This window comes from Streptomyces sp. NPDC126510, assembly GCF_040302345.1.
GTDB lineage: Bacteria > Actinomycetota > Actinomycetes > Streptomycetales > Streptomycetaceae > Streptomyces.
Genome location: NZ_JBEORR010000041.1, coordinates 1 through 57,460, shown reverse-complemented (window position 1 = coordinate 57,460; position 57,460 = coordinate 1). Strand labels below are relative to the sequence as shown.

The 57,460-nt window shown below is 71.5% G+C and carries 51 protein-coding genes; 31 read left to right on the top strand and 20 right to left on the bottom strand.

What is annotated here, in order from left to right; all coding sequences use genetic code 11:
- The first annotated feature begins 76 nt into the window (after positions 1-76).
- The 3 genes from ABTX60_RS37785 (at position 77) to ABTX60_RS37775 (ending at position 1,790) form a co-directional block, all read left to right on the top strand.
- Entirely contained in the window at positions 77-457 is a 381-nt protein-coding gene (locus tag ABTX60_RS37785; protein ID WP_033314530.1) for a helix-turn-helix domain-containing protein, read from the top strand.
- A gap of 231 nt (positions 458-688) precedes the next feature.
- Positions 689-1,159 carry a Dps family protein gene (locus ABTX60_RS37780; protein ID WP_352101456.1) on the top strand — a complete coding sequence of 157 codons (471 nt, stop codon included), beginning with the start codon at positions 689-691 and terminating at the stop codon, positions 1,157-1,159.
- Between the two features lie 343 nt (positions 1,160-1,502).
- Positions 1,503-1,790, top strand: coding sequence for a hypothetical protein (locus ABTX60_RS37775; RefSeq protein ID WP_502992476.1), 288 nt, complete (start codon positions 1,503-1,505; stop codon positions 1,788-1,790).
- A gap of 101 nt (positions 1,791-1,891) precedes the next feature.
- Here ABTX60_RS37775 and ABTX60_RS37770 read toward each other — a convergent pair whose 3' ends face one another.
- The 3 genes from ABTX60_RS37770 to ABTX60_RS37760 are packed head-to-tail and all read right to left on the bottom strand — an operon-like array spanning position 1,892 to position 8,498.
- Positions 1,892-2,656, bottom strand: coding sequence for an SDR family NAD(P)-dependent oxidoreductase (locus tag ABTX60_RS37770; protein WP_352101455.1), 765 nt, complete (start codon positions 2,654-2,656; stop codon positions 1,892-1,894).
- 32 nt (positions 2,657-2,688) lie between these two features.
- Positions 2,689-3,510, bottom strand: coding sequence for an Fpg/Nei family DNA glycosylase (locus ABTX60_RS37765; protein ID WP_352101454.1), 822 nt, complete (start codon positions 3,508-3,510; stop codon positions 2,689-2,691).
- A 59-nt stretch (positions 3,511-3,569) separates the two neighbouring features.
- Positions 3,570-8,498 carry an ATP-dependent helicase gene (locus ABTX60_RS37760; protein WP_352101453.1) on the bottom strand — a complete coding sequence of 1,643 codons (4,929 nt, stop codon included), beginning with the start codon at positions 8,496-8,498 and terminating at the stop codon, positions 3,570-3,572.
- 131 nt (positions 8,499-8,629) lie between these two features.
- Between ABTX60_RS37760 and ABTX60_RS37755 the strand changes: the two genes are divergently transcribed.
- Genes ABTX60_RS37755 through ABTX60_RS37745 form a run of 3 tightly spaced genes read left to right on the top strand, consistent with a single transcriptional unit; the run spans position 8,630 to position 10,514 of the window.
- The gene (locus ABTX60_RS37755) at positions 8,630-9,460 is read left to right on the top strand and encodes an AraC family transcriptional regulator (protein WP_352101452.1); all 831 of its coding nucleotides are present in this window, start codon (positions 8,630-8,632) and stop codon (positions 9,458-9,460) included.
- A gap of 23 nt (positions 9,461-9,483) precedes the next feature.
- Positions 9,484-10,206 carry an AzlC family ABC transporter permease gene (locus tag ABTX60_RS37750; protein WP_352101451.1) on the top strand — a complete coding sequence of 241 codons (723 nt, stop codon included), beginning with the start codon at positions 9,484-9,486 and terminating at the stop codon, positions 10,204-10,206.
- Positions 10,203-10,514 (top strand): AzlD domain-containing protein, encoded by a 312-nt coding sequence (locus ABTX60_RS37745; RefSeq protein ID WP_352101450.1) that lies wholly within the window; start codon positions 10,203-10,205, stop codon positions 10,512-10,514. The genes ABTX60_RS37750 and ABTX60_RS37745 overlap by 4 nt, the downstream gene beginning before the upstream one ends.
- On the opposite strand, the gene ABTX60_RS37740 is transcribed toward ABTX60_RS37745, so the two are convergent.
- Positions 10,515-11,459 (bottom strand): prenyltransferase/squalene oxidase repeat-containing protein, encoded by a 945-nt coding sequence (locus tag ABTX60_RS37740; RefSeq protein ID WP_352101449.1) that lies wholly within the window; start codon positions 11,457-11,459, stop codon positions 10,515-10,517.
- Between the two features lie 80 nt (positions 11,460-11,539).
- Here ABTX60_RS37740 and ABTX60_RS37735 point away from each other — a divergent pair, with 80 nt between their 5' ends.
- The 5 genes from ABTX60_RS37735 (at position 11,540) to ABTX60_RS37715 (ending at position 15,919) form a co-directional block, all read left to right on the top strand.
- Positions 11,540-11,734 (top strand): DUF3046 domain-containing protein, encoded by a 195-nt coding sequence (locus ABTX60_RS37735; RefSeq protein WP_352101448.1) that lies wholly within the window; start codon positions 11,540-11,542, stop codon positions 11,732-11,734.
- A 90-nt stretch (positions 11,735-11,824) separates the two neighbouring features.
- Complete coding sequence (locus tag ABTX60_RS37730; protein ID WP_352101447.1) at positions 11,825-13,090, top strand: AI-2E family transporter; 1,266 nt, start codon at positions 11,825-11,827, stop codon at positions 13,088-13,090.
- Between the two features lie 341 nt (positions 13,091-13,431).
- On the top strand, positions 13,432-14,556 hold the full coding sequence (recA, locus tag ABTX60_RS37725) for a recombinase RecA (RefSeq protein ID WP_352101446.1): 1,125 nt from the start codon (positions 13,432-13,434) through the stop codon (positions 14,554-14,556).
- Positions 14,557-14,559: 3 nt separating this feature from the next.
- A complete protein-coding gene (gene recX / locus ABTX60_RS37720) occupies positions 14,560-15,378 on the top strand; it encodes a recombination regulator RecX (RefSeq protein ID WP_352101445.1) in 819 nt (272 codons plus the stop codon).
- A 100-nt stretch (positions 15,379-15,478) separates the two neighbouring features.
- Positions 15,479-15,919 carry a GNAT family N-acetyltransferase gene (locus tag ABTX60_RS37715; protein WP_352101444.1) on the top strand — a complete coding sequence of 147 codons (441 nt, stop codon included), beginning with the start codon at positions 15,479-15,481 and terminating at the stop codon, positions 15,917-15,919.
- A gap of 12 nt (positions 15,920-15,931) precedes the next feature.
- Here ABTX60_RS37715 and ABTX60_RS37710 read toward each other — a convergent pair whose 3' ends face one another.
- The 8 genes from ABTX60_RS37710 to ABTX60_RS37675 form a co-directional block, all read right to left on the bottom strand.
- On the bottom strand, positions 15,932-16,351 hold the full coding sequence (locus ABTX60_RS37710; protein ID WP_352101443.1) for a rhodanese-like domain-containing protein: 420 nt from the start codon (positions 16,349-16,351) through the stop codon (positions 15,932-15,934).
- Positions 16,348-16,884 (bottom strand): cupin domain-containing protein, encoded by a 537-nt coding sequence (locus ABTX60_RS37705; RefSeq protein ID WP_352101442.1) that lies wholly within the window; start codon positions 16,882-16,884, stop codon positions 16,348-16,350. Before ABTX60_RS37705 ends, ABTX60_RS37710 begins: the two co-directional genes overlap by 4 nt.
- 97 nt (positions 16,885-16,981) lie before the next feature.
- Entirely contained in the window at positions 16,982-17,053 is a 72-nt protein-coding gene (locus ABTX60_RS37700; protein ID WP_310851512.1) for a putative leader peptide, read from the bottom strand.
- 147 nt (positions 17,054-17,200) lie between these two features.
- Complete coding sequence (locus tag ABTX60_RS37695; protein ID WP_352101441.1) at positions 17,201-18,808, bottom strand: FAD-dependent monooxygenase; 1,608 nt, start codon at positions 18,806-18,808, stop codon at positions 17,201-17,203.
- 176 nt (positions 18,809-18,984) lie between these two features.
- Complete coding sequence (locus ABTX60_RS37690; protein WP_352101440.1) at positions 18,985-19,878, bottom strand: amino acid ABC transporter permease; 894 nt, start codon at positions 19,876-19,878, stop codon at positions 18,985-18,987.
- Positions 19,875-20,540 carry an amino acid ABC transporter permease gene (locus ABTX60_RS37685; RefSeq protein ID WP_352101439.1) on the bottom strand — a complete coding sequence of 222 codons (666 nt, stop codon included), beginning with the start codon at positions 20,538-20,540 and terminating at the stop codon, positions 19,875-19,877. The genes ABTX60_RS37690 and ABTX60_RS37685 overlap by 4 nt, the downstream gene beginning before the upstream one ends.
- Before the next feature lie 84 nt (positions 20,541-20,624).
- On the bottom strand, positions 20,625-21,464 hold the full coding sequence (locus ABTX60_RS37680; RefSeq protein WP_352101437.1) for a glutamate ABC transporter substrate-binding protein: 840 nt from the start codon (positions 21,462-21,464) through the stop codon (positions 20,625-20,627).
- Positions 21,465-21,548: 84 nt separating this feature from the next.
- Positions 21,549-22,325 carry an amino acid ABC transporter ATP-binding protein gene (locus ABTX60_RS37675; protein WP_352101435.1) on the bottom strand — a complete coding sequence of 259 codons (777 nt, stop codon included), beginning with the start codon at positions 22,323-22,325 and terminating at the stop codon, positions 21,549-21,551.
- A 289-nt stretch (positions 22,326-22,614) separates the two neighbouring features.
- On the opposite strand from ABTX60_RS37675, the gene ABTX60_RS37670 reads away from it, so the two are divergent.
- On the top strand, positions 22,615-23,301 hold the full coding sequence (locus ABTX60_RS37670) for a response regulator transcription factor (RefSeq protein ID WP_234846366.1): 687 nt from the start codon (positions 22,615-22,617) through the stop codon (positions 23,299-23,301).
- 9 nt (positions 23,302-23,310) lie between these two features.
- Complete coding sequence (locus tag ABTX60_RS37665; protein ID WP_352101433.1) at positions 23,311-24,717, top strand: sensor histidine kinase; 1,407 nt, start codon at positions 23,311-23,313, stop codon at positions 24,715-24,717.
- Between the two features lie 84 nt (positions 24,718-24,801).
- Here ABTX60_RS37665 and ABTX60_RS37660 read toward each other — a convergent pair whose 3' ends face one another.
- Positions 24,802-25,803, bottom strand: a complete 1,002-nt coding sequence (locus ABTX60_RS37660; protein WP_352101432.1) for a TAXI family TRAP transporter solute-binding subunit — start codon at positions 25,801-25,803, stop codon at positions 24,802-24,804.
- Between the two features lie 97 nt (positions 25,804-25,900).
- On the opposite strand from ABTX60_RS37660, the gene ABTX60_RS37655 reads away from it, so the two are divergent.
- Positions 25,901-26,308 (top strand): pyrophosphohydrolase domain-containing protein, encoded by a 408-nt coding sequence (locus tag ABTX60_RS37655; RefSeq protein WP_352101431.1) that lies wholly within the window; start codon positions 25,901-25,903, stop codon positions 26,306-26,308.
- A gap of 90 nt (positions 26,309-26,398) precedes the next feature.
- Here the strand turns inward: ABTX60_RS37655 and ABTX60_RS37650 are convergent, their stop codons facing one another.
- Positions 26,399-27,616, bottom strand: a complete 1,218-nt coding sequence (locus tag ABTX60_RS37650; RefSeq protein ID WP_352101430.1) for a cation:proton antiporter — start codon at positions 27,614-27,616, stop codon at positions 26,399-26,401.
- Positions 27,617-27,620: 4 nt separating this feature from the next.
- Positions 27,621-28,106, bottom strand: coding sequence for a cation:proton antiporter regulatory subunit (locus ABTX60_RS37645; RefSeq protein ID WP_053671045.1), 486 nt, complete (start codon positions 28,104-28,106; stop codon positions 27,621-27,623).
- 215 nt (positions 28,107-28,321) lie between these two features.
- On the opposite strand from ABTX60_RS37645, the gene ABTX60_RS37640 reads away from it, so the two are divergent.
- Together ABTX60_RS37640 and ABTX60_RS37635 are read left to right on the top strand one after the other, a co-directional pair.
- Entirely contained in the window at positions 28,322-29,287 is a 966-nt protein-coding gene (locus ABTX60_RS37640) for a sensor histidine kinase (protein WP_352101429.1), read from the top strand.
- Positions 29,287-29,940 (top strand): response regulator, encoded by a 654-nt coding sequence (locus tag ABTX60_RS37635; protein ID WP_352101428.1) that lies wholly within the window; start codon positions 29,287-29,289, stop codon positions 29,938-29,940. Before ABTX60_RS37640 ends, ABTX60_RS37635 begins: the two co-directional genes overlap by 1 nt.
- 81 nt (positions 29,941-30,021) lie before the next feature.
- On the opposite strand, the gene ABTX60_RS37630 is transcribed toward ABTX60_RS37635, so the two are convergent.
- Complete coding sequence (locus ABTX60_RS37630; protein ID WP_352101427.1) at positions 30,022-30,819, bottom strand: IclR family transcriptional regulator; 798 nt, start codon at positions 30,817-30,819, stop codon at positions 30,022-30,024.
- 390 nt (positions 30,820-31,209) lie between these two features.
- Between ABTX60_RS37630 and shiA the strand changes: the two genes are divergently transcribed.
- The 5 genes from shiA (at position 31,210) to ABTX60_RS37605 (ending at position 37,991) form a co-directional block, all read left to right on the top strand.
- On the top strand, positions 31,210-32,580 hold the full coding sequence (gene shiA, locus ABTX60_RS37625) for a shikimate transporter (protein WP_352101426.1): 1,371 nt from the start codon (positions 31,210-31,212) through the stop codon (positions 32,578-32,580).
- Between the two features lie 178 nt (positions 32,581-32,758).
- Entirely contained in the window at positions 32,759-33,736 is a 978-nt protein-coding gene (locus ABTX60_RS37620) for a zinc-dependent alcohol dehydrogenase (RefSeq protein WP_352101425.1), read from the top strand.
- Positions 33,729-35,522: a sugar phosphate isomerase/epimerase and 4-hydroxyphenylpyruvate domain-containing protein gene (locus tag ABTX60_RS37615; protein WP_352101424.1), complete on the top strand. Its 1,794-nt coding sequence runs from the start codon at positions 33,729-33,731 to the stop codon at positions 35,520-35,522. The genes ABTX60_RS37620 and ABTX60_RS37615 overlap by 8 nt, the downstream gene beginning before the upstream one ends.
- 52 nt (positions 35,523-35,574) lie before the next feature.
- Positions 35,575-37,098: a tRNA (N6-isopentenyl adenosine(37)-C2)-methylthiotransferase MiaB gene (gene miaB / locus ABTX60_RS37610; RefSeq protein WP_352101423.1), complete on the top strand. Its 1,524-nt coding sequence runs from the start codon at positions 35,575-35,577 to the stop codon at positions 37,096-37,098.
- A 179-nt stretch (positions 37,099-37,277) separates the two neighbouring features.
- Complete coding sequence (locus ABTX60_RS37605) at positions 37,278-37,991, top strand: class III extradiol dioxygenase subunit B-like domain-containing protein (protein ID WP_352101422.1); 714 nt, start codon at positions 37,278-37,280, stop codon at positions 37,989-37,991.
- Between the two features lie 207 nt (positions 37,992-38,198).
- Here ABTX60_RS37605 and ABTX60_RS37600 read toward each other — a convergent pair whose 3' ends face one another.
- Positions 38,199-38,582, bottom strand: a complete 384-nt coding sequence (locus ABTX60_RS37600) for an antitoxin (protein ID WP_352101421.1) — start codon at positions 38,580-38,582, stop codon at positions 38,199-38,201.
- 26 nt (positions 38,583-38,608) lie between these two features.
- Positions 38,609-38,926, bottom strand: coding sequence for a hypothetical protein (locus ABTX60_RS37595; protein WP_352101420.1), 318 nt, complete (start codon positions 38,924-38,926; stop codon positions 38,609-38,611).
- A gap of 182 nt (positions 38,927-39,108) precedes the next feature.
- Between ABTX60_RS37595 and miaA the strand changes: the two genes are divergently transcribed.
- The 6 genes from miaA (at position 39,109) to hflX (ending at position 47,496) form a co-directional block, all read left to right on the top strand.
- Positions 39,109-40,047, top strand: a complete 939-nt coding sequence (gene miaA / locus ABTX60_RS37590) for a tRNA (adenosine(37)-N6)-dimethylallyltransferase MiaA (protein ID WP_352101419.1) — start codon at positions 39,109-39,111, stop codon at positions 40,045-40,047.
- Positions 40,048-40,155: 108 nt separating this feature from the next.
- Complete coding sequence (locus tag ABTX60_RS37585; RefSeq protein ID WP_352101468.1) at positions 40,156-40,698, top strand: hypothetical protein; 543 nt, start codon at positions 40,156-40,158, stop codon at positions 40,696-40,698.
- Between the two features lie 73 nt (positions 40,699-40,771).
- Positions 40,772-41,644 (top strand): diaminopimelate epimerase, encoded by an 873-nt coding sequence (gene dapF / locus ABTX60_RS37580; RefSeq protein ID WP_352101418.1) that lies wholly within the window; start codon positions 40,772-40,774, stop codon positions 41,642-41,644.
- Positions 41,645-41,941: 297 nt separating this feature from the next.
- Complete coding sequence (locus tag ABTX60_RS37575; protein ID WP_352101417.1) at positions 41,942-44,116, top strand: RelA/SpoT family protein; 2,175 nt, start codon at positions 41,942-41,944, stop codon at positions 44,114-44,116.
- Between the two features lie 165 nt (positions 44,117-44,281).
- Positions 44,282-45,793: a M1 family metallopeptidase gene (locus ABTX60_RS37570; protein ID WP_352101416.1), complete on the top strand. Its 1,512-nt coding sequence runs from the start codon at positions 44,282-44,284 to the stop codon at positions 45,791-45,793.
- Positions 45,794-46,002: 209 nt separating this feature from the next.
- Positions 46,003-47,496, top strand: a complete 1,494-nt coding sequence (gene hflX / locus ABTX60_RS37565) for a GTPase HflX (RefSeq protein ID WP_352101415.1) — start codon at positions 46,003-46,005, stop codon at positions 47,494-47,496.
- A gap of 97 nt (positions 47,497-47,593) precedes the next feature.
- Here hflX and ABTX60_RS37560 read toward each other — a convergent pair whose 3' ends face one another.
- Positions 47,594-48,793, bottom strand: coding sequence for a trypsin-like serine peptidase (locus ABTX60_RS37560; protein WP_352101414.1), 1,200 nt, complete (start codon positions 48,791-48,793; stop codon positions 47,594-47,596).
- 176 nt (positions 48,794-48,969) lie between these two features.
- Entirely contained in the window at positions 48,970-50,193 is a 1,224-nt protein-coding gene (locus ABTX60_RS37555) for a trypsin-like serine peptidase (protein WP_352101413.1), read from the bottom strand.
- 331 nt (positions 50,194-50,524) lie between these two features.
- On the opposite strand from ABTX60_RS37555, the gene ABTX60_RS37550 reads away from it, so the two are divergent.
- From ABTX60_RS37550 to ABTX60_RS37535, 4 genes are all read left to right on the top strand, one after another.
- Positions 50,525-52,000 (top strand): aminotransferase class III-fold pyridoxal phosphate-dependent enzyme, encoded by a 1,476-nt coding sequence (locus ABTX60_RS37550; RefSeq protein ID WP_502992474.1) that lies wholly within the window; start codon positions 50,525-50,527, stop codon positions 51,998-52,000.
- 431 nt (positions 52,001-52,431) lie between these two features.
- A complete protein-coding gene (locus ABTX60_RS37545; protein ID WP_502992473.1) occupies positions 52,432-54,417 on the top strand; it encodes an IucA/IucC family protein in 1,986 nt (661 codons plus the stop codon).
- A 78-nt stretch (positions 54,418-54,495) separates the two neighbouring features.
- Positions 54,496-55,134 (top strand): GNAT family N-acetyltransferase, encoded by a 639-nt coding sequence (locus tag ABTX60_RS37540; RefSeq protein ID WP_502992472.1) that lies wholly within the window; start codon positions 54,496-54,498, stop codon positions 55,132-55,134.
- A gap of 218 nt (positions 55,135-55,352) precedes the next feature.
- Positions 55,353-57,329 (top strand): ATP-dependent DNA helicase, encoded by a 1,977-nt coding sequence (locus tag ABTX60_RS37535; protein ID WP_352101412.1) that lies wholly within the window; start codon positions 55,353-55,355, stop codon positions 57,327-57,329.
- Positions 57,330-57,460: the final 131 nt, after the last annotated feature.

Genomic DNA, 57,460 nt, shown 5'->3' with positions numbered 1-57,460 from the left:
CCCGCACGGCCGCGGCGCAAGGCGGTACGGTGGGGCGTAATGGATGCGGCTACGCGGTCCGAGGAGGGAGCCACCGATGATTCTGCTCCGTCGCCTGCTGGGTGACGTGCTGCGTCGGCAGCGCCAGCGCCAGGGCCGTACTCTGCGCGAAGTCTCCTCGTCCGCCCGAGTCTCACTCGGCTATCTCTCCGAGGTGGAGCGGGGGCAGAAGGAGGCTTCCTCCGAGCTGCTCTCCGCGATCTGCGACGCGCTGGACGTACGGATGTCCGAGCTCATGCGGGAAGTGAGCGACGAGCTCGCCCTCGCCGAGCTGGCCCAGTCTGCTGCGGCCACCCCCAGCGAGCCTGTTCCCACGCCGGTTCGCTCGATGCTGGGTTCCGTCTCGGTGACCGGTGTGCCACCGGAACGGGTGACCATCAAGGCGCCCGCCGAAGCAGTGGACGTCGTCGCCGCGTGAGGTTCCGCACCCGCGCGGCATGAGAGGAACGGCGCCGACCAAGCGCTGAGAAGTGGTGAGGCCCCGGCCGGGCCGCTCCGGGAGATCCGGAGGGGTGTCGCCCGGGGTTTTCGCTTGTGTGGGCCCGGCTGAGCCGTCCCGCGGTGCCGTGTCTGATGTGTGTGCGTTTGCCGGTGTGGCGTGCGGCGGTCATCGTTGAGGGGATGGCGGGGGCAGTCCTCGGAGGTGCGGATGTACGTCGTGAAGAGCCCGTTGTCGGACGCGAGCCTGAAGACCGTGTCCGAGGCGCTGCAAGGTGCCCTCGTCGATCTGGTGGATCTCGCCCTCGTGGCGAAGCAGATTCATTGGAACGTGGTGGGGCCGCGCTTCCGTTCCGTGCACCTCCAGCTCGACGAAGTCGTCGACACTGCCCGGAGGTACTCCGACACCGTGGCCGAACGGGCCGCGGCCCTCGGCATCTCTCCCGACGGGCGTGCCGCGACGGTGGCCGTCGGCAGCGGGATCGGGGTGACACCCGAGGGCTGGGTGGACGACACGACCGCCGTGGGAACCCTGGTCGAAGCGCTGGGAGCGGTGATCGCGAGGATGCGGGAGCGGGTCGAGAGCACCGGCGAGCCGGATCCGGTGAGCCAGGACATCTTCATCGGGATCACGGCGGACCTGGAGAAGCATCATTGGATGTTCCAGGCCGAGAACGGGTGACGGCAGCGGGCGCGGGAACGGGCAACGGGCCGGGTGGGCCTGCTGAGCCCGGTGAGTCTCACGAGCCGGGTGAATCCGGTGAGCCTCCTGGGCTTCAGGAGCCTGGTGAATCCCGTGAGCCTGGTGGGCGTCGTGAGCTTGATGGATGCCGTGGGTTTCGTGGGTCCGCTGGGACTTTTGGCGCCGCTCGGTTCGGGGGCCGGTGCGGCGCGGTCGGTCTGCGCGTGCGCCGCTTGAGTGAGGTGCGCGGCCCCACCGGGGTGCGTGGTGCCTCCGTGTGCCTGCGGTGCGCCCTGCCGCCCGATCCGGCCAGCGGCATAGCGTCGGGCCGGAGGTGGCGGCCGTGGCGGGGATAGCGGGCTGGGGGAGCCGGCGCTGGGGGGTTCGCGGGGCCGCGCTCGGGCTGGGGGTGCTGTGGTGGTGGGCGGTGCTCCGGCTGGTGGCCGTGCCGGAGGCGGGGGTGCTGGAGGCAGCGGTCGCGGCCGGCGGGTGGGGCCTGAGCGTGCTGCCGGTGCACTGCGTGCCCAAGCGGCAGGCGCGGGGGGTCGTGGGGGCGGGGCGGCTGCGGAGGATCTGGACGGCCGGGGGTAAGGGTGCGACGGGGGTGGAGTCGGGGAGGTATAGGGGGTGATGGGTGGGGGGCGTCTCGCGGCGGCATGGCCACGCCCTCGCCGGGGCGCCGGGGACGCCGGTAGGTCGGGGGAGGCGTCGAGGCCGATGGACGGGGGCGTCTCACCACGGCATCGCCACGCCCCCGTTCGGGCGGAGGATCTGGCCCGTGGTGAAGGCCGAGGCGTCGGAGGCCAGGTGGAGGACCGCGTGGGCGATGTCCTCGGGCTCGCCCACACGGCCCAGGGGTGACATGCGGGCCATGACGGACTCCGTGCGCGCCTGGGACGCACTGTCGCGGCGGTCGGTCATCGGCGTCCGGATCCAGCCCGGAGCGACCGCGTTGACGCGGATGCCGTGCCGGCCCACCTCCGTCGCGAGGGTCTTCGTTAGCTGCACCACCGCCGCCTTCGCCGCGCCGTAGCAGAGCAGTCCGGGGCCGCCGGTGTCGACGGCGCCCGAGGCCATGGTGACGATGCTGCCCCGGGTGCCGTGGGCGATCATCAGGCGGGCCGCCTCCTGGCAGGCGTACAGGACACCCTTGAAGTTCACGGCCAGCACGCGGTCGAGGTCCTCGTCCCTGGTCTCCAGCACCGGGCTGCTGTGCATGATCCCGGCGACCGCGGCCAGGGCGTCCAGGCGCTCGCACGAGGTGAGGGCCTGCTTCAGCTGGAGCCGGTCGGTGACGTCGAGAGTGTGGGTGCGGGCGGTCCCGCCGCTGTTCTCGATCAGGGTCGCCGTCTCACGCAGGCCCCCGGCGTCACGGTCGGCGCAGTGCACCGTCGCGCCCGCCTCGGCGAGCAGGAGAGCCGAGGCGCGGCCGATGCCGCTCGCCGCGCCGGTGACGAACGCGGTGCGGCCGGTGAGGTCGTACGCCGTGACGGGCATACAGGGACCGTACGAGCATTTCTGACGGCTCGTCAATTAGTGCTGCGGCGCCTGGTGGTGGCCGGGGCTGGGCCCGGCTGGCAGGTGGGGCACCAGTAGGTCGGGCGTTCGCGGGAGCCGTCGCCCTGGTCCGCCATGCGGATCGACGTGCGGCACCGGAGGCAGGGGCGTGGAGCGCGGCCGTAGACGAAGAGGTCCTGGCCGCGGCGGCCCGTCGTGCTGCGGATCGGGCGGTCGCGGTTGGCCTCCAGCAGCTTCTTCGCGAGCGCGGGCAGCTTCTCGGCCCGGTCGGCGGGCAGTGCACCGGCCGGGAGCCAGGGCGTGACCCCGAGCAGGAAGCAGAGCTCGCTCTTGTACACATTGCCGATGCCCGCGAGGTTGCGCTGGTCGAGCAGGGCCTCGCCGAGTTCACGTGCGGGATCCTGGAGGATGTTGGCGAGGGCCTGGTCGGGGTCCCAGTCCGGGCCGAGGAGGTCGGGGCCGAGATGGCCGACCGCGCGGTGCTCGTCGGCCGTGCGCAGGAGTTCGAGGACGGGCAGGCGGTAGCCGACGGCGGTGCGGTCGGTGTTGCCGAGGATCGCGCGGATCTGATGGCCGGGACCGCCGCTCCAGCGCTGGCCGTTCCCGTACACCTTCCAGGAGCCGTCCATCCGCAGGTGGGAGTGGAGGGTCAGGCCGCCCTCGATGCGCGTGAGGAGATGCTTGCCGCGCGCGGTGACGTCCAGGACCGCGCGGCCCGTGAGATCGGCCGTGGCGAAGCGGGGCACCCTGAGGTCGCTGCGGGTCAGCACCCTGCCCGCGAGGGCGTCGTCCAACCGCCTCGCGGCCTGCCAGACCGTGTCACCTTCGGGCATGGGTCAAGGGTGGCACGAACGCCGCACGCTCGGCCGGGGCTGCTGCGGGTGGCCGGCCGTCACGCACGCAGGCGCAGTCCTCGGGGGGTCGCGATGAATCCTGCTCCTTCCAGGAGGGTGCCGAGGGGGGAGGTGAGGGCCTGGGCGCCGTTGACGCGCTCGACCGTGACCGTGCCGAGCGAACCCGCGCGGGCTGCCGCGGCGAGGGCCTCCGCGGCGCCGTGCAGCCGGGGGTCGTCGGCGGGATCGCCGTCCGGCTCGGCGGGCCAGGCCAGCAGGGTCTTTCCACCGCGCTCCATGTAGAGCGTCAGCTCACCGTCGACCAGGACCACGAGTGAGCCCGCTTTACGGCCTGGCTTGTGCCCGGCGCCGCTCGGGGGTTCGGGCCAGGGCAGGGCGGCGCCGTACGCGTTCGCCGGGTCGGCGGCGGCGAGGACGACGGCCCGGGAAGCGCCGTCGGGGCGGGCACGGCGGCCCGCGAAGCCCTGGTCGTACCCGGCGCGACCGCCGTTCTGCCAGGGCGGGGAGGCCTGCGGGGCGTAGTCGCGGGGCGAGATCCACTCGTCCGGGGACGGCTTCGGGATGTCGTACGACGGGGACAGGTCAGGGAACCCGTCGGGGCCGGGGCCGGGGCCGGGGTCGTCGCCGTGGCCGAGGGACGGGGCCGCGTCGTCCGGGGCGGCGAAGTCATGGGCGGGGAACGGGTCGGGTGCGGGGCCGGGAGGCGGGCCGGGCAGGTCCGCGCCGCGGTCGCGGGCGTTCGACACGGCGCGCAGGCGGTCCACCGCGCCGTCCATCGCGAACTGCGCGGCGCCGAGGCCCTCCACCACATAGCCGCGGCGGGCCTGGCCGCTCTCCTCGAAGACGGACAGGACGCGGTACGTAGCCGAGAAGCCGCCCTCGACGCCCTCCGCCGAGACCGCGCCCCTGGTGACCACTCCGTGCCGGTCGAGGAGCGTGCGGGCGAGCGCGTGGGCCCGAACGGTGGGGTCCGGTTCGTGGGCCGGGAGCAGCGACCAGCGCCCGGCCACCGTCGGCGGGCCGGAGCGGGACGAGGTCCGGGCCGCAGCCGTCAGGGAGCCGTAGCGCCCGCGGGGGACGGAGCGCTTGGCGCGGTGGGCCGTGGAGCCGGCGGTGCGGCCCGAGCCGAGCAGGGAGCGCATCGGGGTGAGGGTGTCGTTCGTCAGCCGGCCGGACCAGGCGAGGTCCCAGAGGGCGTCGGCCAGTTGGGGATCGCCGGCCTTGGGGTGGGTGGTGGCGCGGACCTGGTCGGCGATCTGGCGGAAGAACAGGCCGTAGCCGCCGGAGAGGGTGTCCAGGACGGACTGGTGCAGGGCGGTCAGCTCCAGGGGGTGCGGGGGCGGCAGGAGCAGGGGGGCCGCGTCCGCCAGATACAGGGAGACCCAGCCGTCCTTGCCGGGGAGGGAGCCCGCCCCGGCCCAGACCACCTCTCCGGCCGCGGTCAGCTCGTCCAGCATGGCCGGGGTGTAGTTCACGACACGGGAGGGCAGCACCAGCTTCTCCAGGGCGGAGGCCGGCACGGACGCGCCCTGGACCTGCTCGATGGCCCGGACCAGCCCGTCGATGCCGCGCAGGGAGTGCCCCTTGCCGATGTGCTGCCACTGAGGGAGGAACTGGGCCAGCGCGGCCGGTGGCACCGGCTCCAGCTCGTGCCGCAGGGCCGCCAGGGAGCGGCGGCGCAACCGGCGCAGCACAGCCGCGTCGCACCACTCCTGGCCGATCCCGGACGGGTGGAACTCGCCCTGGACGACCCGGCCCGCCGCCGCGAGCCGCTGGAGGGCGCCCTCGGTGACGGCGACGCCCAGTCCGAAGCGCGCGGCGGCCGTGGCCGAGGTGAACGGGCCGTGGGTGCGGGCGTAGCGCGCGAGCAGGTCGCCGAGCGGATCCTTGACGGGCTCCGTGAAGGCTTCCGGGACGCCGACCGGCAGGGCTGTGCCCAGCGCGTCGCGCAGGCGGCCCGCGTCCTCGATCGCCGCCCAGTGGTCCGCGCCGGCGATCCGGACCCGGATGGCGCGGCGGGCGCCGGCGAGCTCCTGCGCCCACTGCGGCTCGGCGCCCCGCTCGGCGAGCTCCGCCTCCGTGAGCGGGCCGAGCATGCGCAGGAGGTCCGCGACGCCCTCGGCGTCCTTGACGCGGCGGTCCTCGGTGAGCCACTGGAGCTCCCGCTCCAGCTCGGTCAGCACCTCCGCGTCGAGCAGCTCGCGCAGCTCCGCCTGGCCCAGCAGCTCGGCCAGCAGCCGCGAGTCCAGCGACAGGGCGGCGGCGCGGCGCTCGGCCAGCGGGGAGTCACCCTCGTACAGGAACTGGGCGACGTAGCCGAAGAGGAGCGAGCGCGCGAAGGGGGACGGTTCGGCGGTGGTGACCTCGACCAGGCGCACCTTGCGGGACTCCAGGTCGCCCATCAGCTCGACGAGGCCGGGCACGTCGAAGACGTCCTGGAGGCACTCGCGGACCGCCTCCAGAACGATCGGGAACGAGCCGAACTCGCTCGCCACCTGCAACAGCTGGGAGGCGCGCTGCCGCTGCTGCCACAGCGGGGTGCGCTTGCCCGGGTTGCGGCGCGGCAGCAGCAGCGCGCGGGCGGCGCACTCGCGAAAGCGGGAGGCGAACAGGGCCGAGCTGCCCACCTGGTCGGTGACGACCTGGTCGACCTCGCCCTTGTCGAAGACGACGTCCGCCGCGCCCACGGGGGCCTGCTCGGCGTCGTACTCCCGGCCCATCTTCACCGGCTCCTGGTCCAGCAGGTCCAGGCCCATGAGGTCGGCGTCCGGCAGGCGCAGCACGATGCCGTCGTCGGCGTGCATGACCTGCGCGTCCATGCCGTACCGCTCGGAGAGCTTGGCGCCGAGCGCGAGCGCCCAGGGGGCGTGCACCTGGGCGCCGAAGGGGGAGTGCACGACCACGCGCCAGTCGCCGAGCTCGTCGCGGAAGCGCTCCACGACGATCGTCCGGTCGTCCGGGATGTGACCGCAGGCCTCGCGCTGCTCGTCCAGGTACGACAGCACGTTGTCCGCCGCCCACGCGTCCAGCCCGGCGGCGAGGAGCCGGAGGCGGGCGTCGTCCTCGGGCAGCGATCCGACCTCGCGCAGGAACGCGCCCACCGCCCGGCCCAGTTCCAGCGGGCGGCCCAGCTGGTCGCCCTTCCAGAAGGGCAGCCTGCCCGGCACGCCCGGGGCGGGGGAGACCAGGACACGGTCACGGGTGATGTCCTCGATGCGCCAGGAGCTGGTGCCCAGAGTGAAGACGTCACCGACGCGGGACTCGTAGACCATCTCCTCGTCGAGCTCGCCGACCCGGCCGCCGCCCTTCTTGGGATCGCTGCCCGCGAGGAAGACGCCGAAGAGACCGCGGTCGGGGATCGTGCCGCCGGAGGTGACGGCGAGGCGCTGCGCGCCGGGGCGGCCGGTGATCTCGCCGGTGACCCGGTCCCACACCACGCGCGGACGCAGCTCCGCGAACGCGTCGGACGGGTAGCGGCCCGCCAGCATGTCGAGGACCGCCGTGAAGGCCGACTCGGGAAGCGAGGCGAAGGGGGCGGCCCGGCGCACGGCGGCGAGGAGGTCGTCGAACTGCCAGGTGTCCAGGGCCGTCATGGCGACCACCTGCTGCGCCAGGACGTCCAGGGGATTGGCCGGGACCTTGAGGGACTCGATGGAGCCGGTGCGCATGCGCTCGGTGACCACCGCCGCCTGAACCAGGTCGCCCCGGTACTTCGGGAAGACCACACCGGTGGAGACCGCGCCCACCTGGTGCCCCGCCCGGCCGACGCGCTGCAGGCCGGAGGCGACCGAGGGTGGCGACTCCACCTGCACGACCAGGTCCACCGCACCCATGTCGATGCCGAGCTCGAGACTGGAGGTGGCCACGACCGCGGGCAGGCGGCCCGCCTTGAGGTCCTCCTCGACCAGGGCGCGCTGCTCCTTGGACACCGAGCCGTGGTGGGCGCGGGCGATGACCTGGGGGGCGCCCTGGGCCGCTCCCGAGCCGCCCATGAGCTCGGCCGGGGAGTGGTGCTCGTCGAGCGTCTCGCCCGTGGCGCGCTCGTACGCGATCTCGTTCAGCCGGTTGCAGAGGCGCTCCGCGAGGCGGCGGGAGTTCGCGAAGACGATCGTCGAGCGGTGGGACTGGACGAGGTCGGCGATCCGCTCCTCCACATGCGGCCAGATGGACGGCCGCTCGGCGCCTTCCTGGCCGTCCGCGACCGGGGAGCCGCCCAGCTCGCCCAGGTCCTCGACCGGGACGACCACGGACAGGTCGAATTCCTTGCCCGACTCCGGCTGGACGATCTCCACCTTGCGGCGGGGTGAGAGGAAACGGGCCACCTCGTCCACGGGGCGGACCGTCGCGGAGAGGCCGATGCGGCGGGCGGGCTTCGGGAGGAGGCCGTCCAGCCGCTCCAGGGAGAGCGCCAGGTGGGCGCCGCGCTTGGTGCCGGCGACCGCGTGCACCTCGTCGAGGATCACCGTCTCCACGCCCGCCAGTGCGTCGCGTGTGGCCGACGTCAGCATCAGGAACAGCGATTCCGGGGTCGTGATCAGGATGTCCGGCGGACGGGTCGACAGGGCGCGGCGCTCGGCGGCGGGGGTGTCGCCCGAGCGGATGCCCACCTTGACCTCGGGTTCGGGCAGGCCGAGGCGTACCGACTCCTGCCGGATGCCCGTCAGCGGGCTGCGCAGGTTGCGCTCGACGTCCACCGCCAGGGCCTTCAGTGGCGAGACGTACAGGACGCGGCAGCGCTTCCTGGGGTCGGCCGGGGGAGGGGCCGAGGCCAGCTGGTCCAGGGCCGCCAGGAACGCGGCCAGGGTCTTGCCGGAGCCGGTGGGGGCCACGACCAGCACGTCCGAGCCCTCGTGGATGGCCTGCCACGCACCGGCCTGGGCCGCGGTGGGCGCGGAGAAGGCACCCGTGAACCAGGCTCGGGTCGCGGGGGAGAAGCCGTCCAGGGCTCGCTGCGCATCGCTGGGCATGCGTCCATCGTGCACCTCGGCACTGACAACGGGGCCCCGACGCATCGTGGCCTGCCGTTTCGCCGCGAGCGCGGCCCCCGCCGGGCCGAAAACGGTACGCCGGGGCGTCCACGGCCGCGGACAATGGGCATATGGACGAGCGCGCACGGCACTGGCAGTACGACGAGCTGCCCGGAGTCGATCTGCTGCGGGCCCGGTACGTGCACAAGACGTTCGTGCGGCACACGCACGAGAACTTCGTGATAGCCGCCATCGCCGACGGCGTGGAGGTGTTCCACCACGGCGGGGGCGACCAGTACGCGGGAGCCGGGGCTCTCGCACTGGTGAATCCCGATACGCCGCACACCGGACGGGCCGGGGTGCCCGAAGGGTGGCGGTACGGGGCCGTGTACCCGCCGCCCGACGTGGTCGCCGAGATCGCGGCCGAGACGACCGGGCTGCGCGGTACGCCGGGATTCGTCAGCCCGGTGGTGGACGACCCCTACGCCGCGGGACTGGTGCACCAGGTGCTGCGGGCCGCCGACGAGGGCAACGCGCTGGCCGCGGACACACTCCTGCGGGTCGCCGTGACCAGGTTGCTGCGGCTGAACGGCGGCACCCTGCCACGGCGGGAGGTGCGGACGGCGGGAGCCCGGATCGCGGCACGCGCGCGTGGTGTGCTGGAGGAGCGGATGGCGCGTCCGCCGACCCTGGAGCGGCTGGCGGCCGACCTCGGGACCAGCCCGTTCGCCCTGCTGCGGGCCTTCCGGAACACCTACGGGATGCCGCCCCACGCGTGGCTCACGGACGCGCGCGTACGGCGGGCGCGGCGGCTGCTGGACACGGGGACGACTCCCTCCGAGGCGGCCGTGGCCGTCGGGTTCACCGACCAGCCGCATCTCAACCGGCACTTCAGCCGGATGGTCGGCGTGCCTCCCGGGGCCTACCAGCGGGAGCGCAAGAACGTACAAGACCTCGGGTAGCCGCCGCCCGTAGCGTGCGGGGCGTGGCAGATCAGACAGTTCTCGAAGACGCAGACATCGGTGGGAAGACGGATCGGGCGGTCGTACGCGACGCCCTCGGAGTCGGGGTGGCCGTCGGGCTCTCCGGCTTCGCCTTCGGCGTGACATCGGCCGGCGGCGGACTCACGCTGCTGCAGACGTGCGCGCTCAGTCTTCTGGTGTTCACCGGGGCGTCCCAGTTCGCCCTCGTGGGAGCCATCGCGGCCGGGGGCAGCCCCTTCACAGCGGCCGCCGGCGCCTTCTTCCTGGGCGTGCGGAACGCCTTCTACGGCCTGCGTCTGTCGCAGTTGCTGGCCCTCCCGCGCGCGGTACGGCCGTTCGCCGCCCAGTGGGTGATCGACGAGACGTCCGCCGTCGCGCTCGCCCAGCCCACCCGGCGTGCCGCGCGGCTCGGGTTCGTCGTGACCGGGCTGAGCCTCTACATCCTGTGGAACCTCACCACGCTGCTCGGGGCCCTCGGCGCCGAGGCGATCGGCGACACCGACGCGTGGGGCCTGGACGCCGCCGGGCCGGCGGTGTTCCTGGCGCTGCTCGCGCCGATGCTCAAGACCGGCACCGAGCGGGCCGTCGCCGGGCTCGCCGTGCTGCTGGGGCTCGGACTGCTGCCCGTGCTGCCCGCCGGAGTGCCGGTGCTGCTGGCCGCGCTGGCGGCGCCGGTGGTGCTGTGGGCGGACGGCCGGCGCAAGGGACGGGGGGACGCGCGGTGAACGTCTGGATCGCGATCGGGGCGACCGCCCTAGGGTGCTACGTCGTCAAGCTGGTGGGCCTCCTCGTGCCCGCAGGGACCCTGGAGCGGCCCCTGGTCAAGCGTCTCGCCGCCCTGCTGCCCGTCGCGTTGCTGGCGGCCCTCACCGCCCAGCAGACCTTCGCCGACGGGCAGACGCTGGTGCTGGACGCGAGGGCCGCCGGACTCGCCGCCGCAGCCGTGGCGCTGATCCTGCGCGCCCCGTTCCTCCTCGTCGTCGCCGCGGCCGTGCTGGTGACCGCGGGGGTGCGGGCCCTGGGGGCGGGATGATCAGTCGATGACGCGGCCGTAGGCGCTGAGCACACGCAGGGCCTCGATCGTCACGAGCGGGCGTGCCTCCAGGGCGGGGGCCGGGGCCCAGTGGCGCCACCGGACCGGCCAGCCACCGTCCTCCTGCTGCTGCGCCGCGAGGTGGTCCAGGGACCGGGCCATCTCGTCGTCCGTGAACCACGCGCGCGCGAGCGAGCGCGGTGTCCGCGCGTAGTCGTACGGGAAATGGTGCTCCCCCGGGGCGTAGCCGGGAGAGACCGGATGGGAGTCCAGGTCGTCGGGGTCCAGGGCCGCGAGGCGGTGCCTGCGGACCAGGCGGCCGAGACGGTGGGCGGCCGCCTGCGCGCGCGGACGGTCAGGGGCGGAGTCCAGGAAGACCACAGCTGCCTCGATCTCGTACGGGTGCGACGTCTCCAGGGACTCGACCGCCCGCCAGCAGAAGTCCGTGGCCCGGAAGAGCCAGGCGTGCCACACCTCGTTGCGGTGCAGCAGGCCCACCACCGGCCCGGTGGCCAGCAGGTCGCTGGGCGGGTCGTCCACCACCGTCACGAAGGGAGCCGTGGGATAACCGCGCTGGCTGGGGTGGATCGCCGGGAGGGCGCCGTCCGTGGTCGAGACGGACGTCAGGTAGCGGCACATGCGTTCCACCCGCTGGCCGGCGCAGCGTCCGACCGCGTCCAGTACACGCAGCGCGTGCGCGGTGTGCAGAGGCTGGCTGACCGGGCCGCGCAGATCGGGCTCCAGCGCGTGGCCGTACCCGCCGTCCTCGTTGCGGTAGGCGTCCAGGGCGGTCTCCACCGGATCCGCGGCGGCGCCCCGGAAATGGTGGGCGAAGCGGCGCTGCTCGAGCACGCGCGCGGTGAGCCAGACGAAACGCTCCGCGCGCGTGACGGGGCTGTGCGGCGGGGGCGTCGGGGTGAGTTCGGTAGCTCCTGTTGCGGCCATGGGTCAGACCGTAGGGCGCGAAGCGGCGCCGGCAGGCGGTCCCGGCTCAGGCCCACCCCCAGGGGCGGGATACTGGAGTCATGCGGTTGACGGTCTTCTGGCAGCGGATGGCGGAGCACTTCGGTCCTGGTTACGCCGAAACCTTCGCGCGCGACCACGTGATGTCCGAGCTCGGTGGGCGCACGGTGCACGAGGCACTGGCGGCCGGCTGGGACGCCAAGGAGGTATGGCACGTGGTCTGCTCGGTGATGGACGTGCCCCGGGAGAGGCGCTGACCGTTGCCGGTGAGCCCCGGACGGCGCTGACCGGTCACGAAGATCGCAGCCGGGCAGACGGCTGTCGGTGGCGTGGGCGAGACTTGGACCGTGGCACCCACTGACGAGACCGGCCAGGCAGCCCAGCAGTCCTCAGCTTCCGGTACGACGCCGCCTGTCCGCCCCCCGGCCGGCGGGGCCGGGGGGAACGGCCGCATGCCGCGCTGGCTGCCCCGCGCCATGGTGCTCGCGCTCGCCCTCGTCGCGGCGTTCCAGTTGGGCAGTTGGGCCTTTCACCAGCTCACCGGTCTGCTGGTCAACATCCTCATCGCGTTCTTCCTGGCGCTCGCCATCGAGCCCGCGGTGAGCTGGATGGCCTCGCGCGGCCTGCGCAGAGGGTTCGCCGCGTTCATCGTCTTCATCGGCGTGATGATCGTGTCGGCAGGGTTCGTCACCCTGCTCGGTTCCGTCCTCGCGGATCAGCTCATCAAGCTGATCGAGGGCTTCCCCGAGTACCTCGACTCCGTCATCCACTGGATCAACACGCACTTCAAGACCGACCTGAAGCGTGTCGACATCCAGGAGGGCCTGCTCCGCTCCGGCTGGCTGCGCAACTACGTCCAGAACAGCGCCACCGGCGTCCTGGACGTGTCGGCCCAGGTCATCGGCGGCCTCTTCCAGCTGCTCACCATCGCCCTGTTCTCGTTCTACTTCGCCGCGGACGGCCCGCGACTGCGCCGCGCGATCTGCTCGGTCCTGCCGCCCGCCCGCCAGGCGGAGGTGCTGCGCGCGTGGGAGATCGCCGTGAACAAGACCGGCGGCTACATCTACTCCCGCGGCCTGATGGCGCTGATCTCCGGCGTGGCGCACTTCATCCTGCTGCAGGCCCTGGACGTGCCCTACGCACCCGTGCTCGCCGTGTGGGTGGGCCTGGTGTCGCAGTTCATCCCCACCATCGGCACGTACCTGGCGGGCGCCCTGCCCATGCTGATCGCCTTCACGGTGGACCCCTGGTACGCGCTGTGGGTGCTGGTCTTCGTCGTGATCTACCAGCAGTTCGAGAACTACGTGCTGCAGCCCAAGCTGACCTCCAAGACCGTCGACATCCACCCGGCCGTCGCCTTCGGCTCGGTCATCGCCGGCACCGCCCTCCTCGGCGCCGTCGGCGCACTGATCGCCATCCCCGCCATCGCCACGCTCCAGGCCTTCCTCGGGGCGTACGTGAAGCGTTACGACGTCACGGACGACCCCCGGGTGCACGGCCACCGGTGGCGGGGAGAGGGGCCGGGTCTGCTCGCGCGTGCACGGCGACTGTGGGAACGGCGCCGCGAGGCGGAGCGGCCGGAGGGCCGGGGCCCCGGGCAGGACTCCTCCTGACCTCGCCGCCGGCGATCTGATCAGGGCGCCCACGCCTCGGGCGGCAGCCTGCCCGAGGCGTGGGACCGCCCTTCGGGGGAAGGCCACAACAGGCGCCGGGACACGGAACGTACGGCACCTGCTCGGTTCCGGATGTGCCGCGTGGTGCGCTTGACACCAAAATCGAACATCCATTCTCATGGAGGGACCGGCGAGGCTCAATGAAGGGCATTTCGACATGCTTTGGGTAGAGAAATGCCCGAGTTATCCACAGGCCGGACGTGCGTCGGGGCGCGTTGTCAGTGGCAGGCGTTAGCGTCTTTGACGTGAAGCGATCGACTCAAGCAAATCGGGTGGAACCCATGGCAGGAACCGACCGCGAGAAGGCCCTGGATGCCGCGCTCGCACAGATTGAACGGCAATTCGGCAAGGGCGCGGTCATGCGCATGGGCGACCGGACCCAGGAGCCCATCGAGGTCATCCCGACCGGATCCACCGCCCTGGACGTGGCTCTCGGCGTGGGCGGTCTGCCCCGCGGCCGTGTCGTAGAGATCTACGGACCGGAATCCTCCGGTAAGACCACCCTGACCCTGCACGCGGTGGCGAACGCGCAGAAGGCCGGAGGCCAGGTCGCCTTCGTCGACGCGGAGCACGCACTCGACCCCGAGTACGCGAAGAAGCTCGGCGTCGACATCGACAACCTCATCCTCTCCCAGCCGGACAACGGCGAGCAGGCCCTGGAGATCGTGGACATGCTGGTCCGCTCCGGCGCCCTCGACCTCATCGTCATCGACTCCGTCGCCGCGCTCGTCCCGCGTGCGGAGATCGAGGGCGAGATGGGCGACAGCCACGTCGGTCTGCAGGCCCGCCTGATGAGCCAGGCGCTGCGGAAGATCACCAGCGCGCTCAACCAGTCCAAGACCACCGCCATCTTCATCAACCAGCTCCGCGAGAAGATCGGCGTGATGTTCGGCTCCCCCGAGACCACGACCGGTGGCCGGGCGCTGAAGTTCTACGCCTCGGTGCGCATCGACATCCGCCGCATCGAGACCCTGAAGGACGGCACGGACGCGGTCGGCAACCGCACCCGCTGCAAGGTCGTCAAGAACAAGGTCGCGCCGCCCTTCAAGCAGGCCGAGTTCGACATCCTCTACGGCCACGGCATCAGCCGCGAGGGCGGTCTGATCGACATGGGCGTGGAGCACGGCTTCGTCCGCAAGGCCGGCGCCTGGTACACGTACGAGGGCGACCAGCTCGGCCAGGGCAAGGAGAACGCGCGCAACTTCCTCAAGGACAACCCCGACCTGGCCAACGAGATCGAGAAGAAGATCAAGGAGAAGCTGGGCGTCGGCGTGCGCCCCGAGGAGCCCGCCGCCGAGCCGGGCACGGACGCCGCGGCCTCCGCACCGGCCGACGCGGCACCGGCTGTCCCGGCCCCGGCACCGGCCAAGACCGCCAAGTCCAAGGCCGCCGCAGCCAAGAGCTGACCTGTGACACGGCGAACCGACTGGGCGGAGTACGAGTACGCCGCCTCCGGTGCCCCACGGGGGAGGGGCACCGGAGGCGACCCGGGCTCAGCCGTGGACGAGGTGGACGGCTTCGGGGACACCCCACCCGAGGGCGACCGGCTGTACGGAGACGGGGATGACACCGGGCTGCACGGGGGCGGCTCACCCGGAGGCGGCTCGCGTGACGGCGGGCCGCGCGGCAGGCGCGGTCGTCGTCGGCGTGGCTTCGGTGACGCGGCGGCCGAAACCGAGGACGGAGGTGCCCTCTCCTCGTCGAGGGCCGAGCAGGAGGCACCTCCGGGGGACCCGGTCGAGCGGGCCCGGGCGATCTGCCTGCGCCTGCTCACCGGGACCCCACGGACCCGTAAGCAACTCGCCGACGCCCTGCGCAAGCGGCAGATCCCGGACGACGCCGCCGAGGAGGTGCTCTCACGGTTCGAAGAGGTCGGCCTCATCAACGACAGTGCGTTCGCGGACGCCTGGGTGGAGTCCCGCCACCACGGCAGAGGGCTCGCCCGGCGTGCGCTCGCTCGGGAACTGCGCACCAAGGGCGTCGACTCCACGCTGATCGACGAGGCCGTCTCCCAACTCGACTCCGAGCAGGAGGAGGAGACCGCACGCGAGCTCGTAGCACGCAAGCTCCGCTCCACCCGCGGACTCGACCGGGACAAACGCCTCCGCCGCCTTGCGGGCATGCTCGCCCGCAAGGGCTACCCCGAGGGCATGGCCCTGCGGGTGGTCCGCCAGGCGCTGGAGGAAGAGGGGGAGGACACGGAGTTTCTCGGCGACGAGGGGTTCTGAGGGGCGTATCGCCGACGGAGTGAGGTCCGGGACCGGAGCGGTCGCCCGGGCCATGCGAGCAACCGCCGCTGAACGGCTGTGTGCGTCCTAGGCTCAGCGCATGAAGATCGATGTGCGCTCAGCGACAGAGGTGGACGTGTCGGCGTTGCTTGCTCTCTACCGCGAGTTGAACCCGGACGATGCGCCGTTGCCGCAGGCGTCCGCAGACGCCGTCTGGGCGGCCATATCAACACAGCAGGGACGTACGGTCCTGGTTGCTGATGCAGACGGCACCGTGGTCGGAACGGCGGACTGCGTCGTTGTGCCGAACCTCACGCGCGGGGCCCGCGCCATCCTGTTCGTGGAGAACGTCGTGGTGGCCGGCTCCTGCCAGCGGAGCGGAGTCGGCCGTCAGCTGATGGAGGCCGCGGTTCGGCTGGGGGAGTCAGCGGGCTGCTACAAGATTCAGCTCCTGGCCGCGGACGACGAGTACGTCCACGCCTTCTACAAGGAGTGCGGTTTCGAAGCTCTGGCACAGGGTTTCCGACGCTACGTCCCCTAGCACCCCTCGCTCTCACTCCACCGGCAACCCCGCCTCCCGCCACGCCTGGAACCCTCCGATCAGGTCCGTGGCCCGGTGCAGGCCCAGCTGGTGCAAGGACTGGGCCGCCAGGCTGGACGCGTAGCCCTCGTTGCAGATCACGACGATGCGCAGGGCATGGCTCGTGGCCTCGGGGAGGCGATGGCTGCCCTGGGGGTCGAGGCGCCATTCCAGTTCGTTGCGCTCGACGACCAGGGCGCCGGGGATGAGGCCGTCCCGATCGCGCAGGGCGGCGTAGCGGATGTCGATCAGGAGCGCGTCGCCGGCCCGGGCAGCCTCGTACGCGTCCTGCGGTTCGATCCGCTCGTAGCCCGCCCGGATCCGGTCCAGCAACTCGTCGATGCTGACCGGCGGTTGAGTCTCGTGGCTCGTCGGCCCGGGTGCGGTGCTCACTGCCAGTCCTCCGGACGCTCGACCTGCTCGAGTCGCAGGATGGGGCCGTTGCGGCTGTAGCGGCGGATCTGCGGCAGAGGCGGGTAGTAGGCGTGGACGGAGATCGCGTGCCGGTCGGGAGACTCGTTGAGCACCTCGTGGACGTGGTGTCGGCCGAAGGCGCGACCCTGGCCGGTCCGCAGCCGGCGTTCCCGGTCCACGTCGTCGGTGAGCTCCAGGGTCTTCCAGCCGTCCGTGGGCAGCCGGGCGGCGAGCGAGTTCTCCTTGAGCTCGCCCGAGGCGGTCAGAAAGGCACCGACCGAGTCGGCGTGGTCGTGCCAGCCAGTGCCCGTGCCGGGCGGCCAGCCGATCAGCCACGCTTCGCTGCCGCCGGGCCCTTCCAGCCGCACCCACGTGCGGCCCTCCGGGTCGAGCGGCAGGGAGTCGATCAGCTCGGTGTCGGCGGCCGTGCGCCGGACGAAGTCGTAGAGGTCGGCCTGGGTGGGAGCCGGACCGGTGGAGACAGAGGGGGTGGCAGAAGGGGGTACAAACACGGGTGCCGTCCTGAAGGTCCTGATGAGGGTTCGCGGGCGAGGCGCGGCAGCCGGCGGACAGAGCGCGGCGCGCGCACAGAAGAAGAGGAATGCGAAATCAGCAGGACGGGCGACACACGCAGCCCGCATAGCGGAGGAGGTCCATATGGACCCTCCGCCACAGGCGCACACAGGTGTCGGTCACGCACCGGAGTACACCACGGCCGCCCGGACGGGTCAACTCACTGTCACCATGCGGACGCTCTGTGACAGTGAGCACATCGCACCAGGACCGACCCCCGGGACCGATCCTTGGAACCGACCCCCCGGGCCGACCTCAGCGTGAACCGGCCGAAGCGCCGGCCTCTGCCTGCGCCTTCACCGGTCCGCCCACCGTGGCCTCCGCCGCGGTGTACAGATCGGCCGGGCGCACTCCACCCAGCGCTGTGACGAGGTGCCCGTCGGGACGCACCAGCAGCACCGTGTGCGCGGCCGCCCCCGGATAGCTCTCGGCCACGAGCAGCTCGGCGGGGTGCGGCAGCGCCGTGACCGCCGCCGCGAGCTGCGGCATGATGCCCGCGCCGACCCAGTGCTTGCGCTCCCAGACGCCCGTGCCCGGCGCGATCAGCACCACGAGCAGCGCACCGCGGCCGAGCCGGTCCCGCAGCCGCACGAAGGTGCCGTCCTCCGCGGTGACCCGTACGTCGGTGACCGGTGAACCGAGTGGTGTGTCGACCGGCACCTCCCCTTCGAGGAGGCCGGGCGCGAGCGGCGAGTCGGCGTACGCCCCCGGCGCGCCGAGCTGGCCGTGCCCCAAGTGACCCTCGGTGAGCAGGGCGTCGTGGCCCCGGGACGAACCCGGGACGACGGCCCGCAGTCCGCCACCGCCGCGCAACAGCGGCAGTGCCTGGTCAGCGGCGCGGAGCCGGGCGGCGACGACCGCCCGGCGTTCCGTCTGGTAGCTGTCGAGAAGCGCCTCGTGCGGCCCGTGGTGCCAGGCCAGGGCAAGTTTCCAGGCAAGGTTGTCGGCGTCCCGCAGGCCCTCGTCCAGCCCGTGTGTGCCCAGCGCGCCGAGCAGATGGGCCGCGTCCCCGGCGAGGAACACGCGGTCGGCGCGCCAGCGGCGGGCCAGCCGGTGGTGAACGGTGTGGACACCGGTGTCCAGCAGCTCGTACGGCGGGGTCGTGCCGCCTGCCCAGCCGGCCAGGGTTTCCCGGATCCGGGTGAGCAGCAGCTCGGGGGTGACCAGGTCCTTGCCGGGCGGCAGGAGCCAGTCGAGGCGCCAGACGCCGTCCGGCAGCGGACGCGCCGTGACCTCGCCGGCCGAGGGCCCGGACATGCGCCAGGGCGGTTGGCGGTGCAGCAACGCCGCGTCGTGCCAGGGCAGTTCCGTACGGAGCGCGGCGACGGCGTGACGTTCCACCGCCGTACGGCCCGGGAAGCGGATGTCCTGGATCTTGCGCACGGTCGAACGGGGCCCGTCGCAGCCGACCAGGTAACTGCCGCGCCACCAGGTGCCCTTGGGGCCGCGGGTGTGGGCCGTGACGCCCGAGGGCTCTTGTTCGAGGCCGTCGAGGCGGCTCTCCACCGCGATCTTGACGAGCCGTTCGTCCGCGAGGGCCGCGCGCAGGGCTCCGGTCAGCTCGTGCTGGGCGATGTGCAGGGGGGCGGGCTCGGTACCGTCGAAAACGACCTCGCGCATCACCTGCCTGCGCCGCATCGACCGCCATCCGGCCCAGTGCGCACCGGCCCGGGTGAGGGGCATGCCGGTCAGCCGTTCCATCAGAGCGGCGGTGTCCTCGCGCAGGACGACGGTGCGCGCCGCGCGGGGTTCGTCCTTGCCCGGGCCCTCGTCGAGGACGACGCACGGCACCTCCTGACGCGCCAGCGCCAGGGCGAGCGTGAGCCCGACGGGCCCCGCTCCGACGATGATCACCGGGTCCACGGCGTGGCGCCCCCTGCCCGCGGTGGTGTCTTCTGAGACGTAGGTGAACAGGAAGTTGGAGCAGGGTGCACGATCACAGAACGTATGCAACCCATTGCCGGTGCTTGCGTCAAGTGACCAGGGGCAGTGGCGATCATGCCACTGCCCCTGAGTGTGTCACGTGAGGTGACCGGGTGTCAGATACCGCCTCCGGCGCCGGTCCCGGCCGCACCGGCGATCTCCGCGTCGTTCGGGCCCACGACCGCGCCCGTCGACTTCTTGGCGCGCCGCAGTCGACGCTCCAGCCAGCTGGCGAACGAGGTGAGGGCGAAGTTGAGCGCGATGAAGATGATCGCCACGACCGTGAAGCTGGCGATGATGTTCGCACCGTAGTAGCCGCTCATCGTGTTCGCCGAGGAGAGCAGCTCGGAGTAGGTGAGCACGGCACCGCCGAGCGCGGTGTCCTTCACGATGACGACGAGCTGGCTGACGATGGCCGGGAGCATCGCGGTGACGGCCTGCGGCAGCAGGATCAGGCGCATCAACTGGCCCTTGCGCAGACCGATCGCCATCGCCGCTTCGGACTGCCCCTTGGGCAGGGACAGGATGCCCGCCCGGACGATCTCCGCCAAGACGGATGCGTTGTACAGCACCAGGCCGGTGACGACCGCGTAGAGCGGACGGTCGTCGGAGGTCACGTTGGTGTATTCGGCGAAGAGAGCGAGGCCGAAGATCATCAGGACCAGCACGGGGATGGACCGGAAGAACTCGACCACGACCGCGGCCGGCACCCTGACCCACACGTGGTCCGACAGACGGGCGATGCCGAGAACCGCGCCCAGTGGCATCGCGATGATCACCGCCAGGGCGGCGGCCTTCAGGGTGTTCTGCAGACCCGGCCAGATGTACGTGGACCAAGCCTCGGTGTGGACGAACGGCTCCCACAGGGCCCATTCCAGCTGACCCTTGTCCTTGAGGGTCCCGAACACCCACCACAGCAGAGCGGCGACGGCGACCAGGAAGACCACCGTGAGGACGATGTTGCGACGCTTGGCGCGGGGCCCCTGCGCGTCGTACAGGACGGAGCTCATCGCTTCACCGCCACCTTCTTGCCCACCCAGCCGAGGATCAGGCCGGTCGGCAGCGTCAGAATCACGAAACCGAACGCGATGATCGCCGAGATCAGCAGCAGCTGCGCCTCGTTCTCGATCATCTCCTTCATCAGTACCGCCGCTTCGGCGACACCGATGGCGGCGGCCACCGTGGTGTTCTTGATGAGGGCGATCAGCACGTTCGCGAGCGGGACGACGGACGAACGGAACGCCTGCGGCAGCACGACAAGCCCCAGCACCTGGCGGAAGTTGAGACCGATCGCGCGGGCCGCCTCCGCCTGCCCGACCGGCACCGTGTTGATGCCGGAGCGCAGCGCCTCGCACACGAAGGACGAGGTGTAGAGAATCAAGCCCAGCACGGCGAGCCGGAAGTTGATCGTCTCGACGTCGTCCGCGCCGAGGGAGACTCCCAACGTCTGGTTCAGGCCCAGCGACGTGAACAGGATGATGACGGTCAACGGGATGTTGCGCACGATGTTCACGTACGCGGTCCCGAAGCCGCGCATCAGCGGCACCGGGCCGACGCGCATGGCGGCCAGCAGGGTGCCCCAGATCAGGGAGCCGACGGCGGAGAGCACAGCGAGCTGCACTGTCGTCCAGAAGGCTCCCAGCAGGTCGTAATCCTCAAGAAAGTCGAACACGATCTCCCGTGCTTCCGCGTGTAGGGATGCCCACGCCGGTGCGCCGCCCCTCCCAGTGGGCGGCGCACCCTGTCAGGCGCTGCCTCAGCTCTTGATCTCGCCGATCTTCGGCGCCGGCTCGTTCTTGTAGTCGGCCGGGCCGAGGTTCTTGTCCACGGCCTTCTGCCAGGCACCGTCGGCGACCATGGTCTCGAGGGCCTTGTTGATCTTGTCCTTGAGGTCGCTGCCCTTCTTGACGCCGATGCCGTAGTTCTCGTTCGTCAGCTTGAAGCCGCCGAGCTTGAACTTGCCCTTGAACTGCGACTGGGCGGCGTAACCGGCGAGGATCGAGTCGTCGGTGGTCAGCGCGTCGACGGCACCGTTCTGGAGGCCGGGGAGGCACGCGGAGTACGTCGGGTACGGCTGCAGCTGCGCCTTGGGGGCCAGCTTGTCCTTGACGTTCTGCGCCGAGGTGGAGCCGGTGACCGAGCAGAGCTTGGCGTTGTTCAGGTCCTTCGGCGTCTTGATCTTGTTGTCGTCCGCACGAACCAGAACATCCTGGTGCGCCAGCAGGTAAGGACCGGCGAAGTCGACCTTCTCCTGGCGCTCGGGGGTGATCGAGTAGGTCGCCGCGATGAAGTCGACGTCACCACGCTGGAGCATGGTCTCGCGGTCGGCGCTCTTCGCTTCCTTCCACTCGATCTGATCGGCGTTGTAACCGAGCTTCTTCGCGACGTACGTGGCGACGTCCACGTCGAAGCCGGCGTAGCCCTGCGGCGTCTTCTGGCCGAGACCGGGCTGATCGAACTTGATGCCGACGGTGATCGTCTTGCCGCCGTCGGAGCCGGAGTCGCCGCCGGTGCTGTTGTCGCCGCCGCACGCGGTGGCGGTGAGGGCGAGAGCGAAGACGGTGGCCGAGGCGGCGGTGACCTTGCGGAGCTTCATGATGAACATCCTTTGGCTGGTAAAGAGATGCGGGCCCTCAAGGGGCGGGCGGCACGGGGTGTGCGTCGGACGCGACCCGCGCCGTCAGTGGTGCAGGATCTTCGAAAGGAAGTCCTTGGCACGGTCGCTGCGCGGAGCGCTGAAGAACTGGTCGGGCGCAGCCTCCTCGACGATTCGGCCGTCCGCCATGAACACCACGCGGTTTGCAGCCGATCGTGCGAAACCCATCTCATGGGTGACGACGATCATCGTCATGCCGTCGCGGGCGAGCTGCTGCATGACCTCCAGCACCTCGTTGATCATCTCGGGGTCGAGCGCGGAGGTCGGCTCGTCGAAGAGCATCACCTTCGGCTCCATGGCCAGCGCTCGCGCGATGGCGACGCGCTGCTGCTGACCGCCGGAGAGCTGAGCCGGGTACTTCTCGGCCTGCGCGCCCACGCCGACCCGGTCGAGCAGGGCCCGGGCCCGCTCCTCGGCCGCCTTCTTGTCCTTCTTGCGGACCTTGATCTGGCCGAGCATCACGTTCTCGAGCACGGTCTTGTGCGCGAAGAGGTTGAAGGACTGGAAGACCATCCCGACGTCGGCGCGCAGCTTCGCGAGCGCCTTGCCCTCGGCGGGGAGCGGCTTGCCGTCGATCGTGATCGAGCCGGAGTCGGTCGACTCCAGGCGGTTGATGGTGCGGCACAGGGTGGACTTGCCGGACCCGGAGGGTCCGATGACCACGACGACTTCACCGCGGGCGATCGTCAGGTCGATGTCCTGGAGTACGTGCAACGCGCCGAAGTGCTTGTTGACGCTCTTCAGGACGACCAGATCGCCGGTCGCGGCCATATCTTCCTTGGCCACCGATACTTCGGTCATCGCTCTCAGGCTCCGTCCTCCTCGGTTTCGGAGGACAGTAGTTACCCTCTACGACCTGCGTCATTACATCTGAGGGGAATCTGAGCATCACGATCCGATAGCAATCGGACACGTGTCGTAGCACTTGTGAGCAGCGCTGATATCGGCCGGGTAACGGAAGGGCTCCGCAACCGGAACTCTCTTGACGCCGTCCTCATCCATCAGCGTGACTGCACAAGGTGCACGCGCGCGTGTGCACGCGTTGTGTACACAGTCAGATGGTACGGCCGATGAACTGAAGGGGGACCGGGTGAGACTGCTGCTCGTCGAGGACGACAATCACGTCGCCGCCGCCCTGTCGGCGGTTCTGGCACGGCACGGGTTCGACGTCACGCACGCGCGCAGCGGTGAGGAGGCCCTCCAGGCACTCGTCCCCGAGGTCGACTGCTTCGGCGTCGTCCTCCTCGACCTCGGCCTGCCCGACCAGGACGGATACGAGGTCTGCGGCAAGATCCGCAAGCGCACCAGCACCCCGGTGATCATGGTCACCGCGCGCTCCGACGTGCGCTCCCGCATCCACGGCCTCAACCTCGGCGCGGACGACTACGTGGTGAAGCCCTACGACACCGGGGAGCTGCTCGCCCGTATCCACGCGGTCAGCCGGCGCACCTCCCACGAGGACACCTCCAGCGGCATCGAGACCGAGCTGCGGCTCGGCCCGGTGCACATCGAGCTGCCCACGCGCAGGGTCAGTGTCGACGGGTCGGTGATCAGCCTGACCCGCAAGGAGTTCGACCTGCTGGCCCTGCTCGCGCAGCGGCCCGGAGTGGTCTTCCGCCGGGAGCAGATCATCAGCGAGGTGTGGCAGACCAGCTGGGAGGGCACCGGGCGCACCCTGGAGGTGCACGTCGCGTCCCTGCGCGCCAAGCTGCGGATGCCGGCGCTCATCGAGACCGTCCGCGGAGTCGGTTACCGGCTCGTCGCGCCTGCCGGGTAGCGGGGCCGGGTGCGCACTCGTCTGCTCCCGCTGCTCATCGTTCTGATGGCGGCCGTTCTGCTCGCGCTCGGCGTCCCGCTCGCCGTCAGTCTCGCCGGCGCCCAGCAGCAGGAGGTCGTCGTCGACCGGATCGACGACACGGCGCGCTTCGCCGCCCTCGCCCAGTTCGTCACCGACTCACCCGACGGCACCACCGGCGCCTTCGAGAACGAGCGCCTGGCCACCCTCAGCAGCGAGCTGCGCAGCTACTACGAGGTCTACGGCATCCGAGCCGGTGTCTTCTACCGCACCGGTCGTGCCATGGCCCACGCCCCGGCCGAGTGGTCACTGCCCGAGGGGGGCGAGGTACGGGACGCCTTCGACGAGGCGAAGCTCAGCCGCCGCAGCCACGACCCGAAGCAGGTGTGGCCCTGGCAGCGCCGCAACCTCGTGGTCGCCTCGCCGGTCATCCGGGACGGCGATGTCGTCGCGGTCGTCGTCACCGACTCGCCCACGGGGCAGTTGCGTTCCCGCACGCTGCACGGCTGGCTGGTCATCGGCGCGGGCGAGTCCGCCGCGATGCTGCTGGCCGTCGGTGCCGCCCTGCGGCTGACCGGCTGGGTGCTCAAGCCCGTGCGCGTCCTGGACGCCACCACCCACGACATCGCCACCGGCCGGCTCAAGTCCCGGGTCGCCGCCGCCGGCGGGCCGCCGGAACTCCAGCGGCTCGCCCGGTCGTTCAACGAGATGGCGGACAACGTCGAGGACGTGCTGGAGCAGCAGCGCGCCTTCGTCGCCGACGCCTCCCACCAACTCCGCAACCCCCTCGCCGCGCTGCTGCTGCGCATCGAGCTGCTCTCGTTCGAACTGCCGGAGGGCAACCAGGAGATCGCCTCGGTCCAGGCCGAGGGCAAGCGTCTCGCCCAGGTCCTGGACGACCTGCTCGACCTCGCGCTGGCCGAGCACACCGAGGCGGATCTGAGGATCACCGACATCGGTGAGCTCGCCGCCGAACGCCTCGCGGCCTGGGCTCCGACCGCCGAGGCCAAGGGCGTGCGCCTGGTGGGCGACTGCCCGCCGACGACCGCGTGGGCCGACCCGGTCGCACTGTCCAGCGCGCTGGACGCGGTCATCGACAACGCGGTGAAGTTCACGCCCGAGCAGCAGACCGTGGAGGTGACCGTCGCCTCCAACGGCGACACGTCCACCGTCGTCGTGACCGACCAGGGCCCCGGCCTCACCGAGGAGGAGCTGGCCCGCGTCGGCGACCGCTTCTGGCGCAGCGGCCGGCACCAGAACATCAAGGGCTCGGGCCTCGGGCTGTCCATCTCGCGGGCGCTGCTCGCGGCGGGCGGCGGTTCGATCGCGTACGACCGTCACGAGCCGCACGGACTGAAGGTGACGGTGGCGGTACCGAGGTCGGCGCCCACGGCCTGACTGGCAGGCGCCCAGGGCCTGACGGGAAGGCACCCACGGCCTGACGGCAAGGCGACTGCGGCGCGGCCGCGGTCCGCCGTGGCGCTACGGCTTGACCGACTGGTAGTAGCGCTGGGCACCCACGTGCAGCTTCAGAGGGTCGGTGTAGATCGCCGTGCGGACATCGACCAGCTGGGCGGAGTGGACGTTCTTGCCGATGAGATCCCGGCTGTCGAGCACCGTACGGGTCAGCCACTCGGTGAGCCGCGGATCCATGTCGCTGCGCGTGATCAGCAGGTTGGACACCGCGAGCGTCGGTACCGCCCTGCCGCGCTGGATTGTGGGGTAGGCGGATTCAGGCATCTTGGTGGCCCGGTAGTAGCGGGTGGCGCCGCCCTGGTCGTGCAGTTTGGCCACCAGCGAGGCGTCGATCGGCACGAACCGGAAGGCCGACGCCGACTTCTTGGCGGGCCGGCTGAGCCCGTCGGTGGGCAGGCCGCCCGACCAGAAGAACGCGTCCAGGCCGTGGCCCAGCCGCTTGGGTCCGGTGTCGATGCCGTCCGACGACGGCTCGATGTCCTTCTCCGGGTCGATGCCGGCCGCCTTGAGCACGCGCGTCGCTATCAGCCGCACACCGGAGTCGGGCAGCCCTATGGCGACGCGCTTGCCCCGCAGGTCCGCGACGGAGCGGATGTCGGAGTCCGGCGGCACGACGAGCTGGACGTAGTCGTCGTACAGGCGGGCGACACCGCGCAACCGGTCGGCACCCGGGCCCTTGGCGAGTTTGTACGTGGCGACCGCGTCGGCCGCGGCGATCGCGAAGTCCGCGTCGCCGCTCGCCACGTCCGCGACGTTCTCCTGCGAACCGGCACTGGGCAGCAGCCGCACCTTCAGGTCGGGCATGTCCTTGTCGATCTCGTCGCTCAGGAGCTTGCCGTACTCGTGGTAGACGCCCGCGCGGGTGCCCGTGCTGAACCTGATGGTCCCGCTCGGCGGCTCCTCGGCCCAGGGGCGCAGCCACCACAGCAGCAGGCCGAGGACCACGAGGGAGGCGGCGCCGCCCTGCAGGGACCGACGCCTGCCGATACGGGGGAGCGTGCTGGACATGCGGGCGATCCTGCCAGCCGCGTGGTCCCCTGACCAGGGCAGGGGTCACAAGCCGGGGGCGGGGGGAGTGTCAGTGGCCGCCACTACAGTCGCCTTCATGAGCTCTTCGCCCGCTGACCTGGTCCGTGAATTCCACCGCGCCTTCGGCCTGGACGCCCGCAGTACGCCGACGGAGGTCTCCCCGGAACTGGCGGCCCACCGGGGCGAACTCCTCGCGGAGGAGGCGGCTGAGGTCGCCGAGGTGTCGGTGCGGGGGCCGCTCGACCGGCTCGCCCACGAGCTGGCGGACGTGGTCTACGTCGCGTACGGCACCGCCCTCGTGCACGGCATCGACCTCGACGCGGTGCTCGCCGAGATCCACCGCTCCAACATGACGAAGATCGGCCCCGACGGCTCGGTCTCCCGCCGCGAGGACGGCAAGGTCCTCAAGGGCGAGCACTACGAGGCACCGGACGTGCCGGGGCTGCTGCGCAGGCAGGGGTGGGTGCCGGGCGGGGGCGCCTGACCTGGGGCATGCTCAGAGATCACGCCTCGGCGCCCCGGCCCCCTCAGTCGGCGACGGATGCCTCCGCCTCGGCGCCCCGGCCCGGCCCCCTCAGTCGGCGACCGGCGCCTCCGCCTCGGCCGCCCGGGGCGCGGGCTGCGGGTGGCCGGGCTCGCGGCGGCGGGACCACCAGGTCGCCACCGGCTCGGTGTACCGCGCGGTGAGCGGGCCGAGGACGACCAGGATCAGCACATAGGCCGTGGCCAGCGGGCCGAGGGACGGTTCGACCCCGGCCGCGACCGCGAGACCCGCGATGACGATCGAGAACTCTCCGCGGGCCACCAGCGCGCCCCCCGCACGCCAGCGGCCCTTGACGGAGATCCCGGCCCGCCGGGCCGCCCAGTACCCGGTGGCGATCTTCGTCAGCGCGGTGACGACGGCCAGCCCGAGCGCGGGCAGCAGCACGGGCGGGATGCTCGACGGGTCGGTGTGCAGCCCGAAGAAGACGAAGAAGACCGCGGCGAACAGGTCACGCAGGGGGCTCAACAGGGTGTGCGCACCCTCTGCGACCTCCCCCGACAGCGCGATGCCCACCAGGAAGGCCCCGACCGCAGCCGACACCTGGAGCTGCTGTGCGACACCCGCGACCAGGATCGTCAGGCCCAGCACGACCAGCAGCAGCTTCTCCGGGTCGTCGCTGGAGACGAACCGTGAGATGAGCCTGCCGTAGCGCACGGCCAGGAACAGCACGAGACCGGCCGCGCCCAGCGCGATCGCCAGGGTCACACTGCCGGCCATCAGCCCGACGCCGGCCACCAGCGCCGTGACGATGGGCAGGTACACCGCCATCGCCAGATCCTCCAGCACCAGCACGCTGAGGATCACCGGCGTCTCCCGGTTGCCGACCCGGCCCAGATCACCCAGCACCTTCGCGATCACGCCGGACGACGAGATCCAGGTGACACCGGCCAGCACGACCGCGGCCACCGGGCCCCAACCGAGCAGCAGCGCCACGGCCGCCCCGGGCAGCGCGTTGAGGGCGCAGTCGACCAGGCCGGACGGATAGTGGGTCTTGAGGTTGGAGACCAGATCGCTCGCCGTGTACTCCAGGCCCAGCATCAGCAGCAGCAGGATGACGCCGATCTCCGCGCCCGTGGCGATGAACTCCTCGCTCGCGCCGAGCGGCAGCAGACCGCCCTCCCCGAAGGCCAGGCCGGCCAGGAGGTACAGGGGGATCGGCGAGAGCTGGAACCGGGCGGCGAACCGGCCGAGCAGGCCGAGGCCGAGAATGATGGAACCGAACTCGATGAGCAGAACAGCGGAGTGCAAAAGTTCACTCCCGCCCGAGTATGGTCGCCGCCGCGTCGACGCCCTCACGGGTGCCGACGACGATCAGCGTGTCACCGCCCGACAGCCGGAAGTCCGGCGCGGGCGACGGGATGGCCTCGGCCCGGCGCAGCACGGCCACCACCGACGCGCCCGTCTCCGTCCGCATCCGCATGTCGCCGAGCACCCTCCCGTTCCAGCGCGAGGTCGCGGCCACCTCGATCCGCTCGGCGACCAGCCCGAGGTCCGTGGTGTACAGCAGGCTCGGGCTGTGGTGGGACGGCTTCAGCGCGTCGATCAGCGAGCCCGCCTCCGAGCTGGTCAGCTTCAACGACTGTGCGCACGAGTCGGGATCGTCGGACCGGTACACGTTCACCGTGCGCGTGCCGTCGCGGTGCGCCACCACCGACAGATGGCGGTGTTCCCGGGTCTCCAGGTCGTACTGGACCCCGATGCCCGGCAGCGGCGTCGCCCTCAGGCGCGGAGCTGACACGTTGCTTCCCCTTGTTCGTCTTGTTCGTCTTGGTTGTCATGCTTTGTCTGCCTGATGAGCGGAGCCGATCATCGGACGAGTCAACTCCGCATGTTCCCATCCGGCCGTACGGTGACGACATGGGTGTCGTGACGGATATACGCAGCGGCCGGTCACCGGAGAGGGTGAAGGGGGCGGTGCACCGCGCGACGTCGGGAAGGAGCGGATCCAGAAGCGTGTCGTTGTTCTGGCGGATCTTCTCGCTGAACGCCGTCGGCCTCGTCGTGGCCACGGCGCTGCTGCTCGGCCCGGTCACCGTGTCCACCCCCGTCCTCGCGGGCGAGGCCCTCGTCCTGCTCGGCGGCCTGGTGCTGCTGCTCGCCGGCAACGCGCTCGTGCTGCGGTACGGCCTGGTGCCCCTGCAACGCCTCGACCGCGCCATGGCCACCGCGGACCTGCTGCGCCCGGGCTCCCGGCCCGTGGTCGCGGGGCCGGCGGAGACGGCCGGGCTGATCACGACGTACAACACGATGCTCGACCGGCTGGAGGCCGAGCGGGCCGCGGGTGCCGCCCGGGCGCTGTCCGCACAGGAGAGCGAACGGCACCGGATCGCCCGGGAACTCCACGACGAGGTCGGGCAGACCCTGACCGCCGTCCTCCTCCAGCTCAAGCGCGTCGCCGACCGGGCGCCCGAGGACCTTCGCGAGGAGGTGGGCCAGGCGCAGGAGGCGACCCGGGCCGGCCTGGACGAGATCCGCCGGATCGCCCGCCGTCTGCGTCCCGGCGTGCTGGAGGAACTGGGGCTGGCCAGCGCCCTGCGTTCGCTGGCCGGCGAGTTCACGACCCACGGGCTGACCGTGCGCCATCACGTCACCGGTGAACTGCCCGCCCTGACGCCGGAGGCGGAACTCGTCGTCTACCGGGTCGCCCAGGAGGGCCTGACCAACACCGCCCGGCACGCCGCCGCCGACCGCGCCGAACTCCGCCTCGAGCCGGTCCCCGACGGCGTCGAACTCCTCGTCCGCGACAACGGCACGGGCCTCGGCGGCGCTCCCGAGGGCGCCGGCCTCACGGGCATGCGCGAGCGCGCGCTGCTGATCGGGGCCGCCCTGACCCTGCAACCGGCGCCGGACGGGGGCACCGACGTACGGCTGCGCGTACCGGTGACGCGGCGCGTACCCGTGACCGAAGGACCCCGCTGATGACCACACCGATCCGTGTGCTGCTCGCCGACGACCACACCCTCGTACGCCGGGGCGTGCGCCTCATCCTGGACGGAGAGCCCGACCTCACGGTCGTGGCCGAGGCCGGGGACGGTGCCGAGGCCGTCGCCAAGGCCCGGGAAATCCCGGTGGACCTCGCCGTCCTGGACATCGCCATGCCCCGCACGACCGGCCTCCAGGCGGCCCGGGAACTCTCCCGCCGGATGCCCGGCCTGCACATCCTGATCCTGACGATGTACGACAACGAGGAGTACTTCTTCGAGGCGCTCAGGGCCGGAGCCAGCGGCTACGTGCTCAAGTCCGTCGCCGACCGCGACCTGGTCGAGGCCTGCCGGGCCGCCGTACGCGACGAGCCGTTCATCTACCCGGGTGCCGAACGCGCCCTCGTCCGCTCCTACCTGGCGCGGCTGCACCGGGGCGACGGCCTGCCGGAGCGGGCCATCACCGAGCGCGAGGAGGAGATCCTCAAGCTGGTCGCCGAGGGCCACACCTCGAAGGAGATCGGGGAACTCCTCTTCATCAGTGCCAAGACCGTGGAGCGCCACCGCGCCAACCTCCTGCAGAAGCTCGGCATGCGCGACCGTCTGGAGCTGACCCGGTACGCGATCAGAGCCGGACTCATAGAGCCCTGAGCCCCGTGCGGGGTCCTGCACAGGCGGCCGAGTCCCTTCCCGCGACCGCCTGCCTGTGTCGTTTCCCGGCGGCGTCGGGGTTCAGCGGCCTTGGCTGAGCGGGTGGCTGAAACCCTGGGCCGAGATGAGCGCGGCCGACTCCGCGAGGTCGGTGGCGAACCGCTCCACGGCCTCATAGGGGAAGCGGTGGCTGGGACCGCTGAGGGAGAGCGAGGCGACGACCGAGTCCGAACGGCCGGTGACCGGCACGGCGACGGCGGTCAGGCCTTCGTCCCACTCGCTGCTGCTGACCGCGTAGCCGCGCTGCGCGGCCTCCTGCGCCCAGGCGCGCAACCGGTCGGCGTGCACCTCACCGTGGGGGGAGGCGGCGGCGACCCGGCGCAGCAGGGTCTCCGAGACGTCGCGCAGCAGGATCTTGGAGGAGGCGCCGGCCCACAGGGGCTGTTCGTCGCCGACGTCGACGACGTGACGCAAGGGGTGCGGGCTCTCCTCGTGCGCGACACAGACGCGGCTCACGTCGCGGGCGACGAAGATGTTGACCGTCTCGCCCAGCCGGTCGGCGAGGTCACGCATGACCTTGCGGGTCTCCTGCGGCACCTCCCACTGGCTGCGGGCCAGGTAGGCCCAGCGCCACAAGCCGGGTCCGGCGGTGTAACCGGCCGGGTGCGACCAGAGCAGGCCGCTCTCCTCCAGGGTCTGGACCAGGCGCAGGACGGTGGTCTTGGCCAGTCCGGTGGCGTCGATGATCTCGCGCAGTGAGATGACCGGGCGTTCCTCGCTCAGCAGGCCGAGGATGTCCAGGGCGCGCCGCACGCTGCGTACGCCCGTCGTCCCGTTGGGCTCCCGGGCCGCCTCGCCCTCTGCCTGCCTGTCGTCCACGAATCCGCTCCCAGGGTGTCGGCTCCGCGCGGCATCTGCCGTGAGTGTCACCGCGCTCACTCGTGACGGTAGTCCATCAGGCGGACCACTGGAGCCATGAAAGTGAATAAATCTTGCTGCGACCCTTGATGGCGGAAATCTAGCCCCGTATGTTTCCGCTACTTGGTTTGATCGGTCCGCTCAATGGACCTTGTACTGAGGGTCGCCGCCCGCACGCTGTGGCGATGGCCCGGTTTGCCGGTGACGGCCGCTCCACACCCGCCGAGCGCTGCCGTCGCCCGGGCGTCTGTCCTCGCCGTAGCCATCCGTGACCCCGCCCCGTTGTGCTCCGCGCCGCGCGCACGGCACGAAGGGGTCGCGGGAGTCGCAGCATCCAAGGGAGTATGTGAGATGAGCAGTGCGCAGCAGCCGGCAGCGGCCGGCGGCGCCGGAGCCCCCGGCGTCGCGAAGAGGGCGGCGATCGCCAGTTTCATGGGGGCGGTCGTCGACTGGTACGACTTCTTCCTCTACGGCATCGTCGCCGGGCTCCTCTTCGGCGACCTGTTCTTCCCGGACGCCTCCCCGGCCGTGGGCACCCTGGCCGCCTGGGCCACCTTCGGCGTGGGCTTCCTCTTCCGCCCGCTCGGCGGCATCGTCTTCGGCCACTTCGGCGACCGGCTCGGCCGCAAGCGGATGCTCGTCCTCACCATGCTGATCATGGGTGTGGCCAGCACCCTGATCGGCGTCCTGCCGACCTATGCCCAGGCCGGGATCTGGGCCCCCGTGCTCCTGGTGGTGCTGCGCGCGGCGCAGGGCTTCGCGGTGGGTGGTGAGTGGGGCGGCGCCGCGCTGATGGCGGTGGAGAACGCCCCCGCCAAGTGGCGCTCCCTCTACAGCAGCGGCGTGCAGGTCGGTGCCTCGGTCGGTCTGCTGCTCGCCACGCTCATCACCAAGATCATGTCGGGGGCCACCACGGACGCGGCCTTCCGGTCCTGGGGCTGGCGCATCCCGTTCCTGATCAGCGCCGCCCTCGTGATCGTCGGCCTGATCGTGCGGGCCCGGGTCGAGGAGTCCGAGGTCTTCACCGAGAAGGTCGCCGCGATGAGCGAGGAGGCCCGGCCGAAGCTGCCGCTGATCGCCGCCGTGAAGTCCAACCCCAGGGGTTTCTTCGCCATCATCGGCCTGCGATTCGTGGAGCTGTTCACCTTCTACGGCGTGACCACCTTCGGCCTCGCCTACGGCGCCGGCGAACTCGGTCTGAACCGCGACAGCCTGCTCGACGTCAACCTGGCCGTCGGCGGCCTCGCCGTGCTGACCATCCCCGGGTTCGCCTACCTGGCCGACCGCTTCGGGCGCCGCAGGCTGTACTGCTGGGGCGCGTTGGTGGGCCTCGTGAGCGCGGTGCCGTACTTCTGGGCGATGGAGTCCGGCTCCATGGTGCTGATCATCGGCTGCGCGGTGCTGCTGGTGAACGTCGCGCACGACATGGCGGTCTCCGTCCAGCAGTCCCTGTTCACCGACATGTTCGGCCCCGAGTACCGCTACAGCGGCGCCGGTGTCGGCTACCAGCTCGCCAGCGCCATAGGTGGCGGCTTCACCCCGCTCATCGCCGGATCCCTGGTGATCTGGGCGGACGGCTCCTGGACGCTGGTCGCGGCCTACATCGCCCTCGGCTGCGCCATCTCCTTCCTCGTCGCGCTGCGCATGCGGGGTGACGACGCGGCGGCCGGGGCCCCGGAGGCGGTGCGCAAGCGGACCGCGGCGGCGGACGCGACCGCCTGACGGATCAACCCCGACCGAAACTCAGGGCTACTGGGGCCCCGGCCTTGCCGCCGGGGCCCTTGCTCGTGCCCCACTCCGGTTTTTGAGAGGTCCTCAGCCTTGTTGGGGACTCGTCCGTCCTCTACTCTGACCGCAGAGTGGATTTATTGATCCGTCTAGCGGACCGCTAGGAGTTCTGGTGAAAGCAGCTGTCCTCACGGGGCCGAACAGGATCGAGACCGTGGACGGCTGGCCGGAACCTGCCGGCGGCCCGTACGACGTCATCGTGCAGATGGACGGCGTGGGCCTGTGCGGTACCGACCTCGCCGTCTTTCACGGCAACCGCCTGCCGCCCACGATGCCGTGGGTCATGGGCCACGAGGGCTTCGGCCGGATCGCCGCCGTCGGCAGCGAGGTACGGGACCGCCGAGTGGGACAGAGGGTCGTCATCGAACCCAACTACGCCTGCCTCACCTGCGCGGACTGCCTCGGCGGCCTGACCTCGGCCTGCCCGCACCGGGCCATCGTCGGACTGAACGCCCCCGGCGTCCTCGCCGAACGCGCCGCCCTCCCCGCGCACTTCGCCCACCCGGTCCCGGACGGCCCGACCGGCGCCGACCTCGCGGCCACCGAACCGTACGCCGTGGCCCGGGCCGCCGTACGGCGCAGCGGAGTGACACCCGCCGACCGCTGTCTGGTCGTCGGAGCCGGAGCCCAGGGACTGCTGGTCTGCCTGATCCTGGCCCGCCTCGGCATCCGGCCGGTGGTCATCGAACCGCACCCGCAGCGGCTCGCCCGCGCCGAACGGCTGGGCGCGACCCCCGACGACGGTGGCAGCGGATACACATACGTCTTCGAGACCTCGGGCCACGCACTCGCCCTGCGCCCGGCCGTGGACCGCGCCGCTCCCGGCGCCACCGTCGTCCTGATCGGCCTCAATCCCCACGCGCTGCCGCTCACCACCGACGATGTGGTCCGCCGCCAACTGGTGCTCCGCGGGTCGATGATCTATGACCACCCGGGCGACTTCACCACCGCGATCGCCGAGCTGCCCGGCGCCCGGCCCTCGGCCGTCGTCGAGGCCCGCTTCCCGCTCGACGAGGCCCAGCAGGCGTTCGCCGGCGCCGCCGCCCGTGCGGGGAAGACCTGGATCGGCATCGGGGACCAGGATGCGTAAGTCCATCGCCACGGTGAGTCTCAGCGGCTCCCTCACCGAGAAGCTGACCGCCGCCGCCCGCGCCGGCTTCGACGGTGTGGAGATCTTCGAGAACGACCTCCTCGCCAGCCCCCTGTCCCCGGAGGAGATCCGCGCCCGCACCGCAGACCTCGGGCTCACCATCGACCTCTATCAGCCGATGCGGGACGTCGAGGGCGTGCCGGAGGAGGAGTTCGTACGCGGTCTGCGCCGGGCGGAGCGCAAGTTCGACGTCATGCGCAGGCTCGGCACCGACACGCTCCTGGTCTGCTCCAACGTCTCCCCGCACGCCGTCGACGACGACGCCCTCGCCGCCGAGCAGCTGAGCCGGCTGGCCGGTCTGGCCCGGGAACACGGCATGCGGATCGCCTACGAGGCGCTCGCCTGGGGCCGGCACGTCAGCACCTATGACCACGCCTGGCGCATCGTCGAACGAGCCGGCCACCCCGCGCTGGGGGTCTGCCTGGACAGTTTCCACATCCTCTCCCGCGGCTCGGACCCCAGGGGCATAGCGGGCATCCCCGGCGAGAAGATCTTCTTCCTGCAGCTCGCCGACGCCCCGCTGATGGCCATGGACGTCCTGCAGTGGAGCCGTCATTACCGCTGCTTCCCCGGCCAGGGCGGCCTCGACGTGACCTCCCTCGTCCGTCACGCCGTGGACGCCGGCTACCAGGGCCCGCTCTCCCTGGAGGTGTTCAACGACGTGTTCCGCCAGGCGGACTCGGGCAGCACCGCGGTCGACGCGCTGCGGTCGCTGATCGCCCTGGAGGAGAGCGCCGACATCTCCCCGCTCCCGGCCCCGGTCACCCCGACCGGCGTCGCCTTCGCCGAGATCGCCACGGCCGACCCGCTCCCCGTGACCACCCTGCTGACCGCGCTCGGCTTCCGGCGCACCGGACGGCACACCGGCAAGCCGGTGGACCTCTGGGCCCAGGGCGACGCCCGCATCCTGGTCAACCACGGCACCGGCACCCGCGACGACGGCCCGTCCCTCACTGCCATCGGCCTGGAGACCCCCGACCCCCGCTCCGCCGCCCGGCGTGCCGAGGCCCTGCTCGCGCCCGTCCTGCCCCGACGCCGCGGCGACCACGATGTCCCACTGGACGCGATCGCCGCCCCCGACGGCACCGAACTGTTCCTCTGCGCCACCCGACGCCCCGGACACCCCGACTGGACCGCCGACTTCACGGCTGCCGCCGACACGTGGCAGGACTCCTCGCCGGCCGGGCTCCTGACCGGCGTCGACCACGTGGCCCTGACCCAGCCCTGGCACCACTTCGACGAAGCCGTCCTCTTCCACCGTGCGGTGCTGGGTCTGCGCCCGCACGAGAGCGTCGACCTGGCGGACCCCTACGGCCTCTTCCGCAGCAGGGCCATGACCGGCGCCCGCGACACCCCGCGCCTCGTCCTCAACCTGGCCCCCGGCCCGGACCCGGGCACCCGCGCCCGCGCCCAGCACATCGCCCTCACCACCGACGACATCACCGCAGCCGCCCGCCGCGTCCGGGCTGCCGGCGCGGAACTGCTGAAGATCCCCGCCAACTACTACGAGGACCTCGACGCCCGCTACGAGTTCGCTCCCGGCACCCTCGACGCGTACCGGGAACTCGGCATCCTCTACGACCGCGACGAACACGGAGGCGAGTTCCACCACTGCTACACGGCCACCGTGGGCCGGGTCTTCTTCGAGATCGTCCAGCGCACCGGCGGCTACCGCGGCTACGGCGCCGCCAACGCTCACGTCCGGCTGGCCGCCCAGCGACGCTGAGGGCTCAGCACCTCGGGGGCGACGACCTCCGGGAAGCACCTACCCTTGAACCATGACCAGCAGCAGCGACCGGAGCCCGGCAGTGGACGTTCGATCATCTAAAACGTATGAAATCCGGACCTACGGATGCCAGATGAACGTCCACGACTCCGAGCGATTGTCCGGACTGCTGGAGGACGCCGGCTACGTCCGCGCCCCCCAGGGCGCCGACGAGGCGGACGTCGTCGTCTTCAACACCTGCGCCGTGCGGGAGAACGCCGACAACAAGCTGTACGGCAACCTCGGCCACCTCGCCCCGAAGAAGGCGGCCCGCCCCGGCATGCAGATCGCGGTCGGCGGCTGCCTCGCGCAGAAGGACCGCGACACCATCGTGAAGCGGGCGCCCTGGGTGGACGTCGTCTTCGGTACGCACAACATCGGCAAGCTGCCCGTCCTGCTGGAACGCGCGCGCGTGCAGGACGAGGCGCAGGTCGAGATCGCCGAGTCGCTGGAGGCGTTCCCCTCGACGCTGCCCACCCGACGCGAGAGCGCGTACGCGGCCTGGGTCTCCATCTCCGTCGGCTGCAACAACACCTGCACTTTCTGCATCGTCCCGGCCCTGCGCGGCAAGGAGAAGGACCGCCGACCCGGCGACATCCTCGCCGAGATCGAAGCCCTGGTCGCCGAGGGCGTCTCCGAGATCACGCTGCTCGGGCAGAACGTGAACGCCTACGGCTCGGACATCGGCGACCGCGAGGCCTTCAGCAAGCTGCTGCGCGCCTGCGGGAAGATCGACGGGCTGGAGCGCGTCCGCTTCACCTCCCCGCACCCGCGGGACTTCACCGACGACGTCATCGCCGCCATGGCCGAGACGCCGAACGTGATGCCGCAGCTCCACATGCCGCTCCAGTCCGGCTCCGACCCGGTCCTGAAGGCGATGCGCCGCTCCTACCGCCAGGAGCGCTTCCTGGGAATCATCGAGAAGGTCCGCGCCGCCATCCCGCACGCCGCGATCAGCACGGACATCATCGTGGGCTTCCCCGGCGAGACCGAGGAGGACTTCGAGCAGACGCTGCACGTGGTCCGTGAGGCCCGCTTCGCCCAGGCCTTCACGTTCCAGTACTCCAAGCGCCCCGGCACCCCGGCCGCCGAGATGGACGGCCAGATCCCCAAGAAGATCGTCCAGGAGCGCTACGAGCGGCTCGTCGCCCTCCAGGAGGAGATCTCCTGGGAGGAGAACAAGAAGCAGGTCGGCCGCACGCTGGAGCTGATGGTCGCCGAGGGCGAGGGCCGCAAGGACGACACCACCCACCGCCTGTCCGGCCGCGCCCCCGACAGCCGCCTCGTCCACTTCACCAAGCCGGACCAGGAGGTCCGCCCCGGCGACGTGGTCACCGTCGAGATCACCTACGCCGCCCCGCACCACCTCCTCGCCGAGGGTCCCGTGCTGGACGTCCGCCGTACGCGCGCGGGGGACGCCTGGGAGAAGCGGAACGCGGCCGAGAAGGCCAAGCCCGTCGGCGTGATGCTGGGCCTGCCGAAGATCGGCGCCCCCGAGCCCCTGCCGGCCGTGGCGAGCGGGTGCGGCTGCGACTGAGCCGGGCCGCTGTCGCCTCCGCCCGGCGGGCCGTGTGGAGCGCGGGTGTGCTGCGATTGAGCTGGGCCGCTGTCGCCTCCGCCTTGCGGGCCGTGTGGAGCGCGGCTGTGGCTACGACCGAGCCGGACCGCTGTCGCCCTGTGCGGTGACAGCGGCTCCTGAGAGTTACCCTGCCGATCATGCTTGTCGCCGCCGCTGTCTGCCCCTGCCCGCCTCTCCTGGTTCCCGAGATCGCCGCGGGCGCCGCCCCGGAACTGGATGCCGCGCGGGCCGCCTGCACGGACGCGCTGGGTGTGCTCGCCGCCGCCCGGCCGGGACGGCTCGTGGTCGTCGGCCCTGTGGGCGGGGCCGGGGCCGAGACCTACCCGGCGGGAACGGCGGGGTCCTTCCGGGGCTTCGGTGTCGACCTCGGCGTACGGCTGGGCGCGGCCGAGGGCGCGGACACGGGAGCGCGCCTGCCGTACTCGCTGAGTGTGGCCGCCTGGCTGCTGGAGCGGACCGGGTGGTCCGACGCCCCGGTCGAGGGATTGGGGGTGGGGGAGAGCTCCCCGACCGAGCGGTGCGTGCGGTCCGGGAGGGAGCTCGCCGCCCGGGACGAGCGGGTGGCTCTGCTCGTGATGGGAGACGCCAGCGCGTGCCGGACGCTCAAGGCCCCGGGCTACCTGGACGAACGGGCGGCGCCCTTCGACGCGCAGGTCGCACGGGCGCTCGGTGCGGCGGACCTGGCGGCCCTCACGACGCTGGACAACGGACTGGCCCGTGAGCTGAAGGTCTCCGGCCGGGCTCCCTGGCAGGTCCTGGCGGGCGCGGCCGAGACCGCGGACCTCGGCGGCTCACTGCTGTACGAGGACGCGCCGTACGGCGTGGGATACGTCGTCGCCGCCTGGTCGTAGCCCGGGCCGCAGGGTGCGGGTCGGACGTGGCGCGGGTGGCACCGTGCGGGAAGGTCGTGGCGCGGGTCGCGGGAACGGTCCAGGCCCGGGCCGCAGGAGCGTGGGAACGGCGGACGGCCGGGAGCCTTCGTGCCTCCGCGGCCGTCCGCCGATGTGCCCTCCGGTGTGCCGATGCGCGCCTCGGTCCCTGGAGGCGACGAAGCGAGCTCAGGACGTGGGCGGTGGCGCCTCCGGATGCGGAGTGCCGCCCGCATCCGTCGGGGGAGCTGCATCCGTCGGGGGAGCCGCGTCCCGCGGCGGTGCCGTCCGGCCTGTGCCGGGCGGCGTCGTCGTGCCGGTCGCGCCGGGCATCGTCGTGCCGCCCGTCTCCGGTGTGCCGTCGCCATGGTGCGTGAGTCGGCCCATGGCGCCCTTGGCCCGGCCCGTGCCCGACTGGATCCTGTCGCTGTACTTGCCCTTGGTCGTCTTGTCGACGGCCTGCGCGGCCCTGTCGAGACCGTGATGGATCCGGCCCTCATGCCGCTGTGCGAGGTCGGAGACCTTGCCCTTGGCCGGGCCCAGCTTGGCTTTCACATTCTCCATGAGACCCATGGCTCACCTTCCCTCGCGCGGGGCGGTCACGTACGGGCGCTCTCACCGGCCTCGTTGTCGGCCGCCTTCTCGGTGGACTGCTGCTTGGGGATGTCGACGCCCTCGGACTCGGTGGACTCGGTGACCCCGGGAGTCGCCTCGGCAGCCGGCTCCGCCGCTTCCGGGGCTTCGTCGTCGCCCTTCGCCCCGGCGGTCCGGGCGGCCTCCGTCGCCTGCGTCCCGGCCGTCTGTGCCTCGGCCGTCTCCGCCTCGGCCCCACCCTTCGCCGTCTCGTTCCGAGCCTCGGCTGCAGGCGTCTCCGCCGTGGCCTTCGACCGCCGGAGAAGTCGTGCAAAAACGCCCATATCCACTCCATACGTTACTCGTGCGGGCGAAATCCCGCGTTGCCCGGTGCGTCAATTTGCGCGGCCCGGGCCGCCGCCTCCGTGATCCGGCGGCAGGAACCTCGCAACGGGCAACGACCCCGCGTCCGTCGCGTCACGTAACTCGTTCGAGACCACGGTTCGAGGTTTGCGAGACTGGGGCGGTGAGCAGCGCACCCCCCGCCCCCCGCGTCATCGCCGTCGTCGGACCGACTGCGGCCGGAAAGTCCGATCTGGGCGTCTTCCTGGCCCAGCGCCTCGGCGGTGAGGTCGTCAACGCCGACTCCATGCAGCTCTACCGAGGGATGGACATCGGTACCGCCAAGCTGACGCCCGAGGAGCGCGACGGCGTCCCCCACCACCTGCTGGACATCTGGGACGTGACCGTCACGGCGTCCGTCGCCGAGTACCAGCGGCTGGCCCGCGAGCGGATCGAGGCGCTGCTCGCCGAGGGGCGCTGGCCGGTCCTGGTCGGCGGTTCCGGACTGTACGTGCGCGGGGCCGTCGACAACCTGGAGTTCCCCGGCACCGACCCCGAGGTCCGCGCCCGCCTGGAGGAGGAACTCGTGCTGCGCGGCTCCGGTGCGCTGCACGCCCGCCTGGCCGCGGCCGACCCCGAGGCGGCCCGCGCGATCCTGCCCAGTAACGGCCGCCGGGTCGTCCGCGCCCTCGAGGTGATCGAGATCACCGGCAGGCCCTTCACGGCCAATCTCCCCGGCCACAACTCGGTCTACGACACCCTTCAGATCGGCGTCGACGTGGCCCGCCCCGAACTCGACGAGCGCATCGCGCGCCGGGTCGACCGGATGTGGGACGCGGGCCTCGTGGACGAGGTGCGCGCGCTCGAGGCGCAGGGATTGCGCGAGGGGCGTACGGCCTCGCGTGCGCTCGGTTACCAGCAGGTGCTCGCGGCGCTCGCCGGGGAGTGCACGCTCGACGACGCGCGGGCCGAGACCGTGCGTGCCACCAAGCGCTTCGCGCGCCGCCAGGATTCATGGTTCAGGCGCGACCCGAGGGTGCACTGGTTGAGTGGGGCGGCGGCCGATCTCACGGAACTTCCGCAGCTCGCGCTGTCCTTGGTCGAACGACCGGTCACAGCCTGATCACGTCATGGCATCGGGACGCCCAGGCCGTCATCCGGTCCTTCGGCGGCGTGCCATCATCGAGCTTCGATCGACCGAGCTGAGTCCTAGTTGGGAGGGCGCGTGGCGATGGAGGCCGGCCCTCGCGACACCGCACGAAGCACCGATCACATCACCGCCGAGCGGGATGAGACGGGGCGCGGGGACGCGTCGGATTTGAACGCACTGGAGCAGAGCGCACCGGAGCAGGAGGCGGAGCACCTCAGCTCCGACGGGCCCGACGAGACACAGGGCGTGACGGACGACGGTCCCGAGCCCGGCGAGATGTTCGCCGACGAGGTCGAGGTCGAGCTGCGTCCGCAGCGTCGGCTCCGGATCTGGCAGCTGGCTCCCATCGTCAGCCTCGCGGCGCTCGGCTCACTGATGTTCGCGTTCCCGCTCGCCTTCGACTTCGGCGACAGCGGGGCCGTCATCGCCATGCTGGGCCTGCTGATCTGCTCGTGCGCGGCCGGGTGGGGCATGATGGCCGCCCGCCGCGTCGGCTACACCTGGCCGGGCCTGCCGGCCCGCGGCTCCGGCCGCAGGCCCGACTGGCGGGTCGTCCTCGCGTACGCCCTGGTCGTGGCCGTCGTGGTGGTCCTCGCCGTGTGGCGTGTGGCTCGGCTGCGCTGACCCCCTGGGGGCTGCGGGAAGGCTGTCACAGGCGCGCCGAGGCGTTGTCGCAGGCACCCCTTACGATCGAGGCATGAGCACGCGGATCGCCTTCCTCAAGGGCCACGGCACCGAGAACGACTTCGTGATCGTCCCGGATCCCGAGAACGCCATCGACCTGCCTCCGGCCGCCGTCGCAGCCCTGTGCGACCGGCGCGCGGGCATCGGCGGTGACGGGCTGCTGCACGTGGTGCGGTCCGCCGCGCACCCGGAGGCGACGGGCATGGCGGCCGAGGTGGAGTGGTTCATGGACTACCGCAACGGCGACGGTTCGGTCGCCGAGATGTGCGGCAACGGCGTGCGGGTGTTCGCGCGCTACCTCCAGCGCGCCGGTCACGTGACCGAGGGAGACCTCGCGGTCGCCACGCGCGGGGGTGTGAAGACGGTGCACATCGCCAAGGACGGTGACGTGACCGTGAGCATGGGCCGCGCGGTGCTCCCCGAGGGTGACGTCACGGTGAGCGTCGGCGAGCGCAGCTGGCCCGCGCGCAACGTCAACATGGGCAACCCGCACGCGGTCGCCTTCGTGGACGACCTGGCGCACGCGGGTGACCTGCTCTCCCCGCCGCCCTTCAGTCCGGCGACCGCCTATCCGGACGGTGTGAACGTCGAGTTCGTGGTCGACCGCGGCCCCGGGCATGTGGCGCTGCGGGTGCACGAGCGCGGCTCCGGCGAGACCCGCTCGTGCGGCACGGGCGCGTGCGCCGTCGCCGTGGCCGCCGCCCGCCGTGACGGTGCCGACCCGAAGACCACCGGCGCCCCCGCGACCTACACCGTGGACGTCCCCGGCGGCACGCTGGTGATCACCGAGCGGCCCGACGGTGAGATCGAGATGACCGGCCCGGCGGTCATCGTGGCAGAGGGCGAGATCGACGCGGACTGGCTGGAAGCCGCGACGTCCGCGTGAGCCGCGCCTCGTCGTCTTGAAACCACCCGGGCATCTTCGGCCGGACGATTCGAAATCACCGTTGATATTCGGCCACTTGGCGAGATGCGCATCACGAAGTCCGCTCGGTGCAGGGGTACAAACCTCACATTCGTCCCTCGAATGGGTGATCAGTTTCACGCTCGGCGAGAGGCGGTCAGTCGGGCGTGGTGGGCTCGGTAGCATCAAGCACCGGCCCGGACGGGGGACCGAAGCCGCCCCCTGAGCCATGTCCGCTCTGGGGCGCCCGTCCGCCGGTTGACGCAGCCGGAGGTGCCCATGAGTGCGGAGGCCACGAATTCCGTGAGCCCAGGCCAGATGCCGGGCGCGGTGTCAGGAGCGGTGACGCCGACAGCCACCCGCAGAAAGGCCCGCCCCCGGATCGACCTGCGCCGCTTGGGCCGCGCGGCCCTGCTCGGCCCCGCCGCCCGGGGCCGGCTGCCCGACGCCATCAGCCATGTCGTCGAGGCCCACCGCGCCCACCACCCCGAGGCGGACCTCGAGCCCCTGCGCCACGCCTACGTCCTGGCCGAGTCCTCGCACCGCGGCCAGATGCGCAAGAGCGGTGAGCCGTACATCACCCACCCCCTCGCCGTGACCCTGATCCTCGCCGAACTCGGCGCCGAGACCACGACGTTGACCGCGTCGCTGCTGCACGACACGGTCGAGGACACGGACGTGACGCTCGACCAGGTCCGCGACCAGTTCGGTGAGGAGGTCCGCTACCTCGTCGACGGCGTCACCAAACTGGAGAAGGTTGACTACGGGGCCGCCGCCGAACCCGAGACCTTCCGCAAGATGCTCGTGGCCACCGGCAACGACGTCCGCGTCATGTCGATCAAGCTCGCCGACCGGCTGCACAACATGCGCACCCTCGGAGTCATGCGCCCCGAGAAGCAGGAGCGCATCGCCAAGGTGACACGTGACGTGCTCATCCCGCTCGCCGAACGGCTCGGCGTCCAGGCGCTCAAGACCGAACTGGAAGACCTGGTCTTCGCGATCCTGCACCCCGAGGAGTACGCGCACACCCGGGAGCTGATCGTCCGCAACGCGGCCCGCGCGGACGACCCGCTCGCCGAGGTCGCCGACGAGGTACGGGGGGTGCTGCGCGAGGCGGACATCCCCGCCGAAGTCCTCATCCGCCCGCGGCACTTCGTCTCGGTGCACCGCGTCTCCCGCAAACGCGGCCGGCTCCGCGGCTCCGACTTCGGCCGCGTCCTGGTCCTGGTGAACGAGGACGCCGACTGCTACGCCGTCCTGGGCGAACTGCACACCTGTATGAAGCCGGTGGTCTCGGAGTTCAAGGACTTCATCGCCGTACCGAAGTTCAACCTCTACCAGTCGCTGCACACGGCTGTGGCGCGCGAGGACGGCCAGGTCGTCGAGGTCCTCATCCGCACGCACCAGATGCACAAGGTCGCCGAGGCCGGCGTCGTCGCCCTCGGCAACCCCTACGCACCGGCCCCCGACGACCCGGTCGACGGTGAGCGCGTCGACCCCACCCGCCCCGGCTGGCTCTCCCGGCTCCTCGACTGGCAGGAGGCGGCACCCGACCCCGACCACTTCTGGTCGACCCTGCGCGAGGACCTCGCCCAGGACCGTGAGATCACCGTCTTCCGCCCCGACGGCGGCACTCTCGGCCTGCCCGAGGGCGCGACCTGCGTGGACGCGGCGTACGCGCAGTACGGGGAGGACGCGCACGCCTGCATCGGGGCCCGGGTGAACGGCCGCCTGGCGACGCTGAGCACCGTTCTGAAGGACGGCGACACCGTTCAGCTCCTCATGGGCCAGGACCCGGCGTCGGAGCCGTCCCGGGAGTGGCTGGAGCACGCGCACACCCCCGCGGCCCGGATCGCCATCCAGCGGTGGCTGACCGCCCATCCGGCACAGGCCGAGTCCCAGCAGAGCGAGGCGCGGATCGCGGAGAACCGGACAGGCGTCCGTCCCGCCGACGTACCCGAGCCGGACGCGGCGCCCGACCAGCCCGCCGACCGCTCCGCCACCGGCAACGTCCACGCCGACCTGCCCGGCGCGACCGTCCGGCTCGCCCGCTGCTGTACGCCCGTACCGCCCGACGAGATCACCGGTTTCGCCGTACGCGGAGGAGCGGTCACCGTTCACCGTGTGGAGTGCGCCGCGGTAGCGCGTATGAAGGACGGGGGGCGTGCGGAGGTCGGTGTGCGCTGGGGAGAGGCCGCCGAGTGCCGGGTCACGCTGGTCGCCGAATCGTTCGTGCGTCCGCATCTGCTGGCCGACCTCACCGAGGCGATGGCCTCCGAGGGGGCCGAGATCGTCTCGGCGACCGTCGAGCCCCCCACCCAGCAGCAGGTGCGGCACACCTACACCGTGCAGCTCCCCGACGCCGGCCATCTGCCCGGCCTGATGCGCGCGATGCGCGACGTGGCCGGGGTGTACGACGTCAGCCGGGCGCAGCCGCAACCGCAGGGCGACTGACGCGGCCCACGCCGGAGAACGGCCTGCGGGCAGGTCTCGGAGGACTTCGCCCCCGGCCGCCGCCAACCGCCGGGACGGCACCCGGCGCAGGCCCCGGTCCCCGGTTCGGGTGGGGCAAAAGCGCGTCGTCCGCGACGTCCCCCCGCGCGCTGATAGCCATGGGGCATGCTCCTGACCTCGCACAATCCGGCCGCCGCCCGCCCCCGGCGGCGCCGGACCGCCGCCGCCCTGCTCACGTCGGCCGTCTCCCTCTGCCTCGTCGCCGCGAGCGCCCCCGCCGTCCCGCTCGGCGTCGGCGACCGGCTCTTCCCGTACCTCGGCAACCCCGGCTACGACGTGGCGTCGTACGACCTCTCCTTCACCTACCCGGGCAGCAACAGCCAGCCGCTGCGGGCCGTCACGACCATCGACGCCTGGACGACCGCCGACCTGGACCGCGTCAACCTGGACTTCGCCCACGGCACGGTTCAGTCGGTCGAGGTCGACGGTGACCCGGCGGAGTTCCACACCGCCGCCGAGGACCTGGTCATCACACCCGAGCACTCGGTGTCGGACGGCAAGTGGATGCGAATCACCGTGCGACACACCAGTGATCCCGTACCCGCCAAGGGCCGCGAGGGCGGCTGGGTGCGCACCGCGGACGGCCTCGCCATGGCCAACCAGGCCGACGCCGCGCACCTGGTGTTCCCGTGCAACGACCACCCCTCCGACAAGGCGATGTTCACCATCCGGGTGACGGCACCCGACGGGCACACGGCCGTCGCGAACGGCCTGTCCGCCGGAACGGAGAAGTCGCGCGGGACGACGACGTGGACCTACCGCACCCAGCACCCCATGGCCACCGAGCTCGCCCAGGTCTCCATCGGCCGCTCCACGGTGCTGCACCGCACCGGCCCCCACGGGCTTCCCCTGCGGGACGTCGTCCCGACCGAGCACCGCAAGGCGCTCGAACCCTGGCTGGAGAAGACCCCCGGCCAGATCACCTGGATGGAGAACAAGGTCGGCCGGTACCCCTTCGAGACGTACGGCCTGCTCATGGCCGACGCCTCCGTCGGTTTCGAACTGGAGACCCAGACGCTCTCGCTCTTCGAACGGGACCTGTTCACCGACCGGGTCCACCCCTCGTGGTACGTCGAGTCGATCATGGTCCACGAGCTGGCCCACCAGTGGTTCGGCAACAGCGTCAGCCCCCGCACCTGGTCCGATCTGTGGCTCAACGAAGGACACGCCACCTGGTACGAGGCGCTGTACGCCGAGGAGCAGGCCGGCAAGCCGATGCGAGACCGGATGAAGGCCGCCTACGGTGCCTCCGACCGCTGGCGCGCCGCCGGCGGGCCGCCCGCCGCGCCCAAGGCGCCCGACGCCGGCCGCAAGATCGACATCTTCCGCCCCAACGTCTACGACGGGGCGGCGCTGGTCCTGTACGCCCTGCGCCAGGAGATCGGCCGTCCGGCCTTCGAAAGCCTGGAACGCGCCTGGGTCGAGCGGTACCGCGACAACACGGCCAGGACGGAGGACTTCGTCCGGCTCGCCGCCGAGATCTCCGGGCGCGACCTGGACGGCTTCTTCCAGGGCTGGCTGTACGGCGAGAAGACCCCGCCTATGCCGGGTCACCCGGACTGGAAGCCCGAGGCGCCCGCGACATCGCAGGCCCCCGCGCGTCCTCGGACCGCCTGAAGCAGGCCCCTGCGAGGCCGCAGACCCCGCGAAAACTGGCCCCCGGGAAGCGGGCCGGGCCGACGAGGACGCCCGCCCGATAACACGGTGACGAGACGCCCCGTGCCGTGCGACCATCTTCAGGTCGGCGCGGCACGAAGCGCCGGGAATCTCCCGGACCGCCCGTGCGTTGCAGACTGTGAACGGCTTCCCACCAACGTAAGGATCCAATGACCTCCTCTTCTTCCTTTTCCCAGGACTCCAAGCGCTTCGCGCACAGCCACCCCGAGGGTTTTCGGGCCGATGCCCTGATGGAAGAGGACGTCGCCTGGAGCCACGAGATCGACGGAGAGCGGGACGGCGACCAGTTCGACCGCTCCGACCGCGCGGCTCTGCGCCGTGTGGTGGGCCTCTCCACCGAACTCGAGGACGTCACCGAGGTCGAGTACCGCCAGCTCCGCCTGGAGCGGGTCGTCCTCGTCGGCGTCTGGACCTCGGGAACCGTGCAGGACGCGGAGAACTCCCTCGCGGAGCTCGCCGCCCTCGCCGAGACGGCCGGCGCGCTGGTGCTCGATGGAGTCACGCAGCGCCGCGACAAGCCCGACGCGGCCACGTACATCGGCTCCGGCAAGGCCGAGGAGCTGCGCGACATCGTCGTCGATACGGGCGCGGACACCGTCATCTGCGACGGCGAGCTCAGCCCGGGCCAGCTGATCCACCTCGAAGACGTCGTCAAGGTCAAGGTCATCGACCGGACGGCCCTGATCCTGGACATCTTCGCCCAGCACGCCAAGTCCCGAGAGGGCAAGGCACAGGTCGCTCTCGCGCAGATGCAGTACATGCTGCCGCGCCTGCGCGGCTGGGGACAGTCGCTGTCCCGGCAGATGGGCGGCGGCAAGGGCGGCGGCCTCGCCACCCGTGGTCCCGGTGAAACCAAGATCGAGACGGACCGGCGCCGGATCCGCGAGAAGATGGCGAAGATGCGCCGGGAGATCGCGGAGATGAAGACCGGCCGCGAGATCAAGCGCCAGGAGCGCAAGCGTCACAAGGTGCCGTCCGTGGCCATCGCGGGCTACACCAACGCCGGCAAGTCCTCGCTGCTCAACCGCCTCACGGGCGCGGGTGTGCTGGTCGAGAACGCCCTGTTCGCGACCCTCGACCCGACCGTGCGCCGGGCCGAGACGCCGAGCGGACGGCTGTACACGCTGGCCGACACGGTCGGGTTTGTACGCCACCTGCCCCACCACCTGGTCGAGGCGTTCCGCTCCACGATGGAGGAGGTCGGCGAGTCCGACCTGATCCTGCACGTGGTCGACGGTTCGCACCCGTTCCCGGAGGAGCAGCTGGCCGCCGTGCGCGAGGTGGTCCGGGACGTCGGCGCCACCGACGTGCCCGAGATCGTCGTCATCAACAAGGCGGACGCGGCCGACCCGCTGACGCTCCAGCGACTGCTGCGCGTCGAGAAGCGGTCCATCGCGGTCTCGGCCCGCACCGGCCAGGGCATCGAGGAGCTGCTCGCGCTCATCGACAACGAGCTGCCGCGTCCGTCGGTCGAGATCGAGGCGCTCGTGCCGTACACGCACGGCAAGCTGGTCGCCCGTGCGCACGACGAGGGCGAGGTGATCTCCGAGGAGCACACCCCGGAGGGCACCCTGCTCAAGGTGCGGGTGCACGAGGAACTGGCGGCGGAGCTCACGCCGTACGCTCCGGCACCGGCGCTCTGAGTCCGACCTGAGCGCGCGTCTCGCCTGAACGCGAGAAGGCCCACGCGAGAAGGCCCGCCCCCCTGTCACAGGGGAGCGGGCCTTCAGCGTGCACGGATCACCGACCGCCGTACGTCTTGCTCATGTTCTGGTAGAGCGCTTCGGCGTCACGGCCCAGTTGCGGACCCGCCAGCCAGGTGTTGTCGGCCGGACCGATCGAGGTGTTCGAGACCAGTACCGTCTTGCCGTTCAGGACCCGGAACCAGCCACCGCCGGAGGAGCCGCCGGTCATGTCGCAGCCGATGCGGTACATCGAGGGCAGGGACGGGCTGAGCGAGAACCGGCCGGGGGTGTCGATGCACCTGAACATCTTCTCGCCGTTGTAGGGCGGCGCGGCGGGGTAGCCCCAGGCGCCCATCTTGGCGGCCTCGGCCGCGGCCGGGGCGGAGAAGTCCACGTCCAGCGCGGCGCCGACCGTCTCCTCCAGGGACTTGGCCCCCTGCTCCGGCTTCACGTGCAGCACGGCGTAGTCGTACGCGGCCCCGTCACCGCCGCTCTCCGAACCGCCCTGGATCCACTGGTTGGAGGTCGAGGCCCAGTTCGCCCACCAGTTGCCGTAGGGGGCGATCTCCGCCGGGTTGGCGTTGGTCAGCTCCGCCTCGGACCTGCCGAGGTCGTTGTAGGCCGGGACGAACATGATGTTGCGGTACCAGCCGCCGTTGCCGCCGGCGTGCACGCAGTGGCCCGCCGTCCACACCAGGTTGGACTTGCCCGGGTGGTTGACGTCCTTGACGACCGTGCCGGAGCAGACGGCCGGGCCCTCGGGGGAGTCGAAGAAGACCTTGCCGACCGGCGCAGCGTTGCGGTGGTACGGCGTCTTCTCGGCCTGCGCCCGGACCGGTGCCGGATCCGGATCGCTGACGCCCTGGCCGGCCGACGCGTCCTTCGGCGTGACCCTCTTGTCGGCCTCGTCGGCGGACTGCATCCGCTCCGGCTTCCAGAGGCCCTCGATCACCGGGTTGACGAAGTCCTTGGCGTCACTGAGCCACTTGTCCTTGTCCCAGTCCTTCCAGCCGCCGTGCTTCCAGCGGTCGACGTCGATCCCGTGCTCCTTGAGCCTGCCCGCGAGATCGGCCGGGATCTTGGCCCCGCCGCCGTTCGCTGAGGCCTGGGAGCTGGTGGCGTCCGGCTTGTCACTCGCCGAATCCCCGGAACCGCCACAGGCGGTCGCGGTGAGCGCCAGGGCGGAAACGAGCCCGGCGGCGGCGAGGACGGTGCGCCGTCCTCGCCTCGGTTCGGGCGTAAGTGTGGAACGCATGGTGCGATGACCCCCGTCGGTACGAACTGAGTGGTGCTTGTCCTGCCACATGCAGGTGCCGCGTGGGCACGGCATGGGCGCGGCAACCGGTGGCTCCGCGCGACACCCCACTATGCCCAGGGAGTTGGGTGTGTACCGGGGTGAGCCGGTGAAGGTTTCCGAGAGTCAGCGGACCGTCACCGACCGGCGAATTTCTTGCTGACCGAGTCGTACACACCCTTGGCCACATCACCCAGGCGCGGTCCGGCCAGCCAGCCCGACGTCACCGGGCCGATCGAGGTGTTGGACACGAGTGCCGGCTTGCCGTCCCAACCGGTCGCGACCCAGCCGCCGCCGGACGAACCGCCGGTCATGGTGCAGCCGATGCGGTACATCGTCGGATCCGAGGCGTTGATCGACAGCCGCCCGGGCCGGCTCTCGCACTGATACAGCTTCTGCCCGTCGTAGGGCTTCGCGGCCGGGTAGCCGATCGCCCTGACGCGCTTCACCCGAGGCACCGCGGGTGCCTTGAACTCGACCGGCAGCGCCGAACCGACCATCTCCTCCAGCGACTTGCCGCCGCTGCCCTTCTCCGGAGTGACATGGATGACCGCGAAGTCGTACGGCGCGCCGTCACCGCCCGTCGAACCGCCCTGCTCGATCCACTGGTCCGAGGTCTGCGCCCAGTCACCCCACCAGACACCGTAGGGAGCGACATCCTCGCGGGTGGCGTTCTCCAGCTCCGCCACCGGCTTGCCGGCGTCGTTGTACGACGGCACGAACGCGATGTTGCGGTACCAGCCGCCCTTCTTGCCCGCGTGCACGCAGTGGCCCGCCGTCCACACCAGGTTGGACTTGCCCGGGTGCGCCGGGTCCTTCACCACGGTCGCCGAGCAGACGGCCGATCCCTCGGGGGAGTCGAAGAACACCTTGCCGGCCGTGGGTGCGTTGGCGTGGTACGACGGCGGGACGGCCTGCGCCTCCACCGGACCGGGCGTCGCGTCGGTCACGCCCTGGTCCTCGGCGATCTCACCCTCGTCGACGCCCTGGTCGGGCTCCTCGGCCTCCCGCATGCGGTCCGGGTTCCAGAGCCCCTCGATGATCGGGTTGACGTACTCGTTCGCCTCGCGCAGCCAGTCGTCCCGGTCCCAGTTCTTCCAGGCGCCGTTCTTCCACTTGTCGATGTCTATCCCGTGCTCGCGGAGCCGGTCCCTGATGTCGGCCGGGATCTTGAGCTTGCCGTCGTCGGAGGCGGTGGCGGATGGAGAGGCCTGACCGTCAGCCGTCGCATCCCCCGACTCGCAGGCCGTGGCGGTCAGGGCGAGCGCCGATGCGAGGGCCACGGCTGCCAGGACGGGGGAATTCCTGCGGCGCGCCCTCCCCCCTCGGACGGTCTGGGACGACGGCCGTGTGGATCGCATGATCTGACTCCCCCTGGTGCGGAACGAACGTGGACGAACCGGCGCTTCGCCCCCGACTCCCGCTTCCTTGCGGGAAGTTCGGGGCGACCTCGCGGCGTCCGGGAACGGCATCACACACTATGCGGTGGCTGTGGGGGCGATCCGACGGGTCCGCAACAGTTCCGTCACGGTAAGGATCTTGAGGCAACCCGTAACCCGGTGAGTGGTCCGGGGTTGGTAGCGGTGGGGGGCCTGCTGTCTGTGCGCGGTCCTCCGTGCCCGTGCGCAGTGGGAGGTCGGGGAAGTCGTGGCGGAGTCCACCCGTGGGGCTTGTGCATCAGAGGAGGCCGCTGTGGGACGCCCTCACGCAGCATCCCTCCCCGGTGGAGCATTCGAAGACACCGCTCCTGCCCCGCGCTCCGCGCACGAGGGACTCCTGCGCCGCCAAGCCGCCCGAGAATCCGCCGCCCGGACCTACGCCCGTGCCTTGCCGATCGTTCCGGTGCGGGCCCGGGGACTCACCATCGAGGGCGCGGACGGACGCCGCTACCTGGACTGTCTCTCCGGCGCGGGGACCCTGGCCCTCGGTCACAACCACCCGGTCGTCCTGGAGTCCCTCCGCAAGGTGCTCGACTCCGGCGCACCTTTGAACGCCCTCGATCTGGCGACACCCGTCAAGGACGCCTTCCTCACCGAACTGTTCCGCACCCTGCCAGCGGGCCTCGCGGACCGGGCGCACGTACGCTTCTGCGGGCCGGCCGGCAGCGAAGCCGTCGAGACCGCCTACGCGCTCGTCCGCGCGGCGACCGGCCGGAGCGGCCTCCTGGCGTTCACCGACACCGGTGGCGAACGTACCGCCCAGGCCTTCGACACCACCTCCGCGGAGACCCCTGACGCGCGGGTCACCCGACTGTCCCACCCGCAGCACTACCGCCGCCCCTTCGATGCCGGAGGCGAGCGCGGGGCCGACCTCACCGCTCTCTGGACCGAGCCCTTCCCCGACGACCCCGCAACCGGGGTGCCACTGCCCGCCGGCGTGATCGTCGAGCCCGTCCGGAGTGAAGGCGGGGTGATCCCCGTCCCCGGCACCTGGCTGCGGCGCATGCGACAGCTCACCGCCGACCGGTCCGTCCCGCTGATCGCCGACGAGACCCGGACCGGCGTAGGCCGGACCGGTGCCTTCTGGGCGGTCGAGCACAGTGGCGTGACCCCCGACGTGATGGTCCTCTCCGACGCCATCGGCGGCAGCCTGCCACTGGCCGTCGTGGTCTACCGGGACGACCTCGATGCCGGAGAAGCCGGCACCCCCGCCGAGTCCTTCCCCGGCAACCAGCTCGCCATGGCCGCCGGCACGGCGACCCTCGCCCACGTCCGCGAGAACGACCTCGCCGAGCGCGCGGCGACCCTCGGGGCGCGCATGCTGTACCAACTCCAGCAGCTCGTCTCGGAGTTCGCCTGTGTCGGTGATGTGCGGGGGAGAGGGCTCATGATCGGCGTCGAGCTGATGGACCCGGAGGGCGAAGGGGAACCCGGCTCGTCCGGTGCCTCATGGGCTGCGGAGTGCGACATGGAGGTGTCGGGGAGGCCGGGCAGCGGGCCCCGGCCTCTCCCCGCCGCTCCCGAACTGGCTGCCGCGGTCCAGCGGGAGTGCCTGCGGCGCGGCCTCATCGTCGGACTCGGCGGCCTGCGCGCCAGCGTCGTCCAACTGCTGCCGCCCTTGACCATCACCGATGAACAAGCGGCCGCGGTACTGGACCGCTTGGCCGACGCGGTCCGGGCGGCGGCTCGGTGCCGTCGCGGCGGCACGGCAGCCGCACCAACGTGGTGAAGCCACACGGCGGGCGTGGGAGGCTCCGGGCCCGATTCCTCAGGTGCGGCGGTGCCGCTGGGCGGACTGTCCGCGCGGCACGCCAGCTCACCAGGGGTGCGCCCCCGGTCGCCGGGCATCACGCGCGACGAGCCATGACTCCTGCGGGCCATCAGCCCCGCACGCCGCGCGCCGTGAGTCTCCGCGGGCCACGAGCCTCGCGTGCCGCCTCCCGTGAGTCCCGCAGGGCACGAGCCTCGCACGCCGCGTGCCGTGAGTCCTGTGGGCCATGAGCCTCATGTGCCGCGCGCCGTGAGTGCCACGAGCCCGGCATGGGCGTGCCGTGGTCCCGCACGCCTGCCCGCCACTCGACTTCGCGCCCCGGATGCCGCACCGAGTGAAGCTCCTCGTCCCACCTTCATGATCCCCAACCACCCCATGAGGTAGCTGCCGTGAACTCCACCCCCCACCCCGACGACCACGCTCCCACCCCGGGACAAAGCTCTGCCGGGGCCCGGCCATCGGCGACGTCGTCAAGGCCGCGGGTCCCTCACCAGCGGCCGACGGCGAAACCCGCCCAGGAGCCGAGCGCAAGCCAGGACAGCGACCCACTGGAGCACCCCGACCCGTACACCGTCGCCCAGGCCGCCGCCGTGGAGAACCTGCTCCGCTGCTGGGCGCGCGAGACCAACGCGCCCACCCCGGCCGACGGCATCCTGCGCATCCCCCTCCCCGCCACCGGTACGGGCCTCCTCGCACCGGTGCGCTACTGGTCCCCGACGGGATGGCACCGCTTCGACCCCCCTCGTCTCGCCGATGCTCCCGAGACCGCCCCACCCGCCGACGCCGTCACGATCGCCGCCCTGCTCGCCAGGGAGACGTCCGCACACTGCTCCGGCAGTAACCGCGCCCACGTCTCCGTCCCCACGCACGCCCCCGGCTCCGCCCCGTCCGGATCCGTCGACGGCGTCGGGCTCGTCGCAGGTGTTGCCGACTCCCTCCGACGTGCCGTCGGCTTCATCACCTACCGCCGGGAACGCCCGGCCGACGGCCCCGACCTCTTCCTGTCCGCGGAGCAGGCACTCGTCCTCGGACACCCCCTGCACCCCACACCGAAGAGCCGCGAAGGACTCACGGAGGCCGAAGCGCCGCTGTACTCACCCGAGTTGCGCGGCTCCTTTCCCTTGCACTGGGTGGCTGTCGCTCCCTCCGTCCTCGCCACCGACTCCTCTTGGACCGAGCGCGGCCGCCCGGTTGCCGCACCCCTGCTCGCCGCCCGGCTCGCCGGCACCGGAGCGCGGTTCCCGGAGGGATACGCCCTCCTGCCCCTGCACCCCTGGCAGGCACACGGGGTCCGACGCCGTCCCCAGACCGCTGCCCTGCTGGACACCGGACTGCTCCGCGACCTCGGCACCCACGGTCCCGACTGGCACCCCACCTCCTCCGTACGCACCGTCTACCGAACCCATGCCCCCGCGATGCTCAAGCTCTCGCTGGGCCTGCGCATCACCAACTCCCGCCGCGAGAACCTCCGCAAGGAACTGCACCGCGGCGTCGAGGTCCACCGCCTGCTCCGCAGCGGCCTCGGGCAGCAGTGGCGCGCCGTGCACCCGGGCTTCGACATCGTCCGGGACCCGGCCTGGCTCGCCGTCGACACCCCCGACGGTGACCCGGTGCCCGGACTGGACGTGGTGATCCGCCACAATCCGTTCAGCCCCTCCGACGACGTCTCCTGCGTCGCCGGCCTCCTCTCGCCGCGACCATGCACCCCGCCCCGGCCGGACGGGGCGGGGTGCCCCGACCAACAGGGCCCGGCACTGCGGTCCCGCCTGGCCGAGGTGATCACGCGTCTCGCCCGCCGCACCGGCCGCCCCCGCGGAGCCGTCGCCGCCGAGTGGTTCCTCCGCTACCTGGCCCACGTGGTCCGTCCCGTCCTCTGGCTGGACAGCGAGGCCGGCGTCGCACTGGAAGCGCATCAGCAGAACACCCTGCTCCTGCTGGACGCCGACGGGTGGCCCACGGGTGGCCGCTACCGTGACAACCAGGGCTACTACTTCCGCGAATCCCGGCGCCAGGACCTCTACGACCGGTTGCCCGGGATCGGAGAGCGGAGCGACACGTTCGTCTGCGACCAGGTGACCGATGAGCGGCTCGTGTACTACCTGGTGGTCAACAACGTGCTCGGGCTGATCGGCGCGTTCGGCTCTCAAGGCCTCGCGGACGAGCCGCTGCTGCTTGCAGCCTTCCGGCGTTTCCTCGGACACCTCGCCTCCGGCCCGGCCCGGCTGCGCACCCCGCTGCCCGCCCTGCTGCTCGACTCACCCGTCCTGCGCTGCAAGGCCAACCTCCTCACCCGGCTGCACGACCTCGACGAACTCGTCGGCCCGGTCGACACCCAGTCCGTCTACGTCACCATCGCCAACCCCCTGCACTCCTGACCGCTCTGATCGACCCCGACCACCGCTGGCCTGCCTCCATCCTGAGGACATGCCACCCCCTTCCTGAGAGGAGCTTCCGTGCCTCCCGCCGATCCGATCGCCGCGACCGTCACGCCCACCCGTCTCGATGCCGCCCCGCGCCATGACGACCTCCTCGACCGCATCGCCGGATGGGGCACGGCGGACACGCCCGCAGGCCGGTTCCATCTCGTCCCCACGCGCATCGAACGCGACCTGGCCCTCATCAGCCGCTGGATGAACGACCCGGCCGCCGCGAGGTTCTGGGAGCTGGCCGGACCCCAGGAGGTGACGCGGGACCACCTGAGCGCCCAGCTGGCCGGTGACGGACACAGCGCGCCGTGCCTCGGCCTGCTGGATGGGGCACCGATGAGCTACTGGGAGATCTACCGGGCGGATCTGGACCCCCTGGCCCGGCATTACCCCGCCCGGCCTCATGACATGGGGATCCACCTCCTGCTCGGCGGGGTCTCCGACCGGGGGCGCGGCCTGGGCGGTCTGCTGCTTCGGGCCGTGGCCGATCTCGTTCTCGCGCAGCGGCCGTCCTGTGCACGTGTCATCGCGGAACCCGACATTCGCAACACCCCCTCCATCGCTGCTTTCCTGACCGCAGGCTTCCGGTTCTCCGCGGAAGTCGACCTGACCGCCAAGCGAGCCGCTCTCATGGTCCGAGACCGGTCCCTCCGGCATCTGCTGTAGCACTGTGTCACCGCGCCATCACTCATTGAACGCGGCCCGTGCCGGGACAGTTCCCGCCCGCCGCGCCCCTTTCTCGAGCAGCCGTGCCACGACCTCACCGTCCCAGCCGGCCGACTTCGATCACCGCCCATCTCCGAGGAGCCCACGGTCTTGATCCCGTCCCCCGCACCCGCCTTGATCGCCCGTTTGTCAGTGCAGGGTCGTAGGGTGGTCGCGCTATGACGAAGCCCTCACTCCCCGAACTCCTGCATGCCGCCGTCACTGCCGTCGGCGGTACGGAGCGCCCCGGTCAGGTGGCCATGGCCGAAGCCGTCGAGGACGCGATCGACGACGGCTCCCACCTGCTGGTCCAGGCCGGCACCGGTACCGGAAAGTCGCTGGGCTACCTCGTGCCCGCGCTCGCGCACGGGGAGCGTGTGGTCGTCGCGACCGCCACCCTCGCCCTGCAGCGACAGCTTGTGGAACGCGACCTGCCGAGAACGGTCGAGTCGCTGCACCCCCTGCTGCGCCGTCGCCCGGAGTTCGCAATGCTCAAAGGCCGGTCGAACTACCTGTGCCTGCACCGACTGCACGAAGGTGTCCCGCAGGACGAGGAGGAAGGCCTCTTCGACCAGTTCGAGGCCGCCGCGCCCACCAGCAAGCTGGGCCAGGACCTGCTGAGGGTGCGCGACTGGGCCGACGAGACCGAGACCGGCGACCGTGACGACCTCACGCCCGGCATCTCGGACCGGGCCTGGGCCCAGGTATCGGTGTCGTCCAGGGAGTGCCTGGGCGCCTCGAAGTGCGCGTACGGCGCCGAGTGCTTCGCCGAGATGGCCCGTGAGCGCGCGAAGCTCGCCGAGGTCGTCGTCACCAATCACGCGCTGCTCGCGATCGACGCCATCGAGGGCGCCCCGGTCCTCCCGCAGCACGAAGTCCTGATCGTCGACGAGGCACACGAACTGGTCTCCCGGGTCACCGGAGTCGCCACCGGCGAGCTCACCCCCGGCCAGGTCAACCGAGCGGTGCGCCGTGCCGCGAAACTCGTCAACGAGAAGGCCGCCGACCAGCTCCAGACCGCCGCCGAGGGGTTCGAACGGCTGATGGAGCTGGCGCTGCCGGGCCGTCTGGAGGAGATTCCCGAGGACCTCGGGTACGCCCTCATGGCCCTGCGCGACGCGTGCCGCACGGTCATCTCCGCGATCGGCACGACACGCGACAAGTCCGTCCAGGACGAGGACGCCGTCCGTAAGCAGGCCCTGGCCTCCGTGGAGAACGTGCACGACGTGGCGGAGCGCATCACGAACGGTTCCGAGTGGGACGTCGTCTGGTACGAGCGCCACGACCGTTTCGGTGCCTCCCTGCGTGTCGCCCCCATGTCCGTCTCCGGGCTGCTGCGCGAGAAGCTCTTCGCGGACCGCTCCGTGGTCCTGACGTCCGCGACGCTGAAACTGGGCGGCGACTTCAACGGGGTCGGCGCCTCCCTGGGACTCGCCCCCGAGGGCACCGAGGGCGATGACGTCCCGAAGTGGAAGGGCATCGACGTCGGCTCGCCCTTCGACTACCGCAAGCAGGGCATCCTGTACGTCGCCAAACACCTGGCGCGTCCCGCGCGGGACGGTGACCGCGCGGACATGCTCGACGAACTCACGGAGCTGATCCAGGCGGCGGGCGGCCGCACCCTCGGCCTGTTCTCCTCCATGAGAGGCGCCCAGCTGGCCGCCGAGGAGCTGCGCTCCCGGATCCCCGAGTTCCCGATCCTGCTCCAGGGCGAGGAGACGCTCGGCGAGCTCATCAAGAACTTCGCGGCCGACCCGAAGACCTGCCTCTTCGGCACGCTGTCACTCTGGCAGGGTGTGGACGTCCCGGGGCCCAGCTGCCAGCTGGTCGTCATGGACAAGATTCCGTTCCCGCGCCCGGACGACCCTCTGATGAGCGCCCGCCAGAAGGCCGTGGAGGACGCCGGCGGCAATGGCTTCATGGCGGTCGCCGCCACCCACGCCGCGCTCCTCATGGCACAGGGCGCCGGCCGGCTCGTACGGGCGTCGGGAGACCGGGGGGTGGTCGCCGTCCTCGATCAGCGTCTGGCGACGGCCCGGTATGGCAGTTATCTGAAGGCCTCGCTGCCCGACTTCTGGTTCACGACGGACCGGAACCAGGTTCGGAAGTCGCTCGCGACGATCGACGCTGCGGCCCGGCAGGCGGAAGAAGAATGAGCCGGGGGGCGGGCCGGCGGCTCAGCCGCCGGCCCGCTGACGAGGTGATCAAGAAGCTGGAGGCTGAGAAGGGTGGCCGCCGCGTGGTGAAGGTCAGGAGGGCATGCAGCGCTTAGGTGAGGTCGGCCCCG

Coding starts and splice junctions, on each gene's coding strand:
- ABTX60_RS37785 (WP_033314530.1), top strand. CDS start 77: ATGATTCTGCTCCGTCGCCTGCTGGGTGACGTGCTGCGTCGGCAGCGC.
- ABTX60_RS37780 (WP_352101456.1), top strand. CDS start 689: ATGTACGTCGTGAAGAGCCCGTTGTCGGACGCGAGCCTGAAGACCGTG.
- ABTX60_RS37770 (WP_352101455.1), bottom strand. CDS start 2,656: ATGCCCGTCACGGCGTACGACCTCACCGGCCGCACCGCGTTCGTCACC.
- ABTX60_RS37765 (WP_352101454.1), bottom strand. CDS start 3,510: ATGCCCGAAGGTGACACGGTCTGGCAGGCCGCGAGGCGGTTGGACGAC.
- ABTX60_RS37760 (WP_352101453.1), bottom strand. CDS start 8,498: ATGCCCAGCGATGCGCAGCGAGCCCTGGACGGCTTCTCCCCCGCGACC.
- ABTX60_RS37755 (WP_352101452.1), top strand. CDS start 8,630: ATGGACGAGCGCGCACGGCACTGGCAGTACGACGAGCTGCCCGGAGTC.
- ABTX60_RS37740 (WP_352101449.1), bottom strand. CDS start 11,459: ATGGCCGCAACAGGAGCTACCGAACTCACCCCGACGCCCCCGCCGCAC.
- ABTX60_RS37735 (WP_352101448.1), top strand. CDS start 11,540: ATGCGGTTGACGGTCTTCTGGCAGCGGATGGCGGAGCACTTCGGTCCT.
- recA (WP_352101446.1), top strand. CDS start 13,432: ATGGCAGGAACCGACCGCGAGAAGGCCCTGGATGCCGCGCTCGCACAG.
- ABTX60_RS37715 (WP_352101444.1), top strand. CDS start 15,479: ATGAAGATCGATGTGCGCTCAGCGACAGAGGTGGACGTGTCGGCGTTG.
- ABTX60_RS37690 (WP_352101440.1), bottom strand. CDS start 19,878: ATGAGCTCCGTCCTGTACGACGCGCAGGGGCCCCGCGCCAAGCGTCGC.
- ABTX60_RS37680 (WP_352101437.1), bottom strand. CDS start 21,464: ATGAAGCTCCGCAAGGTCACCGCCGCCTCGGCCACCGTCTTCGCTCTC.
- ABTX60_RS37675 (WP_352101435.1), bottom strand. CDS start 22,325: ATGACCGAAGTATCGGTGGCCAAGGAAGATATGGCCGCGACCGGCGAT.
- ABTX60_RS37660 (WP_352101432.1), bottom strand. CDS start 25,803: ATGTCCAGCACGCTCCCCCGTATCGGCAGGCGTCGGTCCCTGCAGGGC.
- ABTX60_RS37655 (WP_352101431.1), top strand. CDS start 25,901: ATGAGCTCTTCGCCCGCTGACCTGGTCCGTGAATTCCACCGCGCCTTC.
- ABTX60_RS37635 (WP_352101428.1), top strand. CDS start 29,287: ATGACCACACCGATCCGTGTGCTGCTCGCCGACGACCACACCCTCGTA.
- shiA (WP_352101426.1), top strand. CDS start 31,210: ATGAGCAGTGCGCAGCAGCCGGCAGCGGCCGGCGGCGCCGGAGCCCCC.
- ABTX60_RS37615 (WP_352101424.1), top strand. CDS start 33,729: ATGCGTAAGTCCATCGCCACGGTGAGTCTCAGCGGCTCCCTCACCGAG.
- miaB (WP_352101423.1), top strand. CDS start 35,575: ATGACCAGCAGCAGCGACCGGAGCCCGGCAGTGGACGTTCGATCATCT.
- ABTX60_RS37605 (WP_352101422.1), top strand. CDS start 37,278: ATGCTTGTCGCCGCCGCTGTCTGCCCCTGCCCGCCTCTCCTGGTTCCC.
- ABTX60_RS37600 (WP_352101421.1), bottom strand. CDS start 38,582: ATGGGTCTCATGGAGAATGTGAAAGCCAAGCTGGGCCCGGCCAAGGGC.
- ABTX60_RS37595 (WP_352101420.1), bottom strand. CDS start 38,926: ATGGGCGTTTTTGCACGACTTCTCCGGCGGTCGAAGGCCACGGCGGAG.
- ABTX60_RS37585 (WP_352101468.1), top strand. CDS start 40,156: ATGGAGGCCGGCCCTCGCGACACCGCACGAAGCACCGATCACATCACC.
- dapF (WP_352101418.1), top strand. CDS start 40,772: ATGAGCACGCGGATCGCCTTCCTCAAGGGCCACGGCACCGAGAACGAC.
- ABTX60_RS37575 (WP_352101417.1), top strand. CDS start 41,942: ATGAGTGCGGAGGCCACGAATTCCGTGAGCCCAGGCCAGATGCCGGGC.
- ABTX60_RS37570 (WP_352101416.1), top strand. CDS start 44,282: ATGCTCCTGACCTCGCACAATCCGGCCGCCGCCCGCCCCCGGCGGCGC.
- hflX (WP_352101415.1), top strand. CDS start 46,003: ATGACCTCCTCTTCTTCCTTTTCCCAGGACTCCAAGCGCTTCGCGCAC.
- ABTX60_RS37560 (WP_352101414.1), bottom strand. CDS start 48,793: ATGCGTTCCACACTTACGCCCGAACCGAGGCGAGGACGGCGCACCGTC.
- ABTX60_RS37555 (WP_352101413.1), bottom strand. CDS start 50,193: ATGCGATCCACACGGCCGTCGTCCCAGACCGTCCGAGGGGGGAGGGCG.
- ABTX60_RS37535 (WP_352101412.1), top strand. CDS start 55,353: ATGACGAAGCCCTCACTCCCCGAACTCCTGCATGCCGCCGTCACTGCC.